The sequence below is a fragment of the Sinorhizobium fredii USDA 205 genome (assembly GCF_001461695.1).
GTDB classification, from domain to species: domain Bacteria; phylum Pseudomonadota; class Alphaproteobacteria; order Rhizobiales; family Rhizobiaceae; genus Sinorhizobium; species Sinorhizobium fredii.
In genome coordinates, this window is the sequence record NZ_AUTC01000142.1 from 1 (window position 1) to 56157 (window position 56157).

A 56157-nucleotide genomic window follows, 5' to 3' on the forward strand; every position below is an offset into this window, starting at 1 on the left:
CCGCCAGTGCCGCCGCCTTCACCGCCAGTGCCGCCGCCTTCGCCGCCGCCCGTGCCGGTGTCCTGTCCGCCGCCGGTGCCGGTGTCCTGCCCGCCGCCGGTGCCGGTATCCTGTCCGCCACCGGTTCCACCTTCGCCGACCGTGGCGGGGCTGCTCGTGTCGAATCCGCCGTTAGGTCCGGCTTCGAAGCTGCTGGCCGCGCCGGTATCCGCAAGAGCCATCGTCACCGGTCCTCCGACGACGCCGAACAAGCTCATTGTGGAAACGAGCAGCACTTTTTTGAATGCACTGTGCATATCTTTACCCTTCCTTGTTTCGGAACGGGCAGAGACTGGCATCCGGCAACTGACAGGCGGCTGAGCGCGGCTGTCAGCATTCTGTCAGGCGCGGCAAACGATGCGCTACTGCATGTTTCCATAAATCGCAGCCGATTTAAGGATAAGAACATGCAGCAACTCAAAGTGCTACAGCGTCCTTTGTGCGTCTGAAAAGACGCTCGGCGCTGTAGAACGCAAAAAGCCGCCCGAGGGCGGCTTTTTTGATCGAGATTTGTTTTGACGTGCGGCCCGCGCTACTACAGCGCCGCGCGCCCTGTCAGGCGCGCAAAGGTCGCTGTAGCACTTTGAATCGCTGCCTGTCTTTGCTCTTAAGTCGAGGTCGACTTAAGAAGACATGCAGTAGCCGGCCTTACTTCGGCGCAAGCACCATCATCATCTGGCGGCCTTCGAGCTTCGGTTCGGCTTCGACCTTGGCGATCGCCTGCGTATCGTCCTTGACCTGCAGCAGAAGCTTCATGCCGAGTTCCTGGTGAGCCATTTCGCGGCCGCGGAACTTCAGCGTCACCTTGACCTTGTCGCCGTCCTCGAAGAAGCGGTTCATCGCCTTCATCTTCACCTCATAATCATGGGTGTCGATGTTCGGGCGCATCTTGATTTCCTTGATCTCGACGATCTTCTGCTTCTTGCGCGCCTCGGCCGCCTTCTTCTGGTTGGCGTACTTCAGCTTGCCAAGATCGAGGATCTTGCACACCGGCGGTTCGGAATTCGGTGCGATCTCCACCAGATCGAGACCGGACTCTTCCGCCATGCGGAGCGCCTGGTCGATCGGGATGCTGCCCAAATTCTGGCCTTCGGCGTCGATGAGCTGAACCCGGGGGACCCGGATTTCCTTGTTTGCGCGCGGCCCTTCCTTGACTGGGGCGTCCGCTTTGAACGGTCTGCGAATGGTCGTACTCTCCTCGAGCTGTTTACGTGATAGTGGTCTAAAGAAACAATCAGCGTCATCTCAAACGGTGCGCTTGAAACAGTCACTGACGGCAATGTGTGAATTGCGGCTCCGGAGTCAATAGCATGGCCCGCGACGAAAATCACCTCTTCGTGGCCTTGGCGAATCTGTTTTTTGGCGGGATATCTGATCGAAACGGGTGATTGCAAGGGATGAAGCGATGTCAGCAATGCCGGCCGAAACCGAAGTCACGCATATAAAGGTGGGTGCGGACGCCACGGCGCGCAACATCGCCATGCGGATTTTCCGTGCCGAGCTTCCCGCCAACCGCCCCGCCCTCGTCTGGCTCGGCGGCTACCGGTCCGACATGACCGGGACGAAGGCGCTGGAGGTCGAACGCCACGCTCATGCGGTCGGAACGGACTGCGTGCGCTTCGACTATTCCGGCCATGGCGCTTCCGGCGGCGACTTCACGGAAGGCACGATCTCGCGCTGGCTCGAGGAAAGCCTCGCAGTCGTCGATCACGCCGTCGCCGGCCGCATGATCCTGATCGGTTCCTCGATGGGCGCCTGGGTCGCTCTACGCCTCATCGAAGAATTGAGGGCGCGCGGCCAGGGGAAACGCGTCGCCGGCCTGGTGCTGATTGCTCCCGCCCCGGATTTCACCACCGAGCTCGTCGAACCCAAACTGACGGAGGCCGAGCGGACTTCGCTTGCCGAGAAGGGCTATTTCGAGGAGCCATCAGACTATAGCCCCGAGCCTAATGTGTTCACCCTTGCCCTCATCGAGGACGGGCGGAAAAACCGGGTCCTCAAAGGGCCTGTCGAGACGGGCTGCCCGGTGCATATTCTGCAGGGCATGCGCGATCCGGATGTGCCCTATAGGCACGCGCTGAAGCTGATGGAGCACATGCCGGCGGACGACGTCGTCATGACCCTCATTCGCGACGGCGACCACCGGTTGTCGCGCGAGGAAGACATTGTCAAACTGAAACAGGCCGTCAGCGCCATTCTTGCCAAGGCCTGAGTGCCCGGCCGGCATCCGTTAGCACTCCGCCCTTTTTTGGAACGTATCCCGGACAGCCCGGGATGCGGGGCTTCCGCTGCCTTTTCGTGGGTGATCTTAACCATAAAGGTCATCCGACGAATCGGTAGATTGACTCAAACGGTCCGACCATATTAACTCTTTATTAACGATTAGAGCAGCGCTAGGGGAAGCCTACAAAAGCTGTCATCAACTTGAGATTGCGCGTGCACGCACGCGCTTGCAGGGGATCTGTATGGCATTTTGGACCGGGGTAAAGTCAGGCGTCGCTGCATTGTGCGCAGTTTTCGTTTCTGCAAGCATGGCAATTCCCGCCCAGTCGGGCTCCATGCCCTCAATGCAGACCGGCTCGGCAACCTCGCAGCCGATCGGGCATTTCGAGTTCTGTCAGAAGAACAGGAGTGAATGCGGCGTCCGGTCTCGGGCGGGCGCGGCGCCGCGAGTCACGGCGAGCGGCTGGGCCGTCATCCGGCAAGTGAACGCCGCGGTCAACCGCGAGATCTCGCCGGTCACCGACCAGGAGCTTCTCGGCAGGGACGAGGTCTGGTCCTATCCGAAAGGCCGGGGCGACTGCGAGGATTTCGCACTCGAGAAGCGCCGGCGCCTGATGCAGCGTGGCTTTGCTGCCGGCAATCTGCTGATGACCGTCGTGCGCAAGCCCGACGGAGAGGGCCATGCGGTGCTGACGGTGCGCACTGCCCAGGGCGACTTCATCCTCGATAATCTCGAAAACACCGTAAAGCTCTGGACCAAGACGCCCTACCGCTTCCTGAAACGCCAGGCCTCGAACAATAGCGGCCGCTGGGTCACGATCGACAACAGCGCCGAGGTGCTGGTCGGCTCCGTTGGCAAGTGAGCTGCCGGAGAATTACGAAGACAAGCCGATTTTCAAGAAGGGCCGGTCTCGGCCCTTTTTCGTGTCGTTACCTCATATTTTCCAGCACGCGTCAGGCATTGCCGATGACGATGCCCGCCGCCAGCACAAGGCCACCACCGAGCACGACCTGAAAGGCTGCTCTCAGGAACGGTGTCTCCATGAAACGGTTCTGGATGAAGGCAATGGCCCAGAGTTCGAAGAAGACGATCGCCACCGCGGTCACCGTCGCAGTCCAGAAGTGCGGAATGAGGTAGGGAAGCGCATGGCCGAGGCCGCCAAGCGCCGTCATGATGCCAGAGGCGAGGCCGCGCTTGACCGGTGAGCCGCGGCCGGAAAGCCGGCCGTCGTCATGGGCGGCCTCGGTAAAACCCATGGAGATCCCCGCACCGACCGAGGCCGAAAGCCCGACCAGGAAGGTCTGCCAGGTATCCTGGGTTGCGAAGGCGGCGGCGAAGATCGGCGCCAGCGTCGAAACCGAACCATCCATCAGGCCTGCCAGGCCCGGCTGCACATAGGTCAGAATGAACTGGCGATGGGACGTCTCGTCCTCATCGGCGCGCACGTCTGCGGGCGTATGCCTTTCGCCGAGCCGGCGGGCGAGAGATTCATGCGTCTTCTCGGCGATCGCCAGATCCCCCAACAGCTTGCGCGTCGCCGCGTCGCGCGTCCGTGCCGCCGCCTCGAGATAGAAGCGGTGGGCCGCCGCCTCCATGGCTTCCGCCTCGGTGCGGGCCTTTTCGATCGGCATTTCGGCAATCAGCCAGTCCGGCTTGCGCTCCGGAAAGTCACGCACATGCTCGCGCCGGATGAGCGGAATGCGGCTGCCGAAGCGCGCCACATGCAGGTCGATCAGGGCCTGCCGATGGTGGCTCTCCTCCTCCGCCATTTCCTCGAAGACCTTGGCGGATTGCGGGTATTTGTCGCGCAGCGCATGCGCATAGGCGAGATAGATGCGGCCATCGTCCTCTTCGGAAGCGATGGCGAGCGCCAGGATTTCCTGGTCGCTCAGCGAAAGAAAAGAACGCGTCGAGCGGGCGAAGAGGCGGGAAAACATCGGCGGACCTTCTTTAGAATAATTCTAAAGAAATAGGAGTCACGGGGCCGAGCGTCAAGTCCGCGAGCTGGCAGACAAGACCAACGACGCAGCGCTGCCGCCCCTCATCCCGCTGCCGCGACCTTCTCCCCGCACGCGGGGAGAAGAGACAATGCCGCGCGCTCCCAGCCCCCCTCCCTGCATGCGGGGAGAGGGTTAGGGTGAGGGGCAAACTTGGTTTGAACTCGCCGCGGGTGGAGACCACAAGCGCCAATCGCTGGCCTCAAATCGCCAGATCGAGTGTTTTTTCCCGCTCGATATAGGCGCGCTGCTGATCGGTGATGTAGTCGCGCACGATCGGCGCCGCATCGCGGGAGCGTGAAAGCTGCATGTGGAAGACGAGCTGGCTGCCGGTGCGGAACATCATCTCGGCGCTGATCAGATAGAACTCCCACATCCTGGCGAAGCGCTCGTCATACATTGCGATCACCTTGTCGCGGTTTTCCTCGAAGCGCGCGCCCCAATGGGCGAGCGTCGTCGCATAATGGACGCGCAGGAATTCGAGGTCGCTCACCCACAGGCTGTTGCGCTCGACAACCTCGAAAACCTCCGACAGGGCCGGCGAATAGGCGCCGGGAAAAATGTACTTCCTGAGCCAGGGGCTCGCCATGCCGGGCGGGCTCATATGACCGATCGAGTGCAGCACGGCGAGGCCGTCATCCGGCATCAGTGCGTTCAGCTTCTTGAAATACTCGTCGTAGTGATGGACGCCGACATGCTCGAACATGCCGACCGAGACGATGCGGTCGAAGGGGCCCTCGACGTCGCGATAGTCCTTCAACTCGAAGCGCACCCGGTCGGCCATGCCCGCGGCACGCGCCCGCTCGGAGGCGAGCGCCTGCTGCTCCTTCGACAGGGTGACGCCGAGGACCTCGACATTTTCGAGCGCCGCCAGATAGAGCGCCAGATCGCCCCAGCCGCAGCCGATGTCGAGCACTTTCATGCCGGGCTTCAGGCAGAGTTTTGCGGCCAGCAGCCGCAGCTTGTTGCGCTGCGCCGCCTCCAGCGTCTCATCCGGCTCGCGGAAATAGGCGCAGGAATAGAGCATGTTTTCGTCGAGGAAGAGTTTGTAGAACGCATTGCCGAGATCGTAGTGATGGGCGACGTTCTGCTGCGCCTTGCCTTTCGGATTGGCCTGCTGGCGCTTGCGGAAGCGCATCTTGATCGCCCGCAGCAGCTTCTGGATCGGGTAGGAGCCGAGCGACAGCCGGTTGATCGAGAAGAGAGTGAGGAAGTCGCGAAGCGTCGACCCCTCCTCGAAGCGCATCGTCCCGTCCATATAGGCCTCGCCGGCGGCGAGCTCGGCATTGAGGACGAGGCTGCGATAGAGCCGCTTGTCCGTCAGCCGCATCGTGACGCTCGGCCCGGGTTCGCCGGAAAAGACATGTCTTTTGCCGTCCGCATCGATCACGGTCAGCGTGCCCTTGCGGATGAAGGCTTTCATCATATGCGACAGTGGAAACATGCAATCCCTCGATCTCGTCCCGCGTCCCGGTGGCGGCAGGTGACCCTAAACAGCGGGCCTCCAAAATGCACGCCCAATCTTGCAGGCCTTGCACACTTGCATCTTGAGTTGCGGAAGCGGGCAAAGGAAAAGGGCGGCAGGTAACCCGCCGCCCCCATTCAACAGCGATCAAACCGCTAATCAGTCCTTGGCGCGTTCGACGTAGGAACCGTCTTCCGTCGCGATGACGACGCGGGTGCCGGCCTGGATATGCGGCGGCACGGAGGTGCGGACGCCGTTCGAAAGAAGGGCCGGCTTATAGGAGGAGGAGGCCGTTTGGCCCTTGACGACCGGTTCGGTCTCGGTGATCTCGAGGATGACGTGGCGCGGCAGGTCGATGGCGATCGCAATGCCTTCGTGGATCGACAACATCACAGCCATGCCTTCCTGGAGATAAGCCTTCAGGTCGCCGATATCGTCAACCGACATGACGAGCTGGTCGTAGCTCTCCGGATTCATGAAGTGGAAGCCTTCGGCATCCTCATAGAGGAAGGTGTGTTCGCGGTCCTCGACGAAGGCGCGCTCGACCTGCTCGGTGGTGCGATAGCGCTCCGAGACCTTCACGCCGTCGGAGATGCGGCGCATGTCGACCTGCGTGACCGGCGTGCCCTTGCCCGGATGGAAGTTCTGCGCGGTGAGCACGACATAGAGCTTGCCGTCGACGTCGAGAACGTTGCCCTTGCGGACCGAAGAGGCGATGACCTTGACCATTAGTCTTCCTTGTAAGAGAGGTATCAGCGACACGAGCGGGCCGGAGATCGGCCCGGAAAGGACGCGAAAATTACGATTTCGCGCCGCCACTACCCTAATTCCGCGCAAATAGCCAGCCTGAGCCGGCCTTCGCGCCGAAGAAAGCTTGGATCGAAACGACCATGCCGCATGCTTCTCCCTGGTGGACCCCGGATGTCCATGCCGACCGGCGACCCTTCCTGGTCGGGCGCAACCGCATCCAGTCGGCGCTCCGCCGCTTCTTCGCCGAGCGGGACTTCATCGAAGTGGATACGGCGACGCTGCAGGTGTCACCGGGCAATGAGGCGCATCTACATGCCTTCGCAACGCAAGCGCTCGGCCATGACGGATCAGTGCAGCCGCTCTATCTGCACACCTCGCCCGAATTCGCCTGCAAGAAGCTCATCGCTGCCGGCGAAAGACGCATCGCCTGTTTCGCCCATGTCTACCGCAATCGCGAGCGCGGCCCGCTGCACCATCCGGAATTCACCATGCTCGAATGGTACCGCGCCGGGGAGACCTACGAGACGTTGATGCGCGATTGCGCCGTGATCCTGGCGCTCGCCGCCGAGACTGCCGGCACGCCGTTCCTCTCTTACCAAGGGAGGACCTGCGATCCCTTCCTCGAACCGGAGCGGCTTTCGGTGGCCGAGGCCTTCGAGCGCTTCGCCGGGATCGATCTTCTCGCTTCGATAGGAAAAGACGGCGCCACCGATCGCGAAATCCTGGCGGCTGCGATGCGGCAAGCCGGCCTGCGGGTCGCCGACGACGACACCTGGGCTGACCTCTTCAGCGGCGTGCTGGTCGAAAAGGTCGAGCCCAATCTCGGCTTCGGCCGGCCGACGATCCTCGATGAATATCCGGTCGCTGAGGCCGCACTGGCCCGCCCGACGCCGCGCGACCGCCGGGTCGCCGAGCGTTTCGAGCTCTATGCCTGCGGGGTCGAGCTCGCCAACGCCTTCGGCGAACTGACGGATGCCAAGGAACAGCGCCGCCGCTTCGAGCTGGAGATGACGGAAAAGGCGCGGGTCTATGGCGAGACTTATCCGCTCGACGAGGACTTTCTAGCTGCACTTGCCATGATGCCCGAGGCGAGCGGCATCGCGCTCGGCTTCGACCGTCTGGTGATGCTGGCGATGGGTGCGGCGCGCATCGACCAGGTACTCTGGGCGCCGGTGGCGGAGGCGAGCACATGACCGCACACCGTCCCCTTCGTACGGCGGGCGATCTCGTCGAAGCCGGCCTGATCGACGCCTCGACCGAAGAAGCGATCTCCCGCGTCGCCTCCCGCTACGCAATTGCCATCAGCCCGGTTGTCGCAGGCCTCATCGACCGCGCCGATCCGCAGGATCCGATCGCCAGGCAGTTCGTGCCGGACGCGGCCGAACTGACGCTGACGCCGGAGGAGCGGGCCGATCCGATCGGCGACGGCGCTCACAGCCCCGTCACGGGTATCGTCCACCGCTATCCGGACCGGGTGCTGCTCAAGGCCGTGCATGTCTGCCCGGTCTATTGCCGCTTCTGCTTCCGCCGCGAGATGGTCGGTCCGCAGGGGCTCGGCACGCTGACGCCCTCCGAACTCGACGCGGCGATCGCCTATATCGCCGACCATTCGGAGATCTGGGAAGTGATCCTCACCGGCGGCGACCCGCTGGTGCTCTCGCCGCGGCGGCTCGGCGAAATCCTGGAGCGGCTCGGCGCAATCGACCACGTCAAGGTCGTCCGTTTCCACACGCGCGTGCCGGTCGTCGAGCCGCACCGCGTCGACGCGGATCTGATCGCTGCGCTCAAAAGCAGCGGCAAGGCGACCTATGTGGCGCTCCACGCCAATCATCCGCGCGAGCTGACGCCCGAAGCGCGGGCCGCCGCCGCCCGGCTGATCGATTCAGGGATCGTCATGGTCAGCCAATCGGTGCTGCTCAAGGGCGTCAATGACGACCCGGAAGTGCTCGCCGAACTGATGCGCGCCTTCGTCGAGACGCGGATCAAGCCCTATTACCTGCACCATCCGGATCTTGCGCCCGGCACCAGCCATTTCCGGCTGACGATCGAAGAGGGCCAGGCGCTCGTCGCCTCGTTGCGCGGCCGCGTCTCGGGCCTCTGCCAGCCGACCTATATCCTCGACATCCCCGGCGGCCACGGCAAGGCTGTCATCAGCGCCGGCGCGATCGAGGCGGAAGGGGGTGGCTGCTACACCGTCACCGATTTCCGCGGAAACGAGCACGCCTATCCGCCGCAAGGCTGACCGGCCGGCACAGCAAAAAGGCCGCGCGGAACACCACGCGGCCTTGGATCAGCAATCCCGTCGGGCAGATCAGCCCTGCTTGATCGGCGCGATCGAAATTTCCACGCGGCGGTTCTGGGCGCGGCCGGCCTCGCTGGAGTTCGAGGCGACGGGGCGCTCCATGCCGTAGCCCATGGTCGAGATGCGCCGCTGGTCGATGCCGCGGCTGCCGAGATAGTTGGCGACCGAAGCGGCGCGGCGCTCGGAGAGATCCTGGTTGTGGGAGGCGCTGCCGGTCGAATCGGTGTGACCGTCGACATCGATCAGCGTCTTGTTGTACTTGCGCAGCACGATCGCGACCGAGTCGAGCGTCGGATAGAAGGGCGGGATCACCTGGTCGCGGTCGGTCGCGAAGGTGATGTTCGACGGCATGTTGAGGATGATGCGGTCGCCTTGACGCGTCACCGAGATGCCGGTGCCCTGCAGCTGGGCGCGCAGTTCCGATTCCTGCTGGTCCATGTAGTTGCCGATCAGGCCGCCGCCGAGCGCACCGATGCCGGCGCCGACGAGCGCGGCGTCACGGCGTCCCGCCGAGCTGCCGCCGACCAGCAGGCCGGTCGCGGCGCCGAGGCCTGCACCGATCAATGCGCCACCGGCCGTGTTCGACATCTTCTGTTCTCCCGTGTAGGGATCGGTGGTCGTGCATCCGGAAAGATAGACGGCTGCGACAGCCAGGATGGCGCATTTCTTGATCATCGAATCAATGGTCCCCATTGGTGCTAAAGGTGCTTCATACTATCGATTGCGGCAGGAAGATGAAGGGGTGCCGCGCTTTCCACACGGACCGCCAAAACGTAACATTTCGGCGCTGCAGCATTTGAGCTTTGCTCCGCCACATTGCTGTCCAGAGCGCCCGCTAACCGAAGCTTCACATGCTCGCGTCAGGATCGCCCGGACGCGAACCAGACGAGAGGGACAGTACATGGCGATCGAGTTCGACGACACGGAGCGCAGCCTCAGCGATACGCTGGCCGGCATGATCGCTTCGATCAGAGGCAATACGATCACGCTGCGCGAGCTGATGATCGAGATCGGCGAACACGGCTTCCTGCTTCTCTGCGCGCTACTGACGCTGCCTTTCCTGATCCCGGTATCGATTCCCGGCGTCAGCACCGTCTTCGGCGCGGCGATCATTCTCATCTCGCTGGCGATCACCCTCAATCGACTGCCCTGGCTGCCGCAGCGCATTCTCGACCGGCAGATCGAAACCGAAAAGCTCGTGCCGACCTTGCAGAAGGGCGCCGCCCTGGTTTCAAAGCTCGACCGCTATGTGCGCCCCCGGCTGCTTTTCCTGACTGAGGGCGCCGTGATGAACCGCTTCAACGGCCTGATGATCATGGCCGGCGGCGTGCTCCTGTTGTTTCCGCTCGGCCTCATCCCGCTGTCGAACACCCTGCCGGGCATTGCCATCCTATTGTTGTCGCTAGGCATTATCCAGCGCGACGGGCTGATGGTGGCCGGCGGCTATCTCTTCCTCGTCGCAACCACGGTCTATTTCACCGTGCTCGCCTATGCGGCCTTCGCCGCCGGCCAGGGGCTTTCGCAATTCTTCGTGTCGTGAACCGGGCTATCCCGCACTGCGCGGTGTGATACCCCCCTCTGCCCTGCCGGGCATCTCCCCCACAAGGGGGGAGATCGGCCAGAAGCAAAGCCCTGCCCGACAGCAGGGACGCAAACGCAGAGATTGGCGAAGGTACGCCCCGGCATAGTTGATCAAGCGGAACATCGCCGCTTGCCGATCTCCCCCCTTGTGGGGGAGATGCCCGGCAGGGCAGAGGGGGGTGTACCAAGACCCACTTTGCCGCTATTCGCCGGTCGACGAAAAATCACGCAGCGATGCCCTTCAGCACGTTGGCGACGTTGAGGCCGATCTCCGGCACGCCGTAGCCGCCCTCCATGCAGACGACGACCGGCAGGCCGGTTTTCTTCAAGCGTTCGCCCATGTGCAGAAAATCCTCAGACTTCAGCTTGAAGAAGCTGATCGGATCGCGCTCGAAGGTGTCGACGCCGAGCGAGAGCACGAGGGCTTCCGCGCCGAAGCCGGCGATCCGCGACAGCGCGTCCTCCATCGCCGCCGCCCAGGTCTCGAAGGTGGTGCCGCGCGGCAGCGGATAGTTCTTCGTCGAACCAAGCCCCTCTCCAGACCCCTCCTCATCGGCAAAGCCGAGGAAATGCGGGAAGGCATCGACCGGATCGCCGTGCAGCGAGGCGAAGAACACGTCGCCGCGCTCGTAGAAAATATCCTGCGTGCCGTTGCCATGATGGAAGTCGACGTCGAGGACGGCGACCTTCGCGGCGCCGCGGTCGCGCAGGCGCTGGGCGGCGCAGGCGGCGTTGTTGATGAAGGAATAGCCGCCGAAGAGGTCGATCGCCGCATGATGGCCGGGCGGACGGCAGAGCGCGAAGGCGGCGGGACTGCCGGCAGCGACGTGATCGGCTGCCGAGATCGCGCAATCCATCGCGGCGCGGGCCGCGGCAAAGGTGCCATCGGTGATCGCCGTTTCGGCCGCGAAGGCATAGTAGCCGAGCGCGCCGTCGATATCCTTCGGCGGATGCTGGCGCATGCGCCGCGCCGGAAAGCAGGCCGGGATCGCCTCGCCGCGATAGCCGTCGGCGACCCAGCGCGCCCAGGCGGTTTCGAGGAATTCGAGATAGTCCGCCGAATGCAGTTTCAGCGCCGTCTCCATGCCGTGGCGTTCCGGCGCGAGCACGTCCGAGAAGCCGGCTCCCTTGACCGCTGCGAGGATCCATTCGGCCCGGAACGGCGCCTCGAAGGGCGGCACGAGCTCACCGCCGTGGAGCTCGGTCTTGGCGTCTCGGAGCTTGTGATCTTCGGAATAGAAAACGCGCATTTTTTGGAGGATCCTTCGGGGGGTGCTATCGGGAGTTCGTGAGGCAACCTACTTTACGATGAAGCGAAGCGAAATCGGTCGCGCTACTTGTCGTCCGCCCCTCCTCCGCCTGCCGCGTCCTTCTCCCCGCAGGCGGGGCGAAGGACGCGGCAGCGGAATGAGGGGAAAGCCATCGTCGCTCTAAGCCGCCAGGTGCTTGTAAAGGAACGTGGTCGCGCAATAGCGCCCGTCCGGCATCAGCGCATAGTCGGGAACGACGCCGGCCCGCAGCCAGCCGAAGCGTTCGTAGATCGCCTCCGCCGGCTCGCCGGTCGCCGTGTCGAGCACCAGCACTCTCCTGCCACGCTTCCGCGCCTCGGCTTCGGCAAGCTCCATCAGCCCACGGGCAAGGCCCAGGCCGCGCGCGTCGCGGTGCACGAGCAGCTTCTTGATATCGGCGCGGTGCGGCTGATTCGGCATCGTCGCGACGCCGAGTTGCACGGTCCCGACCGCTCGTCCATCGACCTCGGCGACGACGAGAACGGTCTCGTTGCGGCCGACCGCAGCCGCAACGCCCTCCCAGAAAGGCACCGCGTCTTCCGGTCCGAAAGGCTGCATGAAGCCAACCGAGGCGCCCCCCTCGACGCAATCGGAGAGGACCTCGGCAAGCGCCGTCAAGGCGGCGCGGGTTTGTTCTTCGGTGAGCACGCGGATGGTTACGTCAGGCATATTTACACCTTGGTGCGGCAGAGGATGACGGCGTAGTGCGCCGGCTCGTCATAGGGATTGTGAAAGACGTGGGCCTCTTCGAGCCCCATGAAGAGGCAGTCGCCCGCCTCAAGCACTTGCGGCCCGCTCTCCATCGTCAGTTCGAGCTTACCGGAGAAGAGCCAGAGGTGCTGGATGATGCCGCGGTCGGCCGGCTGGCGCTCGAAGACGACGCGGGCCCCCGGCGGGAACTCGACCTCGACGATATCGACCGGGGAGCCGAGGCCCTCCGGCGACACCGAGCGGCGCAGATAGCCGCTTTCCGGGTCGCGCCACAGCCGCTGTTCGGCCCGCCGTGCGACCGGCGAGGCATTTTCCGCAGCCGAGGCAAACAGCGCCGAGAGCGTCGTGCCGAGCGCACTGCAGAGTCTTGCCAGGAGCTGCGCCGTCGGGCTCGCCTCGCCGCGCTCGATGCGCGAGATCATGGCGCGGCTGACGCCGGAACGGGTCGCCAGTTCGTCGAGCGTCAGGGCCTGAGCGCTGCGCATGTCGCGCACACGTTCGCCGATCGTCCGTTCAAGAGAAGAGATCACTTGTTCCATTATTTGAGATTGCATTTCTCATATAGTGGAGTCCAGCGTAGCGACGCCGCAAAATAAATTTCTCGGATGCCGCTCCGGCGACAATGCGACGCGCGAGGTCACGGTAGGTTTGCGTCGGAAGAAACGGCTGCGGAGGAGAGGCACATGGAAGGCGGCCGTTCGTCGCTCTTGTCGATTGCCAGCATCGTCACGTCGATGACGGCTGTCGCCATCGGCAACGGCATGATGCTTGCCTACGTCCCCTTCGTGCTGACGCGCTCCGCGGCACCGGACTGGGTTCCCGGCGCGGCAGTCACGGCGATTGCCTTTGGCGGCCTGATCGGCTGCGTGCTCGCCGGTCCGCTGATCCGCCGCGTCGGCCATGCGCGGGCTTTCTCCTGCTCGATGGCGCTCGTCATCCTCGCTGCCGTGCTGATCAGCCTCGGCGTCCATCCCCTCCTCTGGATCTTCGCCCGCGCCCTCTACGGCGCAGCCGCCAGCACCAATTTCATCATCAGCCAGAGTTGGCTGAACCACGCGAGCGACAACCATTGGCGCGGCAAGGCGATGGCGCTCTTCTACATGGCCTATGTGATCGGGCTTGGGGCCGGCGCCTGGCTGTTCGGCCGCATCCCGGTCGACGGCAACATCGCGCCGATCATCACCATCTTTTTCACGGCGATCGCCATCCTGCCGATCGGGCTGACGCGCCTGCCGACGCCGCCGGCGCCGGCCAGGGTCAGCATCGACATCGCCATGGCCTGGCGCAGTTCCCCTGTCGCCTTCATCGGCGTGCTTGCCTCCGGCGGTCTGTCGATGCTGGTACAGGGCTTCACGCCGATCTATGCCGCCACCAACGCGATGAGCCAAGAGGACGTGGCGGCGCTGATGTTCGTCATGCAGTTCGGGCTGCTCGTCATCCAGTATCCGATGGGATCGCTTTCAGACCGGGTCGACCGGCGCATCGTTCTCGTCGCTACCTGCGCGCTGATCGTGGCGGCAGGGCTCGCGGCGCTCGTCGTCTCCTTCGACAGCCTTCTCCTGCTGATGCTCGTCTTCGCGCTCTTCGCCGGCGCCGTCGAAACGGTCTATTCGATCGCCAATGCGCATGCCAACGACCGCACCGACCCGGCCGATTATGTGCCGCTCGCCAGCACCATGCTTGTTGCCTGGTCGGCGGCAGCGACGCTGGTGCCGATGCTCGTGACGGTGCTGACGCCCGCCTTCGGCGCGCAGCTTTTCATCTACGCGACGATGGCGGTGGCGGTCCTCTATGCGGCCTTCGTGCTGGTTCGGCTGCGCATGCGTGAACGCGCGCCGCCGCAGCAATGCGAGACCTTCGAACTCAGAAGCGCGCAGGTGCCAAATGCCGGGGCACTCGCCGAGGCCGACGCGCCGTCGGAATAGCCGGATTTATAGTGAACGAAGCCTTCATTTCCCGCTTTGCGCCGCCTGATCGCACTGCTATATGCGGCCCATGAGCACACCATCTTCCAAGACGCCCCTGTCGCATATCCGCAACTTCTCGATCGTGGCCCATATCGACCACGGCAAATCGACGCTGGCCGACCGGCTGATCCAGTCGACCGGCGGGCTTGCCGAGCGCGAGATGTCCGAGCAGGTGCTGGACAGCATGGACATCGAGCGCGAGCGCGGCATCACCATCAAGGCCCAGACGGTGCGCCTGCACTACAAGGCCAACGACGGCGACACCTATGTGCTGAACCTGATCGACACGCCCGGCCACGTCGACTTCGCCTACGAGGTCTCGCGCTCGCTTTCGGCCTGCGAGGGCTCGCTGCTCGTCGTCGACGCCAGCCAGGGCGTCGAGGCCCAGACGCTCGCCAATGTCTACCAGGCGATCGACAACAATCACGAGATCGTCACCGTTCTCAACAAGATCGACCTGCCGGCGGCCGAGCCCGACCGCATCAAGGAGCAGATCGAGGAGGTGATCGGCATCGACGCCTCCGACGCGGTGCTGATCTCGGCGAAGACCGGCCTCGGCATTCCGGATGTGCTGGAAGCGATCGTCCACAAGCTGCCGGCGCCGAAGAGCCCCGGCGGCGAGAAGGCGCCGTTGAAGGCACTGCTCGTCGACAGCTGGTATGACGCCTACCTCGGGGTCATGGTTCTGGTGCGCGTCATCGACGGAACCCTGAAAAAGGGCATGACCATCCGCATGATGGGAACGGATGCGAAATACCAGGTGGAGCGCGTCGGCGTGCTGACGCCGAAGATGGTTGCGATGGATTCGCTCGGCCCCGGCGAGATCGGCTTCATCACCGCCTCGATCAAGGAAGTGGCCGATACCCGCGTCGGCGATACAATCACCGAAGACAAGCGGCCGACGGCCAAGGCACTGCCGGGTTTCAAGCCGGCCCAGCCCGTCGTTTTCTGCGGTCTATTTCCCGTCGACGCCGCCGACTTCGAGGACCTGCGCTCCGCGATGGGCAAGTTACGCCTTAACGATGCGTCTTTCTCGTTCGAAATGGAATCCTCCGCCGCGCTCGGCTTCGGCTTCCGCTGCGGCTTCCTCGGCCTTCTGCACCTTGAAATCATCCAGGAGCGGCTGGAGCGCGAATTCGATCTCGATCTGATCGCGACCGCGCCATCGGTCGTCTACAAGCTGTTCATGAACGATAGCTCAGAGCGTGAGCTTCACAACCCCGCCGACATGCCGGATGTCGTCAAGATCGCTGAAATCCACGAACCGTGGATTCGCGCGACGATCCTAACGCCCGATGACTATCTCGGCGGCATCCTGAAGCTCTGTCAGGATCGGCGCGGCATCCAAGTCGAGCTCACCTATGTCGGCAGCCGAGCAATGCTGACCTATGACCTGCCGCTCAACGAAGTTGTTTTCGATTTCTATGACCGGCTGAAGTCGATTTCCAAGGGCTACGCCTCCTTCGACTACCAGATCACCGACCACCGGGAAGGCAACCTTGTGAAGATGTCTATCCTCGTCAACGGCGAGCCGGTAGACGCGCTGTCGATGATGGTGCACCGCATGGCGGCGGAAAAGCGCGGCCGCGAAATGTGCGAGAAGCTGAAAGAGCTGATCCCGAAGCATATGTTCAAGATCCCGATCCAGGCCGCCATCGGCGGCAATGTGATCGCGCGCGAAACCATCTCGGCACTGCGCAAGGACGTGACCGCCAAGTGTTACGGCGGCGACGCTACCCGCAAACGCAAGCTTCTGGAAAAGCAGAAGGCCGGCAAGAAGCGCATGCGCCAGTTCGGCAAGGTGGAGATCCCGCAGGAGGCGTTTATCGCCGCGCTGAAGATGGGCGACGAGTGATTGTTCTCTTCCCGTGAAGATGCGCATATAATGTGCGCATCTTCACGGGAGCGAATATGAAACGCACGATCGCAAGGCGCCCGACTAATCTTTCACTTGATGGCGATCTGCTTTCGCAGGCGCGCGATCTCAAGATCAATGTTTCGCGGGCCGCGGAAGAGGGCATTGCCCAGGCTGTCAGGGCAGAACAGGAACGGCTCTGGCGCGTCGAGAATGCCAAATCGATCGCCGATGCCAATGATTTTGTCGAAAAACGCGGACTGCCGCTCGCCAAGCTACGGCAGTTCTGATGGCACGCTTTCACGTCTACCGCCTGAAGCAAAGCGAAACATTGGTGATCGATCTTCAGGCCGGCCTGTTCGATGCCCTGAAGACCAGGATCGTCGCACCCCTCATTCCGGCGCCTGATATTGACCACGTCATGGCCGGCCTCAACCCGCGTGTAACGATCAACGGCGAGGCCTACGTCGTGGCTATCCATCTTATGGCTGCCATTTCGGTCAGCGAACTCGGCGCGTTGATCGGTGATCTGTCACATCAGCGCGACAAAATTGTCGCCGCCACGGATTTCGCATTTCAGGGCTTTTGAACGCCCAGGTGCGTGTGCATGGATCCTCGGGTCAAGGCAGGTCAAGGATGACGGGGAGAAAAGCGTCAGGACCTCGCAGATAATTCTCACAAGCGCTTCATAGCAAATACCGCTTCGAAATCCGATCGACCAACCGCCCGTCCCTCAGCGGCACCGCCTTGTCGACCTTGTAGTCGGTAAAGCCCATCTTGCTGTAGTAGGCCAGACCGCCGATGTTGTCGGCGCGGATCGTGGCGTTGATCGCCGTGAGGCCGGCGTCGCGGGCATGCGCTTTGGTGGCGGCGAACAGCGCCGTGCCGGCACCCGGTCGTTTTGCATGCGGCCGGGCGAAGGTGCCGATGTCCGCCCAACCTTCCGGCAGCCCGTCCGAGCGCTCCAGGCCCTGGAAGGCGCAGGGTTGGCCCGAACCGTCGTCGGCGACGAAGCAACTGACGAAGCCCGGGCCGGAAAGAAAATGGCTGACGAAGCTCTCATGCGTGAACGGTGTTTCATGGGCCGTGGTGCCGCCGATCCGTATGATCTCGTTCAGGAAGGCGCAAAGCGCCGTCACATCCTCGGCCCGTGCCCGGCGGACACTGATCATTGCTGCTTCGGTCATCGATTCTCTTCTTTCCCTCTTCCGGTTCAACGAAGAAGCCGCGCCGGGTTCCCCACCACCGTCACGCCCGGCGCCACGCCCTTCGCCACCACCGCCCCTGCCCCGACAATGGCGCCGTCGCCGATCGTCACGCCGGCCAGGATGATCGCGCCGCCGCCGATCCAGACGTCCTTACCGATGGTCACGGGCCGGGCGATCTCCAGCCCGGCGCGACGGAGCGCAACATCCTTGTGGTGCTCGGCACAGTAGATGTGGACGCCCGGACCGAGCATCGAACCCTCGCCGATCGCGACCGATGCGCTGTCGAGAATGGTGCAGCCGGCGTTCAGGTAGACGCCGGCGCCGAGCTTGATGTTGACGCCGTAGGAGCAATGGAACGGCGCTTCGATGAAGACGTCCTCAGCGACCGCCGCGAGGAGCGCCTCCAGCGCCGGGGCCATGCGGCCGCGCTGATCCGGTGGCATGGTGTTGTGCTGGTGCACGGCCCTGCGGGCCGCAGCGCGCATCGCGTCCAGTTCCGGATCGAGGCACGCGTACCACTCGCCCGCCGCCATCTTTTCGCGCTCGCTTTTCGTCACGGCCGGGCCTGTCCCTTGGCCCTGGCGCGGGCCTCATTGAGGCGATCGAGGCTCTCCTTAGGCCATTCCGCCTGAACGTCGTAGTAAGCCTCGAAGGCCCGGGCACCGGCCGGCAGCGGCATCCAATCGAGTTTCGAGCGCGTGTAGATGTGCACGTCCGGCGGGAACGCCGACGGCCGGTCGAGCGTCGCGAGACGCAGAAAGGCAAGCCACTTGCGCCGGCCATAGTCGCTCCAGAGCGACGACTGGCAATCGACACAGCGATAGACGTCGTGCGGGCGGCCGCTGTCGGTCGAAAGCGTGACCATGACCGGCTCGCCCGTCAAAACTTCGAGGTTTTCCGCCTCGACCAGGCCGTTGATCGCGAAAGCGCTGCCGATCTGCCGCTGGCAATCGCGGCAATGGCAGCAATGGACGAACATCGGCGGGCGTTTCAGCCGATAGCGGATGCGGCCGCAGAAGCAGCCGCCTTCGATCGCTTCACGCATGGCTCCTCCTTGGACTCCTCTGGCCGGAGATGACCATGGGTGGAACTGTCGCGCAAGTGCAGAAGAGAACTACGGCGGGCTACAGCCGGGTGCCGGAGGCACGGCGGTGCCGCGCCTCCGGCGAGACTATCAGAATTGCTTGCTGAGCTTGGCGTCGACCGACTGGCCGTTCGCGCCGCGGATGGCGAAGAAGAAGGTGATCGCCGCCCAGAGGATCGACTTCTCGGCGCCGCCGAGGCCCTGGCCCTGGACGATGCCGTGGAAATAGACCGTGACGAGCAGCACGATGGTGGCTGCAATGGCGGCGGGCCGGGTCAGGAAGCCGATGGCGATGAAGATGCCGCCGAAGAATTCGGTGGCGGAAAGCAGCGGCGACCAGAAGACGCCGGGATAGAAGCCGAGCCCTTCGACCATTCCGACGGCACCGAAGGGATCGAGGATCTTGCCGTAGCCATGGGTGACGAGCAGCGCACCGGCCAGGACGCGCAGCAGCGTCTCGGCGAAGGTGTCGAGCGGCAGGTAGATCTTCTCGAGCGCCGGCAGGATGGCGCGCGGGCGGCTGTTGGTGGCAGTGGTCATGGATTCCCTCTCGCAGTGTGTTGCAATGCAAAAATCTCTTGCCGGACATGCCTTTGAAAACAAGGACCGCGCGATAAAAACATGATTGTCCAAGTTGACATTTATGTGAAGAGCCGGTGAAGGGCCGGTTGTTCCACGGACGCCGGGGAGCTATGTTTGCCGAAAACAGGACATGTCAGATGAGCGAGAAGCCGCGCGTCACAATCCTCTACTGCACCCAGTGCAACTGGCTGCTGCGCGCCGGCTGGATGGCGCAGGAGCTGCTCTCCACCTTCGCCGATACGCTCGGCGAGGTGGCACTGATCCCCGGCACCGGCGGCAATTTCGAGATCCGCGTCGATGGCGAGCTCGTCTGGGAGCGCAAGCGCGACGGCGGCTTTCCAGGGCCGAAGGAATTGAAGCAGCGGATCCGCGACGTGATCGAGCCGGAGCGCGATCTCGGCCACGTCGACAGGACTTGAAGCCCTGGATTTCGGTCTCCTCGCCGGCGTCTTCGGCGCCGCCTTTCTCTCCGCGACCCTGCTCTTCGGCCTGTCGGAAGCGGCGGTGGTTGCCGCCGCCCTTTCGGCCGAAACGAGCCGGGCAGCGCTGTTTCTCGCAGCGACGGCCGGCAATGTGCTCGGCGCGCTCGTCAATTTCGCGCTCGGCCGCTTCGCAATCCGCTTCGAGGACCGGCGCTGGTTTCCCGTCTCGCGCCACGCGCGGCAAAAGGCCGAGACGCTCTTCGCGCGCTACGGCCGACCGGTGCTGCTGTTCTCCTGGCTGCCGATCGTCGGCGACCCGTTGACGCTCGCCGCCGGACTGCTCCGCATGCCGCTCGCCGTCTTCCTCGTGTATGTGACGATCGGCAAGGCGGCGCGTTATGCCGCGCTGCTGTGGCTGACGCCATCGTAACCACAGGTTCAGCTATGCGCAAAAATGTCCGTCTCCTCCCAGCCGAGCAGGTCGAGCTTGGCGCGCGTCGGCAGGAAGGCGAAGCAGGCGTCGGCATGGTCCATGCGGCCGTCGCGGATGAGGCGCGCCGTCAGCTTGTCGCGCAGCGCATGCAGGTGAAGCACGTCCGAGGCGGCGTATTCGAGTTGCGCCGGCGAGAGGATATCGGCGGCCCAGTCGGAGGACTGCTGCTGCTTCGAGATGTCGACGTCGAGCAGTTCCTTGAGATTGTCCTTGAGCCCGTGGCGGTCCGTATAGGTGCGGGTCAGTCGGGAGGCGATCTTGGTGCAGAAGACCGGTGTGGCGGTGACGCCGAAAGTATGGAACAGCACCGCGATGTCGAAGCGACCGAAGTGGAAGATCTTCTGGCGGGCCGGATCGGCAAGCATCTGGACGAGGTTCGGCGCCTCTTTCTGGCCGGCAGCAATGCGGATCACGTCGGCGGTGCCGTCACCCGGCGAGAGCTGCACGACGCAGAGACGGTCGCGGCGGGGGACGAGGCCGAGCGTTTCCGTATCGATGGCGATCGCGCCGGCATAGCGGGCCGCGTCGGCTGCGGAAATGTCACCTTCGTGGAACCGTATTGTATTCGCCATCGAGAATCCCCAGATCGTTGCTGCATGATTCCTTGAATCGGATTCGGTTCAAGGCAAATCATGCAGCGTTTCAAAGTGCTACAGCGGCCTCAGCGCGCCTGATGGGCGCGCGGCGCTGTAGAGCGTAGCAGGCCTATAGCGCAAGTTTGTCGGCCGCGATACCGTGTCACGGCGCCGGCGCTTCGCCGCCGCCCTCCCGAAAGTTCCCAGGCCCGAAAGTTCAAAGGCATGACTTCGTTCCGTTCCGCGCTGTCGCTTTCCATGACCGCCTTGATGCTGAGCCTCTCGGCCCAGGCCGGGCTTGCGGACGAGGCGCCCCTCGATTTTGCACAGAGCTTTCGGGACCTTCCCGGCGTGCGGCCGCTGAACCCGCTGCAGGATGGCGAAAGCACGGTTTGCGAGCAGGTCTTCATCGACCGCTACGGCCCCTTCGAGCCCTCCCATGGCCGCCCCCGTTACGACACCATCTACCGATGCCGCAAGGGAGACGGCCCGGTCTTCCAAAGCGGACGTTTGCCGCCATCGCTCGAACGGCAGAAGCGCGGCCTGAACTATTGAGAGCGGCGAGGCTTTGCCGAAAATTGGAGGAAGAAGGATGCCCGAGACGAACCGACCGCTTGTCATCAGCGCGCCCGCACCCCGCACGCTCGAGCTGATCTTCCGTCGAGAAGCACTGGACGCGCTCAACAGGCGGTATCGCGTCGTCGAAGCGGACCCGGAAAACATCGCCGGGCTTGACGACGCCACGCTCGCCGAGGTCTGCTACATCATCGGCCAGCCGCCGCTCGACGAGCGGACGCTCGGGCGCATGCCGCGGCTGCGCGCCATCCTCAATGTCGAAAGCAACCTCCTCAACAACATGCCCTACGAGGTGCTTTTCCAGCGCGGCATTCACGTCGTGACAACCGGCCAGGTCTTCGCCGAGCCGGTGGCGGAGATGGGGCTCGCCATGGCGCTCAATCTCGCCCGCGGCATCGTCGATGCGGACGTCGCCTTCCGGGACGGACGCGAGCTCTGGGGCGGAGAGGGCAACCGATCGGCACGGCTCCTTTCCGGCTCCGAGATCGGCATCATCGGCTTCGGCGATCTCGGCAAGGCGTTGAACCGCGTGCTTTCCGGCTTTCGCGCCAGAGTCCGCGTCTACGATCCCTGGCTGCCCGGCTCCATTCTCACCGACGCCGGGGTCGAGCCGGCATCGCTCGAGACGGTGCTGACAAGCAGCGACTTCGTCTTCGTGGTCGCGGCGGTCACCAGCGAAAACGAGGGTTTTCTCGGTGCCGAGGCCTTCGCGAAGATGCGGCCCGGAGCAGCCTTCATCCTGCTCAGCCGCGCCGGCGTCGTCGATTTCGATGCGTTGATCGCCGCAGTCGAAGCGGGCCGGATCGTGGCGGCGAGCGACGTCTTCCCCGAGGAGCCGCTGCCGCTCGACCATCCGGTCCGGCGGCTTCCCGGTTTCCTGCGGTCGGCGCACCGCGCCGGCGCGCTCGATTCGGCCTTCAAGAAGATGGGCGAGATGGTGCTCGACGACATGGAGCTGATGGACCGCGACCTGCCGCCGATGCGCTGCAAGCGGGCGGAGCGCGAGACGGTGGCGCGGATGCGATCGCGGCCGGTCAGCGTCAATTGAGACGGCCTGCGGCAAGGGCAATAAACGGCCCTATGCAAACCCACCCGATACTGCAAAAATCTTTCAGCCAATCCGCATAGGGGCACGGACATGCGCGGCTCTGACGAGAACAAGCGTCTTGAGACCTGGACGCTCCGGTCGCTGCTGAGCCTCGTCATGGTCGCCGTCCTGATCGTCGTGTCCGCCACTCTCGTGGGGCTTGACTATCGCCGTGCCCGCAATGCGGCGATCGAGGATGCCGAGGCCAATATGGGCGCCTTCGTCGATCGCCTGGTCGGTCGGCTCGGCATGCTTTCCGGCGATACCTCGGCGCTGGTCGGCCTCGTCGCATCCGTCGCCAACGCCTTTCTGGTGCCGCCGCCGGAGCGCATGAACGACAAGGTGGCCCTGCTGCGCGAAGGCATCATCCGCTCGCCGCATATCGACGGCGTCTATGTCGGCTATCCGAGCGGCGCCTTCTTCCATGTGGTCGATTTGAGGTCCTCCGCCTGGCGGATAGCGCTCGACGCGCCACGAGGGGCGACGCTCGCGGTGCGCTCGATGGAACGGGACGACCAGGGAAGGCCGTTTGACCGCGTCCTCTTCCTCGACGAAAGCGGCCTGCAGTTCGCCGAACGCCAGGTGGCCCCGGCCGGTTATGATCCGCGGATCCGACCCTGGTATCGTGCGGCCGTCAACGGCAAGGCGCCAATGGCGACCGGCCCCTACGAGACGGCAACGACGGCCAAGCTCGGCATGACCATTTCGCAGGCCCATCGCGGCAACCCGAAGATCGTCATCGGCGCCGATGTTGTCTTGGACACGATCACCGACTTCCTGTCCCGCGAACGGCTGACGCGCGACTCCGTCTCCCTGATTCTCGATGCGGTCGGAAGGCCCATCATGCATTCCGACCCGACGGCGATGAGGCGCATTCTGGCAACGAAGGACAGCACCGCGCCGGTGGCGGTGCCTGAGACCGACCCCCTTGTCGACAGCATTCGGCACAATCCGCCGGCACCCGGCAAGGCGAGCTTTGTCAACGTCGGCGACCGCACCTATCTCGCCATGGTGACGCCGCTCGAATCGGCGCAGCTTCTGTCGGGCCACCGGGTCGTCGTCGCGGCGCCGCTCGACGAGTTGATGGCGGCCGCCAACGAGACGCTCGTCCAGAGCCTCGCCATCTCGGGTTCGGTGGTGGTGCTTGCCGTCCTCTTCTCTCTGGTGCTTGCGCATCTGATCACCAAGTCGCTCAACCAGCTCACCGACAGCGCCAACCGGCTGCAGGATCTCGACTTCACCACGCCGATCGACGTGCCCTCGCATGTGACGGAAATCTCGACGCTCAACAACGCGATGAACAGGGCCCGCGACGCGATCTTTACCTTTGCGCTCTATGTGCCGCGGGAACTGGTGCGCAAGGGCATCGAATCCGGGCAGTTCACCGGCCGCTCCGGCTGGCGCCAGGAGGTGACGGCACTGTTCACCGACATCTACGACTTCACCACCATCAGCGAGCACCATTCGCCGGAGGCGGTGGTGGCGATGCTGTCGGAATATTTCGACATCTTCAGCGAGGTGGTCGCCGCCCATGACGGCACGATCATTCAGTTTCTGGGCGATTCGGTCTTTGCCATGTGGAACGCACCGGTCGCCGACCCGCGCCACGCCGAGCACGCCTGCCGTTGCGCGCTCGCCGTCGAAGAGCGGCTCGAAGCCTTCAACGCGAAACAACGGGAGAAGGGGCTGCCGGAGTTTCGCACCCGCTTCGGCATCCATACCGGCCCGGCCGTCGTCGGCAGCGTCGGCGCAAAGGAACGCCTGCAGTATACCGCCATGGGCGACACGGTGAACGTCGCCTCGCGGCTCGAGGGCATGAACAAGGACTACGGCACGACCATCCTGGCGAGCGGCGCCGTGATGGCGCAATGCGGCGACGTCATCGCCTTCCGCCCGCTCGGCTTCGCCCAGGCAAAGGGGCGAGTCAGCGCGCTCGAAATCTACGAGGTTCTCTCGGCCGCCGCGATTGCCGAGCAGCCTGCCGGCGAGCAGACCGGCACCGCCGCGTAGGCGGCGAAATACGGGCCAGCCCCCGTGGGTGGCAAGAACGCAAAAAGCCCGGGCAACCGGGCTTTTTCTGCATTTCTAAAAGGGAAATGGTGCCCAGAAGAGGACTCGAACCTCCACGCCTCGCGGCACAGGTACCTGAAACCTGCGCGTCTACCAATTCCGCCATCTGGGCGACGGACCGGCATGTAAAAGGCCGGGGGCGAAGTGTCAACAGGCATTTTGAAGTTTTCACGCCCGGACATGAAAAAGCGCCGGGAGCGGCGCCGGTCCGTCGTGTCCCGCCTTCCCGCCGGTCTGGCCGGAGCGATCCAAGCTCGCATCGATCGGGCAAGAATTTCAGTGACATGGACGCCGGAGAGGCGCATGCTTCGGCGGACGGCCGAATGGCGCGGAAATCCGACGCCCGAGTACGCGCGTGCGCGCCGGCGTCATGGAATAGAGCAACCAAAACAAACGTCTATGGAGAAGGGACAAACCGGAAAGCACGTCTTTCGGAAAGTGAGGAAATAATGACGGGATTTCGGAATTTCGTTATGAGCTGCGCTCTGGCGGCCGCCTCCATGATCCCCCCTGCCGCGCCTGTCCAGGCCATGCCGCGTCCGGCGCTCGACATAGAGATCAAGGCGCCCGCGGACGTCCAAAGCGTAACCCACCGTGGATATTATCGCCGGGGCTATTATCCGCGCTGGCGGGGCGGCTATTACGGTGGCTGGCCGGGTTATTATCCCGGCTACCGCCGTGCCGGCATCAGCTTCTATTTCGGGCCGGGCGCCGCCTACTATCCACGCCGGTATCACTATGGAAACCGATACTATTACGGGACCCGCTACTACGGGCCCGGCTATTACCCCGGTTACTATCCGCACCGCTACTATCGCCACGGTTACTATGGCCAACGGTATTATCGGCCTGGTTATTATGGGGGCTTCGCCCGGGGCTGGTAAGGACTCGGTCGCACGAGGCGCGGAGGTTCCGCCGCGCCTCCTTGTTTCCTGAAGCCGCGCGGGGGTAGGCTGCCGCGTTGTCGCGGGTGCGCGCGCTATCGTTTTCTGACGATGCCGAGCCGCGCCATGACCTCCCTCGGGATGCCGTAGCGGCGCACCGCATCGCGGCTGTCGCGCAGGCCGCAGATTTCGCGCTGGATGAGGAAGGCCCAGACGGCGTCGGCCGCCTCGTCGAGAAGCCGCTCGCGTTCCTCCGGCCGGCCCCGCTCCCGGTCGAAGCCATTCAGCGCGGCGATCGCTTTTTCAACCTTGAGGCCGTGCCGCCCCAGCGCATCGGCGCGCTCAGCCATGAGTTCGTATTCGAGCACGTTGACGCCGCTTCCGGTATCGAAACGGCTGAGCGATTGCGGCGGACGGAATGTCATCGGCAGCTCCATCGAGGCAAAGCCCGGGCAGGATGGACCCGCAGCGGCCTTCCTGCAAGGGCGGAGCATCGGATGCATAACGGGGTTCGTGGGCCTGTGGAGAATGCGCAGCTTTGCCGTCCTCGCCGCCCGATCATGGTTAACACTTCATAAACTTCTTTGCCCTATCCTCGACGATCATGCCTTCTGCATATGTCCTTAAATCGGAGCCGACTTAAGGACAAAACATGCAGCATTCGAAGTGTTGCAGCGACCTTTGCGCGTTTGAGATGACACGCGGCGCTGTAGGTCCCATGCCGGCGGCCAGGCCGCGGCGGGCCGGCCCATCGGCCGCTACGCGCATGAGGCGCCCTCCAGCAGAAACGTTCGATGGCGAGCGCGGCTCCACATGGCGCCGCCGCACGCAATTGGAGACGAGGATGCCGATACCGATTGGCACGATCCGAAACGCAAGTACGCCCGGCGACGACATCGTCCAAGCGGTTCGGCGGGTCCTGCCGCCGGCCGGCCAGCGCGCCGAGGCGATCCAGAAGCTTCTCGATATGCTTGGCCGACACCTTTCGGGCAAGGAGGTCCTTCCCCGCGATGCGCTGGTGCGGCTCATCGAGGACCTAGCCCGCGTTCTCAAATTTCCGCCCCTTCCGCAAGAGACCGGCCGCGCCTTCGTTCGGCGTCTGGTCGAGGTGGTGGAGGCCTTGCCCCTCCCGGAACGACTGGCGATCGAAAGGCAGCTTGGCGGAGGCGGCCTCGCGCGACGGCTGGCAGCCCTGACGCAAAGCGGGCCATCGGCAGGGTTTGGGAACCCCACGACGCCCTTGCCCACCGGCGGAATTCGAAACCTGCCGCTTCAGCTGCCGATGCCCCAGCAAGCCGCTGCAGCGCAGACGCCCCCGCCGAGCGACCCGGCGCTGCTGCAGGCGATGCTGAAAAAGACTTACGGCGCCGATGACGGCGGCGCGGATGACGGCGGGGTGCCGGCCGAGCGTCCTGAAGAGGCGCTGCAAGCGGCCGAACCCGGCGAGCCCGGACGGGGATCGCCGCCGACTTCGCGACACGGGCAATTACTGGTCGGCAACGGCATTCTCGCTGCATCCACCGCCTCAGCGGGGGTGGCAGAGGAGGGCGTCGAAGCGGCGGCGGCGACGCAGCCGGCATTGGCGGAGGGTTCGGAGAGTGTCGCAGCAACTGCCGCAGGCGACGAAGTCCTGCCGGCTCTTGTCGAAGGCAATGAAGCGGCCGTCTCCCGACCATCGGCCGAGGCCCCGCCCGAAAAGCCGGACCAGACATCCGGCGGGGCGGAAGCGGACACCGGGCAAGGCGACCCCGGCACGGACGTCGACGGGTTCGAGACGGATGGAACCTATGGGCCATCGCGCCCCAAAGGGACCGATGCGCGGCAGCCAGCCCAGCCTTCGGCGCCACGGGCGGCCCCCCCGGCATCCGCGCTCGCCAATGCCGCCGAGGCGCTGCTGCAAGGCAGCCTCGATCTGCCCGGCCCAATGACGGAAGCCGGGCCGGCGTTGGCCATGAAGGAAGCCGAACGGGAGCCCGTGCCGGCGCGGTCGATTCCTGCTGAGCCCGAACGTCTCGCCGAAAGGCCGCGGCTCGCCGAGGATATCCAACCCATCGCCGAGCCGACTGGCGCGGAAAAGACGGAGACTGCCTCGCGCGGATCGCCTGCCGTTCAACGTCAGGGTTCGGCCGGCGAGGACGTCACCATGCAGCAGGCAATCGCCCTCCTTGTCGAAAGCGGCCTGCCGGAGATCATCCCCTTCGCGATGGTGCCCTATCCGCCGGCCCAGGAGGATGCTGATGACGGAGACGGCAGGACCGACCGTTACCCTGGCGATGACGATGAAGGCAACGCCGGCACACAGGGAGAAGATAGGGAAGACGAGGAGAAGGGGCAGGATCCCGAAAGCGACGGCGACGATGCGGCCGATCCCGAGGCGAGCGATGCCTATGACCTCTACAGAAAACTCGGCGACCTGGGCTGATTGGTAAGCCTAACCGCAAAGCGTGCTCAATGCGCATAACAAAAAAGCCCGCGGAGATCGCTCTCCGCGGGCTCATCATTTCGGGCCTGACAACGATTACTCGTTGGTCTGGCGGTTCTTCAGCGCTGCGCCGAGGATGTCGCCGAGCGAGGCACCCGAGTCGGACGAGCCGAACTGAGCGACGGCTTCCTTCTCTTCGGCGATTTCCAGAGCCTTGATCGACAGCTGGATCTTGCGGTCCTTCTTGGAGAAGTTGGTGACGCGGGCGTCGACAACCTGACCAACCGAGAAGCGCTCCGGACGCTGTTCGTCGCGGTCACGCGACAGATCGGCGCGGCGGATGAACGAAGTGATGTCCTCGTGGTTGACGAGCTTCACTTCGATACCGCCATCGTTGACGCCGATGACTTCGGCCGAAACGACGGCGTTCTTGCGCAGTTCGCCGGAAGCGGCAGCTTCGCCGACAGCATCCTTGCCGAGCTGCTTGATGCCGAGCGAGATACGCTCCTTCTCGACGTCCACATCGAGAACGACAGCACGGACGACATCGCCCTTGTTGAATTCCTCGATGACCTGCTCGCCCGGACGGTTCCAGTCGAGGTCGGAGAGGTGGACCATGCCGTCGACATCGCCGTCGAGGCCGATGAACAGGCCGAATTCGGTCTTGTTCTTGACTTCGCCTTCGACTTCGGTGCCAGCCGGATGGCCGTGCGCGAATGCCTGCCACGGGTTCTCGAGCGTCTGCTTGAGGCCGAGCGAGATGCGGCGCTTGGTCGGGTCGACTTCGAGAACGACCACGTCGACTTCCTGGCTGGTGGACAGGATCTTGCCGGGATGGACGTTCTTCTTGGTCCAGGACATTTCGGAGATGTGGATCAGGCCTTCGATGCCCGGCTCCAGCTCGACGAACGCACCGTAGTCGGTGATGTTCGTGACCGTACCGGTGATCTTCTTGCCGACCGGATACTTCGCACCGATGCCATCCCACGGATCCGACTCGAGCTGCTTCATGCCGAGCGAGATGCGGTGGGTTTCCTGGTTGATGCGGATGATCTGAACCTTGACCTGCTGGCCGATGCTCAGGATCTCCGACGGATGGTTGACGCGGCGCCATGCCATGTCGGTGACGTGCAGCAGGCCGTCGATGCCGCCGAGGTCGACGAACGCACCGTAATCGGTGATGTTCTTGACGACGCCCTCGACAACCTGGCCTTCTTCGAGGTTCTGAACGATTTCAGAACGCTGCTCGGCGCGCGACTCTTCGAGAACCGTGCGGCGCGAAACGACGATGTTGCCACGGCGCTTGTCCATCTTGAGGATTTCGAAGGGCTGCGGGTTGTGCATCAGCGGCGTTACGTCGCGGATCGGACGGATGTCGACCTGCGAACGCGGCAGGAAGGCTACGGCGCCGTCGAGATCGACGGTGAAGCCGCCCTTGACCTGGTTGAAGATGATGCCTTCGACGCGTTCGCCGGCTTCGAACTTCACTTCCAGGCGCTGCCAGCTCTCCTCGCGGCGAGCCTTCTCGCGCGACAGAACGGCTTCGCCGAGCGCGTTTTCGATACGCTCGACATAGACTTCGACTTCGTCGCCGACCTTGAGCGAGCCGTCCTTGGCCTTGGCGCCGAATTCCTTCAGCGGAACGCGGCCTTCGACCTTCAGACCGACGTCGACGATGGCGACGTCCTTTTCGATGGCCGTGATGACGCCCTTGGCGACATAGCCTTCAGCGAGGTCCGTCTTGGCGAAGGACTCTTCGAGAAGCGCTGCGAAATCATCACGGGTGGGGGTGGTTGCAGACATATAATCTCCTGCTGCATCTCCTGCCGGAGACGCATATGCGCCGGGGGCTGGTGTTGAACAGGCCTGAACCCAGTCCGCCCTTCTGAAAGGGCAATCCGGCGCATGGACGGAATTTCAGGCTATTAGAGGTAGACACGTCCGGCCACGGGCCGAAAAAACCTTCCCTCAAATCTTCTTCAGGGCAGCGTCGATCAGTGCCTTCGCCGCCTGGAATGCGGCCTCTATACCCATTTCGGACGTGTCGAGCAAGTGCGCATCCTCGGCGGGCCTCAGCGGGCTGTCGGCGCGGCCCATGTCGCGCTCGTCGCGCCTTCTCACGTCCTTGAAGATCGCCGCGTAATCGGCTGCCCCACCGCCGGCGATGATCTCGTCATAGCGCCGCTTGGCGCGGACTTCCGGCGAGGCCGTGACGTAGAGCTTCACCGTCGCGTCCGGGCAGACGACGGTGCCGATGTCGCGCCCGTCGAGCACGGTGCCCGGCTCCTTCAGCGAAAAGCCCCGCTGCGCCTCGACCAGCGCCCGGCGTACCGCCGGCATGACGGCGATCTTCGAGGCCGCCTCGCCGATCGCATGGGCCGACAGCATCGAGCGGTCGAGCCCGGCCAGCTCGACGTCGCGCGCCATCTTCTCGGCGACTGCCTCGTCATCGAGCGGCAGCCCGGCGTCGAGGAGCGCCTTGGCCGTGGCGCGGTAGGTGAGCCCCGTGTCGAGATGGTGGAAGCCGTACTCCTCGGCAATCCGGCGCGAAAGCGTCCCCTTGCCGGCGGCTGCGGGCCCGTCGATGGCGATGGTGATCATGTCTGGTCCTGCGATCGAAAACTGTCGCCGGTGCTGTAGATGAAAATGGCGGCGGATTCCACCGCCCGCGAGGTCAATCGCGCTTTCGACCGACACGTGCGACAAGCGCCGAGGCCGTCCACTTTGCCAGGAGCACGCTGACAAGGAACGCCCCGACAGGCAGGGCGGGTCCCATCGGAAAAGAATTCCGCTTTCCGAAATAGAAAGCGACGCCCTCATTCAACTGGATCAGCGTGCTTCCGGTTGAAAACATGCCGAAGAGGGAGGCGAAGCCGAGTATCAGCAGCATCAACACGGATGCACCAGCGACTTTTTCCCGAAGAACGGATGCCGCCACCAAGAGTGCTTGCATGACGGCCAATGGTGGCTGCACCTTTGCGTTGGAGGGAGCAGGAGGCAAAGCCTTCAGCGTTGCATGTCTTCTTTCGCGAAATCTCGCAATATACAGCGCGTTGAATAAAAGTACCGCCATCAAGATGGCGATCGCCGTTCCGTTATTGATATCACCGACCCACCGATAGCCATCGGTCAGAACGAGAATGATTGCGCTCAATAGGGCGCACGCCAATACCTTCGAGTTCTCGTTGCCGATTGCGGCAAACTGTTGAGGGGTCATAACCACCGGCCTTGGCATGGTGCGCGACCAATATTGTACCGAGCCATCATCCAACGTCTTCCACCCTCGGGCATCGCGCGGCGTCTTGTACGGCTCGGGCGCCTGCACTGATGGTCTTGCCTCGGCAAGTATCCGCTTGATCCTGCGCTCAACCGACCGGAAATAGGCGTAGAAGAACGCCGCTCCGAGGAGGAACGCTCCGACAGGGACAGCAAACGAGACATGCCCATGTCGCGCGACCGGACCGAGCGATACGGCGGGAAGCAGCGTCAAAAACGACATCAGCGGGATCATGAATTTGAATCGCAAGATCTGGCCGAGCGCGCGCTCATCAATGATGAAGGGCGGTTCGGACGGTGTCCGCCTATAAAGGATCGTACCGTCCGCCCGTCTTTCCCAATTCAACCCACGATCAAACATCGAATCCTCTCTTCAAACGTCGCCAGATCTCACGCAGAAACAGAGACAGCAGCAGGACAAGGCCGACTATCAATAGCGTCGGAAAGAGCGGGCCATCCGGCACATAGGGTGAAAGCAACTGGTCGATGTGGTGGACAAGTCGATAGCGACGACGCCTGTAGGCGCTGACTGGCCACTCGCGGGGCGGTAGTCCGTCAAGCAGCCTTTCAACTCCATCCCACAGGCCGAACGCGACGAGAATCAGAAACGCGATGACGCAGAGAAGCTTCCAACTGCTCTCGCTGATCCGCTCGGCCGAGGGAGGGAGACCGTAGACGGTTTCCCGTTCGTTGAACGGTGCCACTACCGCCGCACCGCGCCGAACTAGCTTGCGGAGTTCAAGGAAGCCCGCAAAGAAGGGCAGTAGCAGCGCTGCGGTAAGGCAAAGGGCCGAGTAACCACCGATGTTTCCCACCCACCAATGACCGTCGATCGCCTTCAGGCAGATCAGCGCCGGAACCGTGCCCAGCACAAGCGCGAGGAACAGCATCCAATATCGCTTGCTTTCCCGCTTCGACAGGCCCTCCAAAGGACTCCGTGGAAAGGGCAGCGGCACCCCCTCGATAAGGGGCTTCTTCCAGATGATCGGACGGAGTTTACGCTTGCGACTCATTCTTCCGCCGACGTTGTTCCTTCATCATCGCGTACAAATGAATGGCGCTGAAAACAGCTACGGCGGCAACGCCATATGGGCTTGGCGCCCCTTGTGGTTGTCCTGACAGACCGAATGTCATCTTCCCTAGCGTCAAGATAGAGGCGCCGAAGACGGTCCCCCAAAAGAGGCTTGAGCGAAACAGCTTTGCATTGGAGGCGGTCCGATAGAAATTTAAATCTATCTTCCTGAACTCAAATTCCTCCTTCGCCCGCTTGGCGTCGTGCAAAAGAAGGTGGAGTCTTTGTTTCACAATCAGATGTACTGCATGATTGGCTGCAACCAGCACGCCCGTGACGACTGCAGGGACGCCGATGCTCACCTTTCCTTCAAACCAAAATATCCAAAGCGGCAAAAGCGGAACGAGCGACATTGCGAAAACGTACTCGAAGGTTCTCAGCTTTCTGGCCGCCACAACGGTCTTCTCGGAAACATTTAGGGTCGGGGAACGCCCGTTCGTTCGCCAAAGATAGGTTCCATCCGGAAGCTTTCGCCAATTTAAGCCTTGGTCACCGAGGGAGGTCACGTGAGCGGGTCCTTCATCGAACCGAAGGACGGCGAAGCAGGATCTAGGTCACATAGATACAACAAGGCATTTCCCTCTTAGGATTCGACAAATCCATAAGAGGGAAAGCTTAAGCCTGAGTACACGTATTTGTTGCAAATGTAAGTTACTGGGTGAAAATCTTCGCGCCGAGCCCCGCCATCAAACCCATGAATTCCGGGAAGCTGGTGGCGATCATCGTTGCGTCGTCGACGGTCACCGGATGCTCGGAGGCGAGGCCCATGACGAGGAAGCTCATGGCGATGCGGTGGTCGAGATGGGTTTTCACCTGGCCGCCAGCCGCTTGCCAAGGCCCTTGCCGTCCGGGCGGCCGCGCACGACGAGCGAGGCTTCGCCCTCGTCGCAATCGACGCCGTTGAGCTTCAGGCCATCGGCGACGGCGGAGAGGCGGTCGGATTCCTTGACGCGCAGCTCGTCGAGGCCGTTCATCACCGTCGCGCCTTCGGCAAAGGCGGCGGCGACGGCGAGCACCGGATATTCGTCGATCATCGAGGGGGCGCGGTCTTCCGGCACGGTGACGCCCTTCAGCTCCGAATGGCGGACGCGGAGATCGGCGACGTCCTCGCCGCCGGCAAGGCGCTGGTTCATGACTTCGATATTGGCGCCCATTTCCTGAAGCGTCAGGATCAGGCCGGTGCGGGTCGGGTTCATCAGCACGTTGAGGATGGTGACATCGGAACCCGGCACAAGTAGCGCCGCCACCAGCGGGAAGGCGGTGGAGGACGGGTCGCCGGGTACGTCGATCACCTGGCCAGTCAGCTTGCCGCGGCCCTCGAGGCGGATGGTGCGGACACCTTGAGCATCGGTCTCCACCGTCAGGTTGGCGCCAAAACCCTGCAGCATCTTTTCCGTGTGGTCGCGGGTCATCACCGGCTCGATGACGGTGGTGATGCCGGGCGTGTTGAGGCCGGCGAGCAGCACGGCGGATTTCACCTGGGCCGAGGCCATCGGCACGCGGTAGGTGATCGGGTTCGGCGTCGTCGGCCCGCGCAGCGTCACCGGCAGGCGGTCGCCTTCGGCCGACTTCACCTGGACGCCCATCTGGCGCAGCGGATCGAGGACGCGGCCCATCGGCCGCTTGGTCAGCGAGGCGTCGCCGATGAAGGTGGAGTCGAAATCATAGACGCCGACCAGGCCCATGGTCAGCCGGCAGCCGGTGCCGGCATTGCCGAAATCGAGCGGCGCTTCAGGCGCCAGCAACGCGCCATTGCCGACGCCATTGATGATCCAGGTGTCGCCCTCCTTGCGGACCTTGGCGCCCATCGCCTGCATGGCCTTGCCGGTGTTGATGACGTCCTCGCCCTCGAGCAGGCCGGTGATGCGCGTCTCGCCCGAAGCCAGGCCGCCGAACATGAAGGAGCGGTGCGAGATCGACTTGTCGCCGGGAATGCGGACCGTGCCCTTGAGATCGGCAGACTTCTTTGCGGTGGCGGGCCGCGGGCTCAGGCCATGGGACATAATGTTTTACCTCTGACAATCCGGCTCGGCGGCGGCCCAGGGATCAAGCGCTGCTTGGGGGTTGAGCGAGGAACCGCCGGTGTTGCGGGCTCCCTAACATAAAGCGCAAAAGGGGTCATCCTCCCCCATGAAGAAAATGCGCCCCGCCCCGCCCCGAAGTTTGCCGCGGAAGTTTGTCTTTGACAGACGACAGCAAGACGATTATGGGGACCGGCTAATCATCATCAGCTTGATACCTTTCCACCCGCCGGCTTGACCGGCAAGAGCCGGCTCGCCCGGCCATTCAAGAGGCTTTGACTGTGGCAAAACCGGAACTTGGAACAAAGCGCATCGACCCGGAAACGGGGCGCAAATTCTACGATCTGAACCGTGAACCGATCGTCTCCCCCTATACGGGCAAGTCCTATCCGCTGTCCTTCTTCGAGGAGAGCTCCGTCGCCAAGGTGCTCGAGAAGGAAGAAGAGGAAGACGTCAAGGAAGTCGATGCAGAGAGCACCGAAGTCGAACTCGTTTCGCTCGAGGATGCCGACGACGAGGCATCGGGCGGCGACGATCTGCCGGATCTCGGTGATGACGAAGTCGAGATCGACGGCGACGACGACGACACCTTCCTCGAGGCCGACGACGAAGACGATGACGACGACATGAGCGACCTCATCGGCGTCTCGGACGAAGACGAAGACGTCTAAGAGTCTCAAAAGACGAATAAAAGCCGCTTCGGCCGCCAACTCATGCGGCGGCCGGGCGGATGGCCGGAAGAGAAAATAAAATCGACCCGGTCCTCAATTTCGGCTTGCCATCTGCAAAAAGCGGAAGTAATAAGCCGCCACTCGCCGGGCACACTGCCCGACGGTTTCCCGGAACCGGCACTGCCGGACCCTTGATGGGGCTATAGCTCAGCTGGGAGAGCGCTTGCATGGCATGCAAGAGGTCAGCGGTTCGATCCCGCTTAGCTCCACCAAAATCCTTCCACTGTGCGATGCAGTATTGAGCGATCTTGCGTCACGCTACTCGCCACTAACGATGGAATTCACAATATTTTAACCAAGCGAGCCGAAGAGCAGTCTGCATGTTCCTCGCCTCCAAAATCTTCTGGCTCGTCGCCCAGCCGCTGTCCCTCGCCTTCCTGAGCCTGCTCGTCGGCGTATTGCTGATCCTCGCCCGCTTCCGCCGCAGTGGCAGCGTCTTCGCCTCACTCGGCCTGATCGTCCTGTTCCTCAGCCTCTTCACCACTACCGGCCCCTATTTCCTGCAGATCCTCGAGGACCGCTTTCCCCGCCCCTCTCCGCCTCCCACAGAGCTCTCCTGCATCATCGTGCTCGGCGGCGCCTTCGAGAACGTGGTGATCGCAAGCCGCGGCGGCATGGAGTTCAACCAGGCGGCGGATCGCTTCATCGAGACGGTACGGCTCGCCAAGGCCTATCCGGCGGCGCGCATCCTTGTTTCGGGCGGCGACGGTTCGATCAGCGGCGCCTATGAGGGCGATGCGCGGGCCTCCCAAGGCTTCTTCGACGCGTTCGGGATCGCCGCCGATCGGGTGATCCGTGAAGAAGACTCGCGCACGACGTTCGAGAACGCCCGCTACACCAGGGACCTGCTGGCGGCCAACCGGCTCGAACGTTGCGCGCTGGTCACCTCGGCCTATCATATGTCCCGCTCGGTCGGCCTCTTCCGCGCCAACGGCATCGCGGTCGTTCCCTGGCCGGCGGACTACCGGACGAGCGGCAGGGTGCGGCTCGGCTTCGATTTCACCCAGCCCTCGCTCAACGCGCAACTGGCGACGACCGCTGCCAAGGAATGGACCGGGCTTCTCGCCTACTATCTGCTCGGCCGGACGCAGACGCTGCTGCCGCAGTGATGCAGCGATGAGCGAGCAATTCATCTGGAGATGACAGCCTTTCGCGTCAACGCGGCCCCTGACTTGTAGACGCCGCTGCGCTATTGATTTGAGCAACGCAGTTGCAAGCGGAGCATTCATGCCGATTCTCGAAATCCTCGACTATGGCGGTATCGCCGTGTTCGCCGCGACTGGCGCGCTTTCGGCCTCGCGCAAGCAGCTCGACATCATCGGCTATCTGTTCCTGGCCTCCGTCACCGGCATCGGCGGCGGCACGATGCGCGACGTGATCCTCGGCGCAACGCCAGTGTTCTGGGTGCTGAACCCGGCCTATGTGCTTGTCTGCGCCGCGGTCGGGCTCTTGGTGTTCCTGACCTCGCACCGCTTCGAGTCGCGTTACCGGCTGCTCGTCTGGCTCGATGCGGTCGGGCTTTCGGCCTATTGCGTGATGGGCGCTGCCAAGGGGCTGGCGGCCACCGGCTCGCCGACGGTCGCGATCGTCACCGGCATGCTGACGGCGACCTTCGGCGGTATCCTGCGCGATCTCCTGGCCGGCGAACCCTCGGTGCTGCTCCGGCCGGAAATCTATGTCACCGCCGCACTTGTCGGCGCTGGCGCCTTCGTCGTGGCGAGCCTCGCCGGCCTGCCGCTTGCCGCAAGCTCGGCGCTCGGCGTCGCTGCCGCCTTTGCGGTGCGCGGCGGGGCGCTCAGATACGGCTGGACGCTGCCGATCGGCAAGGCCGGTCCAGGCCGCGATCCGGACGAAGTGATGTAGCTGCACGTCGCCCAAAAGGACGCAGCGGTCTTGGGGTAACGACATGCAGAGCAGAAATACGGGAAAGCGCGCGTCGTCAGGCGACGCGCTTCTTCAGCGCTGCGTCTTGCGGCGCAGCCGGACCACCACGTCGACATGGGAGATCTCCATGCCTTCCGGCGGCTCGGGGAGATTGCCGATCTGGATGTTGCTCACCGGGATATCGAGGACCTCGTTCTGGCCTTCGATGAAGAAATGGTGATGATCCGAGACATTGGTGTCGAAATAGGTCTTGGCGCTCTCGACGGCGAGAACGCGGATCATGCCGGCTTCGGTGAACTGATGGAGCGTGTTGTAGACAGTCGCGAGCGAAACCGGGACACCGGCGTCGACCGCCTCTTCATGCAGTTCCTCGACCGTCAGATGGCGGTCGCCCTTGGCGAAAATCAGATCGGCAAGCGCAATCCGCTGGCGCGTCGGGCGCAATCCCGAATTGCGCAGCCTCTCCTGCGAAGAGATTTCCGTTGCTTTCGTCATCCAGAGCCGTTCCGATATTCCTGCCAAGATTATGGAGTATCAGCTTGCGATATAACTTCTGGCGCCGAGGCTTTCAATAGACTCAGACCGTGGAAGCGGCCGCAAGGGCCTGAAAATCGGCCTAAAGCGGGGGAAGGCTGGCATTTAACTCTAGCAGACGCCACATTCATACTGTAAGCGACGGCGGAACGCTATCGCCACAGGGAGCGGCGAAAGGGAGATGCGAGACAGGTTTTCCCACCCGCATGTCGCTCTACTTGGAAGAACGTGACAAACTGCAACCGGCGACGACCGATGCGGGCCGCGCTTCAATTCAGGCCGAACTTGCTCTAAAGCAGGTCGGAGAACACTTGAGAACTCGGGGAAGCAACCATTCATGACCACCAGGCAATCCAGCTTCAGCTATGAGGAAATCCTGACCTGCGGCCGAGGCGAAATGTTTGGCCCCGGCAATGCGCAGCTGCCGCTGCCGCCGATGCTGATGTTCAACCGCATCACCGAGATTTCCGAAACCGGCGGCCCCCACGACAAGGGCTATGTGCGCGCCGAATTCGACATCACCCCGGACCTCTGGTTCTTCCCCTGCCACTTCATGGGCGATCCGGTAATGCCGGGCTGCCTCGGCCTCGACGCCATGTGGCAGCTGACCGGCTTCTTCCTCGGCTGGCTCGGCGAGCCCGGCAAGGGCCGCGCCATCTCGACCGGCGAAGTCAAGTTCACCGGCATGGTGACGCCGAAGACCAAGCTGGTCGAATACGGCATCGACTTCAAGCGGGTGATGCGCGGCCGGCTGGTTCTCGGCATTGCCGACGGCTGGATGAAGGCCGACGGCGAAGTGATCTACAAGGCTACCGACCTCAAAGTCGGCCTCTTCCAGGAAAAGGCCGACTGAACTGCGGGGCCCGCGCCCCGCACGGATCCAAACTAACAAAAGGTCATCTATCATGAGACGGGTTGTTGTAACGGGCCTCGGCATCGTTTCCTCGATCGGTAACAATGCCGACGAAGTCACCGCGTCGCTGCGCGAAACAAAATCGGGCATCACCTTTTCCCCGGATTTCGCCGAGCATGGCTTCAAGTGCCAGGTCTGGGGCCAGCCGACGCTCGACCCGACCGACCTCGTCGACCGGCGCGCCATGCGCTTCCTGTCGCAGGCCGGCGCCTGGAACCACGTGGCGATGAAGCAGGCGATCGCCGATGCTGGCCTCGAAGCCGCCGACATCACCAACGAGCGCACCGGCATCATCATGGGCTCCGGCGGGGCTTCGACGCGCACCATCGTCGAGGCCGCCGAAACCACCCGCAAGAACGTCAGCCCCAAGCGCATCGGCCCCTTCGCGGTGCCGAAGGCGATGTCCTCGACGGCTTCGGCGACGCTTGCCACCTGGTTCCAGATCCACGGCGTCAACTACTCGATCTCGTCGGCCTGCTCGACCTCGGCGCATTGCATCGGCAATGCCGCGGAAATGATCCAGTGGGGCAAGCAGGACGTGATGTTCGCCGGCGGACACGAGGACCTCGACTGGACCATGTCGAACCTCTTCGACGCCATGGGCGCCATGTCCTCCAAGTACAACGACACGCCGTCCTCCGCCTCGCGGGCCTATGACGTCGACCGCGACGGCTTCGTGATCGCCGGCGGCGCCGGCGTCCTGGTGCTCGAGGAACTGGAGCATGCCAAGGCCCGCGGCGCCAAGATCTATGCCGAGATCGTCGGCTATGGCGCGACCTCGGACGGCTACGACATGGTCGCCCCCTCCGGCGAAGGCGCGGTGCGCTGCATGCGCCAGGCGCTGTCCACGGTGAAGGGCGATGTCGACTACATCAACACCCACGGAACTTCGACGCCGGTCGGCGACCAGAAGGAGATCGGCGCCATCCGCGAGGTCTTCGGCGAGAAGATGCCGCACATCCAGTCGACCAAATCGCTGACCGGTCATTCGCTGGGCGCCGCCGGCGTGCAGGAATCGATCTACGGCCTGTTGATGATGCAGGCCGGCTTTATCGGCGAAAGCGCCCATATCGACACGCTCGACCCCGAATTCGAAGGCGTGCCGATCGTCCGCAAGCGCATCGACAACGCCAAGATCGACACGGTTCTCTCGAACTCCTTCGGTTTCGGCGGCACCAACGCGACGCTCGTCTTCCAGCGCTACAACGGATAACAAGATGAACGGACTGATGAACGGAAAGCGCGGCCTCATCATGGGGGTGGCCAACAGCCATTCCATTGCCTGGGGAATCTCAAAGGCACTCGCGAGCCAAGGCGCCGAACTCGCCTTCACCTACCAGGGCGAGGCGCTCGGCAAGCGCGTCAGGCCGCTCGCCGCGGAGGTGAATTCCGACTTCCTGCTGCCCTGCGACGTCGAGGACATCGCCTCCGTCGATGCCGTCATCGAGGCGATCAAGGAGCGCTGGGGCAAGCTCGATTTCATCGTCCATGCCATCGGCTTTTCGGACAAGAGCGAGCTGAAAGGGCTCTACGCGGACACGTCGCGGGAGAATTTCAGCCGCACCATGGTGATCTCCTGCTTCTCCTTCACCGAGATCGCCAAACGGGCCGCCGACCTCATGAGCGATGGCGGCACGATGCTGACGCTTACCTATGGCGGCTCGGTGCGGGTGATGCCGAACTACAATGTCATGGGCGTCGCCAAGGCGGCGCTGGAGGCCTCGGTGCGCTATCTCGCCGCCGACTACGGCGCACGCGGCATCCGCGTCAACGCCATCTCCGCCGGCCCGATCCGCACGCTGGCGGGCGCCGGTATTTCGGATGCACGCGCCATGCTCTCCTGGCAGCAGAAGAACTCGCCGCTGCGCCGCACCGTCACCATCGAGGACGTCGGCAGCTCGGCGCTCTACCTCCTTTCGGACCTTTCCCGCGGCGTCACCGGCGAGATCCACTACGTGGATTCCGGCTACAACATCACCTCGATGCCGGCACTCGAGACCTTGCGCGTCGCCGACGCGGAGTAAGGGCGGGCTCTCGCCCTAAGCTTCCTTCATCGACGAACCCCTCCCCAACCCCTCCCCCTTGTGGGGAGAGGTTGAGGAGGGGTTGTTGAGAGCGCGCTGCTCAGCGCTTCGCCCAAAGCACCTTGAAGCGGGCATTGCGGCAGGTCTCGCCATACTCCTTGGCGTTCTCTGCCAAGACCTGCTCGTAAGGCAGGCCGCGATTTGCGACGAGCATGAGCCTGCCGCCCTGCTTCAGCGCCTTCAGCGCCGCCTTGATGATCGCTGATCCAATCGCCGGCTCGGCGGCATGCCCCTCATGGAAGGGCGGATTCATGACGATCAGGTCGTATTTGTCGCGGGTATCCTCGCTCGTCAGGTCGTGCCAGTAGAAGCGGGCCGGCGTCGTCGGTGCGTTCGCCTTGACGTTGCGACGCGCCGCTTCCAGCGCATCATGATCGGCCTCGAACAGATCTATGCCCTTGAGCCCGGGGGACGCCTGCGCCAGCATCACCGAAAGGTAACCCCAGCCGGCGCCGAAGTCGGCCGCATGGCCGGTGAAGTCCTTCGGCAAGCGCGAGGCGAGAAGCTCCGAGCCGGCGTCGACGCGATCGTGCGAGAACATGCCTGGTGCTGCCTCGAAGACACCGTCCACCCGCACCGGAACCTTGGCGAGTTTATCAACGGCATCGGCCACATCCTCCGGCCGGGTGAACCAGAAGGCGACGCCGTGGTACTTCGGCAGATGGTCGCCGTCCCATTCGAATTTGTCGATGCGCTTCCTCAGCGACTGGATGCCGTCTTCCTTGCTGCCGGCAACGACGATGAGGGCGCCCTCGCGCGTGCGCTTCAGCGCCTCGGCGATCCGGTCCTCGTTCTCGCCCTTGTGCTTGCCGCAGAGCACCAGAGCGACGTCATAGTCCTCGCCCGAAACGACAGCGCTCACATCGGCCCGCATCGCCTCGAGGGCACGATAGAGCGGCCGCAGGGGCTGCACGGCGGACATCGGTGCCACGAAGCCCTCAGGCAGCCTGTAGCCCGCCTCGGCACCGAGAAAGAGCACACGCTCGCCTTCCCCCGGCGGATCGATGATACCGGTTTCGAAGGGGTGGAACAGGGTCTTCAGCGCGTCGCGGCTCATGGGTGGTTTCCATTCTTCCTACAAGAAAGGGGCGCGAAGCGATCCGCTCCGCGCCCCAACTGGATTTGGCTGAAGCCGGCTTATTCGGCCGCTTCGCCGCCGTCCTTCTTTTCGCCCTTCTCGGCGGCGACTTCCTTGCCGGTCGCCTGGTCGACGACCTTCATGGAGAGGCGAACCTTGCCGCGCTCGTCGAAGCCCATCAGCTTGACCCAGACCTTGTCGCCTTCCTTGACGACATCGGTCGTCTTGGCGACGCGCTCGGAGGCGAGCTGCGAAATGTGGACGAGGCCGTCGCGGGCGCCGAAGAAGTTGACGAAGGCGCCGAAATCGGCGGTCTTGACGACCGTGCCTTCGTAGATCTGGCCAACTTCCGGTTCAGCGACGATCGAGTGGATCCACTTGCGGGCGGCTTCGATCTCCTTGCCGGACGAGGACGCGATCTTGACGGTGCCATCGTCTTCGATGTTGATCTTGGCGCCGGTCTTCTCGACGATTTCGCGGATGACCTTGCCGCCGGAGCCGATGACTTCGCGGATCTTGTCGACCGGAATGTTCATCACTTCGATGCGCGGTGCGAATTCGCCGAGCTGGCCGCGGCTCTCGGAGATGGCCTTGGCCATTTCGCCGAGAATGTGCAGGCGGCCGCCCTTGGCCTGGTTGAGCGCAACACCCATGATCTCTTCGGTGATGCCCTCGATCTTGATGTCCATCTGCAGCGAGGTGATGCCGGCTTCGGTACCGGCAACCTTGAAGTCCATGTCGCCGAGATGATCTTCGTCACCGAGGATATCGGAGAGGACGGCGAAGCGGTCCTCTTCCTTGATCAGGCCCATGGCGATACCGGCGACCGGCTTGGCGAGCGGAACGCCCGCATCCATCAGCGCCAGCGAGGTGCCGCAGACCGTCGCCATCGACGACGAGCCGTTGGATTCGGTGATCTCGGAAACGACGCGCAGCGTGTAGGGGAACTGCTCGGCTTCCGGCAGCATCGGGCGGATAGCGCGCCAGGCGAGCTTGCCGTGACCGATTTCGCGGCGGCCCGGGGAGCCCATGCGACCGGTTTCACCGACCGAGAAGGGCGGGAAGTTGTAGTGCAGCATGAAGCGTTCTTTGTACATGCCGGTCAGGCTGTCGACATACTGTTCGTCTTCGCCGGTGCCGAGCGTGGCAACGACGATCGCCTGGGTTTCACCGCGGGTGAAGAGCGCCGAGCCGTGGGTACGCGGCAGAAGACCGACTTCCGAGACGATCGGACGTACGGTTTCGAGATCGCGGCCGTCGATGCGGCTCTTGGTGTCGAGGATGTTCCAGCGAACGATTTTGGCCTGCAGGTGCTTGAAGACCGAGGCGATTTCCTCGGCCGAATGGGCCGGGTTCTCGATGCCTTCCGGCAGAAAATGTTCCTTGACCTTCGCCTTTACGGCGTCGACGGCGGCGTAGCGGGCAGCCTTCTCGGTGATCTTGTAGGCGTTGCGCAGCTCGTCTTCGGCGATCGACAGCATGGCATTTTCAAGAGCGGAGTGGTCTTCCGGATCGAACTCGCGCGGCTCCTTGGCGGCAACTTCGGCGAGCTTGATGATCGCGTCGATCACCGGCTGGAAGCCCTTCTGGCCGAAAACGACGGCGCCGAGCATGACGTCTTCCGGCAACTCCTTGGCCTCGGATTCGACCATCAGCACGGCTTCCTGCGTGCCGGCGACGACGAGATCCAGCGAGGATTCTTCCATTTCGTCGAGGTGCGGGTTGAGCACGTATTCGCCGTTGATGTAGCCGACGCGGGCTCCGCCGATTGGGCCCATGAAGGGAATGCCGGAGAGGGTCAGCGCCGCGGAGGCTGCGACCATCGAGACGACGTCCGGGTTGTTTTCCAGGTCATGCTGCATGACCGTGATGATCACCTGGGTGTCGTTCTTGTAGCCCTCCGGGAAGAGCGGGCGGATCGGCCGGTCGATCAGGCGCGAGACGAGCGTCTCGTTCTCGCTCGGGCGGCCTTCACGCTTGAAATAGCCGCCGGGGATCTTGCCGGCGGCATAGGTCTTTTCCTGATAGTTGACGGTCAGCGGGAAGAAATCCTGACCGGGCTTCGGTGCCTTGGCCGAAACCACCGTGGCGAGCACGACGGTTTCGCCGTAAGTGGCGAGAACGGCGCCGTCGGCCTGACGGGCGATCTTGCCGGTTTCGAGCTTGAGCGGACGCCCAGCCCATTCGATTTCTACCTTGTGGGTCTCGAACATGTTCTGTCCTTCGTGTGCGGGAGATCGTCCGCGGCTGTTGCAGCGCAGGCGATCTTGTTGCCGCTTGGTGTGGCGCATCACGGGCAAGACAACGGGAGGCTTCAAACAAAACCGGCCGCTTACCGCTTTGCCGCGCTCACCCGCATGGGAGCGCTTCGGCAAGCAGGCGCCGAAGCATCCTGCAATCCTGCCCCATGACGGGCCATCGGTTGATCCGCGATACCGGCCCATCCGGCTCGCTGGACATCTCTCGTCTTGCGCGCCTCCGGCGCCCAGGAGAGTATTTAGCGGGCGCTCAACGCCCAAAAAAAGTCGGCGGATCGCCGAGCGACCCGCCGGACAGTCGTTTAGCGACGGATGCCGAGGGCACCGATCAGCTTGCTGTAGCGCGCTTCGTCTTTCTTCTTCAGATAGTCGAGGAGCGAGCGACGGCTGGAAACCATCGCGAGAAGACCACGGCGGGAATGGTTGTCCTTCTTGTGGTCCTTGAAGTGTTCGGTCAGGTTGTTGATCCGTTCCGTCAGGAGCGCAACCTGGACTTCCGGAGAACCGGTATCGCCTTCAACGGTTGCGAAATCCTTGATGAGCTGAGCCTTGCGCTCTGCAGTGATCGACATCGGTTGATCCTTTCGATTTCGAGGATTTAAGGGTCGCCGGCAGCCGGGATGTCGTCCAGCCGCGGCCGTTCACACGAAGAGGCGGTGCCTTTCGCTGGCGTGCCTATAACCGAAACGGACGCAAAAGGAAAGGGCGATCGAGCCGGCCGCCGATCGGCGCCACCGGGCCTCAATGGCGACGGCGTCACCTGCTACGCACCGTCCTCGACGCCGCCGGTGCGAGGGATGCGGATGCGCCATTCGATGCCGTCGCCATGCATGGTCCTTTCGAGTTCGGCGCGCAAGGCCATGCCGAGCATGCGCTCGATCACCACCGATCCGAAACCCCTGCGATGCGTCCGTGCCGGTTCGACGAGATCCGCGCCGCTTTCGCGCCAGCGAATGATGATTGCATCCGCAGGCAGGGACCATTCGAGCCTGATCGTCCCCGTCGCATTGGCGAGTGCGCCGTGCTTGATCGCATTGGTGGCGAGTTCGTGAAGCACCATGCCGAGCGTCTGCGCCATTTGCGTCTCCAGCCGCAAGACCGGGCCGTCAAGCACGATGCGGCCCGGCTCGTCGGGGGCAAAGGGTTGCAGTTGCTCCTCGGCAAGCTCGCGGAAATCCACGCCCATCGCTGCATTGGCAATCATCAGATCGGTCGATCGGGCGAGGCCCGCCAGCCGCTTGCGGAACGCATCGACGAAGTCCGACGTATCCTCGCTCGACCAGGCGGATTGGGCCAGCATCGACTGGATGACGGTCAGTTGGTTCTTCGAGCGATGTGCGACCTCCCGCATGAGGAGCCGGATTTCCGCCTCGGCCCTGGTTCGCGCCGCCGCTGCGCGGGCAAGGTACGCCGATACGGCCTCGACTTCGGTAATGACGTAGCGGCGTGGCTCGATCACCTCGCCGACGCCGAGGCGCCGCGCGTCGAGCGCCAGCAGCTTGACGCCTTGGGTCAGCAGCCGCGCGATGATCAACGATCCGGCGATTGCGATGCTGGCGAAGATGATGCCGCCGAGCGACAGCCAGAGAAACGACCAGAGGATCGGCGCATCGACGATCTCACGCGGTGCCCAGGCAACGATGCGCCAGCCGGTGACTACGGAGAATTCCGAGACGACGCGGTAGGCCACGCCACGCTCGTTGATATCGCTGACGCCGATGCTGATCTGAGGCAGTGCGTCCAGAAAGAACGCTTCACCGGGACGGGTCGAGGGATCCGACGAAGCGATCACCTTGCCCTTGCCGTCGACCAGTGCGGCATTCCAGCCCGGTGAAAGCGTGTCGCGATTGACCGCCTTGGCCATGCGAGCGGCATCCTGGGTCAGGCCCAACAGATAGCGTTCGCCGTCCGGACCGTTTATCGGCAGATAGACGTTGAAGACCCAACTCTTTGTGGTGTTGGCGAAGAAGGCGCCCGAAACGAGCGGTCCGCTGCTCTTGAGAGCAACGTCGAGGTCCGGATCGGATGACCGCCCCAACAGCGTTCCGAAAGGGACGCCGGTGTTCATCCGCAAATTGTGGTCGCTATCGACGACGATCAGATTGGAATGGGTGCCCGCCAACGCACTCGAAGCGCGGTCGTAAAAGCCGCGCAGATCGCGGAGATTGACGGCCCCGGAGGTCGACAGGACCTTGAGGGTGATCGTCATGCCCTCGACCTCGCGCTCGACGATCCGCGTCACCGATCCGGTCGAGGCCTTGAGCAGCGAGGTGACGACCTGTTCCTGCGCATCGACGCTTCGTTTGACGATGACGAAAGAGAAGATGAAGGAGGGGACGATCGCGATCAGCAGCAGCGAGAGCAGATAGAAGCTGAACGGCCTGCGAAGATACCGACGCACAAAGGCCGCAACCGCCTGAAGGCCGCCGGATGTGACCTCGCCCTCGCTTTTCTCTGGCGCCTTGAGCATCCGAACCGCCTTTCGCCGCCCGAACCGCGCCGCGACTCCGGCTCCGGGCTTCCGACAGCGCCGTGCGTCTTTTCAGACGCACTGAGGACGCTGTAGCACTTTGAATCGCTGCATGTTTTGATCCTCAAATCGGTGACGATTAAGGAAACATGCAGTAGCTGCGTTGAGCGTCTATGCGCCGCTCACGCGGGCCGGACCGATTCTTGGCTGGGCGGGGGCCGCCGGTCAATGGCTGGCGAACACACGTTTCGGTCGAAATTCACCTTCGGCGACCTCGCCGATCGCTACGAGCTTGCCGCGCGCGGTCGCATAGGCCTCGGGCGTCGGCAGCGGCGCGTCTCGACCGCGCAGGATAACCGGGTTGCCCATCCTGAGCCGGTGCGCCTGATCGTCGCTGACCGCAACATGCGGCAGATCGGAAAGCGCCTCGCCGGTATCGATCAGATAATCGTCGAGGGCGGCAAGGCGTTCCGCATCGTCCTCGATCTTTTCCAGCGCAACGAGATCGGCGAGCGCGACCATGTCCTCCTCCCCGAAGGGGGCGACAAAGGTGCGGCGCAACGAGGCGATATGGCCGAAGCAGCCGAGATCGCGGCCCATGTCGCGGGCGAGCGAACGGACATAGGTGCCCTTGCCGCATTCGATCTCGAAATGGGCGAGATGCGGCGTGCTGCCGATCAGGGCGAGACGGAAGACCTCCACCTCGCGCGCCGGAATTTCGACGGTCTCGCCATCGCGAGCAAGATCGTATGCACGCTCGCCATCGATCTTGATTGCCGAGAACTGCGGCGGCACTTGGCTGATCACGCCGGTATATTTCGGCAGCAGGGCACGGATCGCCTCCTCGTTCGGACGCTCGGCAGAGGCGCGAACGACGTCGCCCTCGAGGTCGTCGGTCGAGCGCTCCTCGCCCCAGGCCACGGTGAACTCGTAGATCTTGCGGCCGTCCATGACATAGGGAACGGTCTTCGTGGCGTCGCCCAGCGCAATCGGCAGCATGCCGGAGGCCAGCGGATCAAGCGTTCCGGCATGACCGGCCTTCTGCGCCTTGAACAGCCACTTGATCTTGGAGACCGCCTCGGTAGAGCCGAAATCGAGCGGCTTGTCGAGGATCAGCCAGCCCGAGATCGGGCGGCCCTTGGGTTTGCGCGGCTTGGACATGGATCTTTCTTATTCTTGGTCGTCGGTGTCGGGATCGAGGTCGCGGCTGACTTCCGGCGAGCGCAGCAGCGCATCGATCTTCTGGTAGTTGTCGAAGCTGGTGTCGTCCCGGAAGCGCACGTCCGGCATGTATTTCATCTGCCGGAGTTGCGGCCCGAGCCGGCCGCGAATGAATTTCGCGTGCTTGTTCAGCGCCTCGATGACGACGGCATGATCGGCGACGCCGAGCGGCGTGACATAGGCGGTGGCGATCTTCAGATCGGGCGACATGCGCACTTCGGAAATCGAGATCACCGTCTTCTCGATCAGCGGGTCGCGCACCTCGCCGCGCTGCAGGACCTGGGTGATCGCGGCGCGCACCTGTTCGCCGACGCGCAGCATGCGCTGGGACGGAGCGGAGGATGTGGATCTGGTCATCGTGTTTATCCTGGATCACGGCGATTGCGGTCGCATCGGCCGAAATCGAGACGCAATCGGTTCAATAGTGGCGGCAGCTAGGGGCGATGCATCGCCGACAGCTCATCTCGTCCCGCAAAAAACAGGAGCGCCGGAGGTAATCCGGCGCTCCCACAATCTGCTGCCGGATCGACTTAGAGCGTCCGCGTGATGTGTTCGACGCGGAAGCACTCGATCGTGTCGCCGGCGCGGATGTCTTCGTAGTTCTCGAAGGCCATGCCGCATTCCTGGCCGGACTGGACCTCGGAGACCTCGTCCTTGAAGCGCTTGAGCGTCTTGAGCTTGCCTTCGTGGATGACGACGTTGTCGCGCACCAGGCGGACGCCAACACCACGCTCGACCTTGCCTTCGGTGACGCGGCAGCCCGCGACCTTGCCGACCTTGGTGATGTTGAACACCTCGAGGATCTCGGCATTGCCGAGGAAGGTCTCGCGCCGTTCGGGCGAAAGCAGGCCGGACATCGCCGCCTTCACGTCATCCACCAGGTCGTAGATGATGTTGTAGTAGCGGATTTCGATACCGGACCGTTCGGCCGCATCGCGCGCCTGCTTGTTGGCACGGACGTTGAAGCCGATGATCGCGGCATTCGAGGCTTCGGCGAGCGAGATATCCGACTCGGTGATGCCGCCCGCGCCGGAATGCACGATGCGCGCCCTGACTTCGTCCGTTCCGAGCTTGTCCAGGGCACCGGCGATCGCTTCGATCGAGCCCTGCACGTCGCCCTTGATGACCAGCGGAAACTCCTTCAGGCCGGAGGCCTGGAGCTGGCTCATCATCTGCTCGAGCGAGCCGCGCGAGCCGGACTGGCGAGCCACCATCTTCTCGCGGGCAAGCCGCTGACGATATTCGGAGATCTCGCGCGCACGGCTTTCGTTCTCGACGACGGCGAACTTGTCGCCGGCCGCCGGCGTGCCGGAAAGGCCGAGGACCTCGACCGGCATGGACGGGCCGGCTTCCTTGACGTGCTCACCCTTGTCGTTGACCAGGGCGCGCACGCGGCCCCACTGATCGCCGGCGACGATGATCTGGCCGGGCGTCAGCGTTCCCTTCTGGACGAGAACGGTGGCAACCGCACCGCGGCCGCGGTCGAGTTCGGCTTCCACCACCGTACCCTCGGCCGTCCGGTCCGGATTGGCCTTGAGATCGAGAATTTCGGCCTGCAGCAGGATCGCTTCGAGCAGCTTGTCGAGATTGGTCTGGTTCTTCGCCGAAACCTCGACGTCGAGCACCTCACCACCCATCGATTCGACGAAGACCTCGTGCTGCAGCAGCTCGGTGCGGACCTTTTGCGGGTTCGCCGTCGGCTTGTCGATCTTGTTGATCGCCACGATGATCGGCACACCGGCCGCCTTGGCGTGATTGATCGATTCGATCGTCTGCGGCATCACGCTGTCATCGGCCGCGACGACGAGGACGGCAATGTCCGTCGCCTGGGCGCCGCGGGCACGCATCGCCGTGAAGGCGGCGTGGCCGGGGGTGTCGATGAAGGTGATCTTCTGGCCGTTCTGTTCGACCTGGTAGGCACCGATGTGCTGGGTGATGCCGCCTGCTTCGCCGGCGACCACATTGGCGTGGCGGATCGCGTCGAGCAGCGACGTCTTGCCGTGATCGACGTGGCCCATGATCGTCACGATCGGCGGGCGGGATACCATGGTCTCCTCCATATCGGCGACGTTGAAGATGCCTTCCTCGACGTCGGATTCAGAGACGCGCTTGACCGTGTGGCCGAACTCGCCGGCGATGAGCTCGGCGAGATCCGCATCGATCAGATCGCCGGGCTTCATCATCTGGCCTTCCTTCATCAGGAACTTGATGACGTCGACGGCGCGCTCGGACATGCGCTGCGACAGTTCCTGAATCGTGATGGTCTCCGGCAGGACGACCTCGCGCGAGATCTTTTCCCGCGTCTCCTGCATCTGGCTGCGCCTGAACTTCTCCTGGCGGCGGCGCATCGCCGAAAGCGATCGGCCGCGCTGGCTACCGTCTTCGTCGACGGCAGCCGTCAGCGTCAGCTTGCCCTGGCGACGGCCCTCGTCGCCCTTGGCGCGGGGGGCAGGCTTTGCCGGCTCGGGACGGACGACCTTGCCGCGGACCGGACCGGCCCCGCCGCGCGGGCGCTCTTCCTCTTCCTCCTGACCTGCGCGACGGCCACGAAGGGCCGCTGCAGGGGCCGCCGGCGCCTGGGGCGCGGCAGGCGCCGGACGGGCGGGCTGCGGACGCGTTTCAGCGCGGCGCTCGGCGACGACCGGGCGCTCTGCCTCGACTGCGGCCTCGGCCTTCTCGACTTCGACGGCCGGGCGAGTAGCCTCTTCAGCGGCGCGGCGGACCGCCTCTTCCTTCTCGCGGGCGATGCGCGCTTCTTCCTCGACGCGGCGGCGCGCTTCCTCTTCGGCGCGGCGCTTGGCCTCCTCGGCGTCGCGGACCTGGGCGTCGGCCAGCGCACGACGACGGGCCTCCATCTCACCGGCCGAAAGGTCGTTCAACACGACACCGATGCGCGGACGGTTCTGCTCGGCGCGCGGCTGATGCGGCTGCGGCTGCGGGGCCGGCCGGCCGGACGGATGCGGCTGAACGGGGCGCGGCTCGGCAGGCCGCGCCACGGGCGCGGCGCTCACCGGCGTGATCGGCCGCTCGTCCTTGTGCCGCGTCAGGCCGCGTGTCTTCTTGGTTTCGACCACGACCGCCTTCGTGCGACCGCGGCCCATATCCTGGCGCACGGTTCCCTGCGTCACCCCGGAGGGCTTCAGGGTCAGCGTCTTCTTGCCCGCTACGCTGAATGTCTTGTCGTCTTTGTTGTCGGTCATTCCGTTCCGTTCCTAGCGATCAGGGCCGGATGCGAAACACCTGACCCCGTCTTCCAATTTGTCTCAAACAGCGCTCGCGATGCCGGCCTCTGCCGGTGACGCGTGTCATTGCTGTGGCTTATCAGCGCCGCCTTCGGCCCGGACCGGGACGGATCCTCGGTACTTTTCGAGCATGATTGCGCGCTTCACTACACCCTCACCCGCCTGCCCTGCAAGCGCTGCGGCATGGATAAAAGCATTACTTCCCAAAAGCCCCTCCATTTCCGCCGCCGCAAACGGGCGGAACGCGGGTATTTCCGTTTCATCGTCGGCAACGAAGCTCATCGCCTTGCGGGCCTTATCGATCTTGCGAACGCCGTCGGCGGCCGCGTCGATCGCGTGGAAAACGCCAAGCGCCGCGAGCCCGCGCACCGCCTGCTCAGTCTTCGTGGCTCCGGAGACGAACTGGCCGGCCTTGCGCGCCATGTTCATCATTCCGGCAAGCTGCTCGGCGAGCAGCCTGTCGACCTCGTCGGCCAGCGCCGCCTCGGCCTTGACCTCTGTGCGCAGGGCGCGGGCGAAGAGCTTCCTCGCCATCGCCTTTTCGACGAAGGGCCGCTCCGCCTTGACCCAGCAGCCGCGTCCTGGAAGCTGGCGCTTCAGGTCGGGCACGACGCGCCCGTCCGGCCCGGCAACAAAGCGGATCAGCTCATCCGGCGATCCGCTCTCGCGCGTGACGATGCAGGTCCGGCTACTGCCGCTCCGGTCCTTCGGGCCCTTGTCCGAAGGCAGGACTTCCGAAGGCAAGATTTCGGTGGCGGCTGTCATCGTGGATCAGGCGTCCTGCTCCGAGCCCTCGGCAACTTCGATCGGCTCGTCCTGATCGGCTGCGAGGTCTTCCTCGGTGATCCAGCCGGCCGCCAGGCGCGCCTGGACGATCATTGCCTCGGCCTCTTCGCGGCTGACATCGAGCTTCGAAAAGGTCCCCTCGAAGCGCTTGGTCTCGCCGTCCTTGCGCTCGGTCCAGCCGACGAGGTCGTCAGCCGCACAGCCGGCGAAGTCCTCGATCGTCTTGATGCCTTCCTCGCCGAGGGCTACCAGCATCAGGCTGGTGAGGCCGTCGATCTGGCGCAGTTCGTCGGAAACGCCGAGCTCCTTGCGCTTGGCGTCCATTTCCGCCTCGATCTTCTCGAGAAATTCGCGGGCGCGCGTCTGGATTTCGGTCGCCGTCTCGTCGTCGAAGCCATCGATCGAGGAAATCTCGTCGAGATCGACATAGGCAAGCTCCTCGACCTGGGCGAAGCCCTCGGAAGCGAGCACCTGACCGACCATCTCGTCGACGTCCAGCGAATCCATGAAGAGCTGGGTGCGCTCGTTGAATTCCTTCTGGCGACGCTCGCTCTCCTCCTGCTCGGTGAGGATGTCGATGTCCCAGCCGGTAAGCTGCGAGGCGAGGCGAACGTTCTGGCCGCGGCGGCCGATCGCCAGCGACAGCTGCTCGTCCGGCACGACGACCTCGATGCGCTCCGCGTCCTCGTCGAGAACGACCTTGCTGACTTCGGCCGGCTGCAGGGCATTGACGATGAAGGAGGCCGGATCCGGCGACCACGGGATGATATCGATCTTCTCGCCCTGGAGCTCGCCGACGACCGCCTGGACGCGCGAGCCGCGCATGCCGACGCAGGCTCCGACCGGATCGATCGACGAATCGTTCGAGACGACGGCGATCTTGGCGCGCGAACCCGGATCACGGGCGACGGACTTGATCTGGATGATGCCGTCGTAGATCTCCGGCACTTCCATGGTGAAGAGCTTCACCATGAACTGCGGATGCGTGCGCGACAGGAAGATCTGCGGACCGCGCTGTTCGCGGCGGACATCGTAAACGAAGGAACGAACGCGGTCGCCATAGCGCATGTTTTCGCGCGGGATCATCTCGTCGCGGCGGATGATGCCTTCGCCACGGCCGAGATCGACGATGACATTGCCGTATTCGACACGCTTGACGGTGCCGTTGACGATCTCGCCGACACGATCCTTGAATTCCTCAAACTGGCGATCGCGCTCGGCTTCGCGAACCTTCTGCACGATCACCTGCTTGGCGGATTGGGCGGCGATGCGGCCAAAGTCCATCGGCGGCAGCGGATCGGCAATGAAATCGCCGAGCTTGGCGTCGGGGTTGCGGTCGCGGGCAAGCTCGAGCGGGATCTGCGTCGAGTAGTCCTCGGCTTTCTCGACGACTTCGAGAAGGCGCTGGAGACGGATTTCACCGGTCTTGGAATTGATGTCCGCCCGAATGTTCGATTCCGAACCGTAGCGCGAACGGGCCGCCTTCTGGATCGCGTCCGCCATCGCGGCCAGAACGATCTCGCGGTCGATGACCTTTTCGCGTGCCACAGCGTCCGCGATCTGCAGAAGCTCGAGCCGGTTAGCACTGACTGCCATGTCTTGTCTCCGTCTGGTTACAGGGGGCCTGGAAAAGCGCCCTGCCTCATTCGATATCTGAATTTTCGTCTTCGAAATTCTGGTTGGCGGCGCGCGCCGCCTTCGCCTTCTTGTCGGCCGCCAGAGCGTCGCGGATCAGGTCGTCGGTCAGGATCAGCCGTGCTTCCGAAAGGGCGGTGAACGGGATGGCAACCATGGCCTCTTCGCCATAGGCGGGCTGGTCGCGCTCGAGGCGGAAGTCCTCCTCGTCCACCGACACGATCTTACCGCGGAAGCGCTTGCGCCCGTCGACCATGATCGAAGTCTCGCACTTCATCAGATGGCCCTGCCAGCGGACGAAATCGGACTTGCGCACCATCGGGCGATCGATGCCCGGCGACGACACTTCGAGATGATACGCCTTGTCGATCGGATCTTCCACATCGAGAACCGGCGAGATGGCCTTGGAGACGTCCTCGCAATCCTCGACGGTCATGGTGCCGTCGTTGCGCTCGGTCATGATCTGCAGCGTCAGGCCGTTCTGGCCGGACATGCGCACGCGCACGAGGCGGAAACCCATCTGTACCATGACTGGCTCGATGATGTCGGCAATGCGCCGGTCGAGGCCGGTTTCGGTGATCAGCCGCGGTTCATTTGCAATTTCAGCCGCTGTCGGATCGGACAAACGATCATCTCCTCATCGGACCGGCTAACAAAAAAGAGCGGGTCCTGACGGGCCCACTCTTCATCTACCGATCAAGAATTTGAGGCTGATATACGCCCCATCGCCGGAAATTGCAAGGCTTGCGACAGTCCCGTCAGGCAAAGGGCGCAAATCGCCACAAAGCTTGGCCAATGGCCAGTTTAAGCGGCTGGCGTGCCGCATTTCGAGGGTTATAACGAAGCTCTAAGATCAGCATGGCTAACGAAAGAGACCCGAGGTGACGAACCGTATATCGCCGCTGGCCCCCTTCCGACACGATACCTTCCGTATCATCTGGATCGCCAGCCTCGCTTCCAATTTCGGCGGACTGATCCAGGCTGTGGGTGCCGCCTGGCTGATGACGTCGATCTCCCAGTCGGTAAACATGGTGGCGCTGGTGCAGGCCTCGATCTCGCTGCCGATCATGCTCTTCTCGCTGGTCTCGGGCGCGCTTGCCGACAATTTCGACCGACGGCGGATCATGTTCGTCGCACAGACCTTCATGCTTGCCGTTTCGGCGCTCTTGACGGTCTTTGCCTATCTCGGGCTCATCACGCCGTGGCTGCTCCTGCTCTTCACCTTCCTGATCGGCTGCGGCACGGCGCTCAACAATCCGTCCTGGCAGGCCTCGGTCGGCGACATGGTGCCGCGCAACGATCTGCCGGCGGCGGTGGCGCTGAACAGCATGGGCTTCAACATCACCCGCAGCGTCGGCCCGGCGATCGGCGGCGCCATCGTCGCCGCCGCCGGAGCGGCTGCGGCCTTCGCGGCCAACACGCTCAGCTATTTCGCGATTCTTTTCGCGCTTTCCCGCTGGCGACCGAGCCTCCCGCAGAGCCCGCTGCCGCGCGAAAGGCTCGGCCGGGCGGTTTCGGCCGGCCTTCGCTATGTGGCGATGTCGCCGAATATCGGCAAGGTGCTGCTGCGCGGCTTCGCCTTCGGCCTTTCGGCAAGCGCGATCCTTGCGCTCCTGCCGCTCGTCGCCCGCGATCTCGTCAAGGGCGGGCCGCTCACCTACGGCATCATGCTCGGCGCCTTCGGCCTCGGCGCGATCGGCGGTGCGCTGCTCAGCGCCAGGCTCCGGGAGTTCCTGTCGAGCGAGACGATCGTCCGCTTGGCCTTCGCCGGCTTCGCGACAAGCGCAGTCGTCACCGCGCTCAGCACGACGGCCTGGCTCACCTCGCTGGTGCTCACCGTCTCCGGCGCCTCATGGGTGCTGGCCCTGTCGCTGTTCAACACCACGGTGCAGCTCTCGACGCCGCGATGGGTGGTCGGCCGCGCACTCTCCCTCTACCAGACGACGACGTTCGGCGGCATTGCCGGCGGCAGCTGGCTCTGGGGCGCAGCCGCCGAGGCATACGGCGCCTCGAATGCCCTCATCGGCTCCTGTCTTCTCATGCTGGCCGGCATCGCCATCGGCCTGCGTTTCGCGCTGCCGGAATTCACGTCGCTGAACCTCGATCCGCTCAACCGCTTCAACGAACCGCTGCTCGCCCTCGACCTGAAGCCGCGCAGCGGTCCGATCGTCGTGATGATCGACTACGAGATCGACGAGGCGGACATCCCAGAATTCTTGACGACCATGGCGGAACGACGCCGCATCCGCATCCGCGACGGCGCCGGCCACTGGGCGCTGATGCGCGACCTCGAAAACCCGACGACCTGGACCGAGACCTACCACGTGCCGACCTGGGTCGAATATGTCCGTCACAACCAACGGCGCACGCAGGCCGATGCGGCCGTCGGCGACAAGCTGACGGAACTGCACCGCGGCGCCCGGCCGCCGTACGTCCACCGGCTGATCGAGCGCCAGACGATCGTTCCGGGGCATTACGAGCGCTACAAGCAGCCGGCCGAGATGCACTGAGGCGGGGCACGAAAATCCGACGCCCAGTACGGAACCGAAATACAGCTTTCGACCCGTTGCTGCCATTCCTCGAAGATTGAGCGGAGAGCCCGCCAGATCCCTGAGAGAGGCCAGGCACTGTTCTACTTGAGAATGCGGAGAAGTTTTATGTTGTGGCAAATGAAAAATCTGATTTACTGCCACTTCGCTGCTTGGCTTTTGAGGGGATATTGCCGATGGGGTGGACGCGCAGGGATATTGTGCTTGGCGGTCTAGCATCACTTGGCACCGTGGCGGTCCAGAAACCCACATTCGCAGCGGCGTCTTCCTATTTTTCCGGCACCGCCGTCGACAATGGCGTGACGTTCCGAGGCACCAACTTTGCCAAGATCGACAAGAAGTGGCGCCGTCAGGTCGTCAAATACTTCAGCAGCGAGCCGATTGGCACCATCGTTGTCGATACCAGGCACCATTTTCTCTACCTGATCATGGAGAACAAGACTGCCATCCGCTATGGCGTCGGTGTCGGCCGCGAGGGCTTCAAATGGTATGGCCGCGCCACGATTGACCAGAAATCGCTCTGGCCACGCTGGACGCCTCCGCCCGAGATGCGTGAGCGCCACCCCGAACTGCCCCAATCGGTCGAGGGGGGTTCGCCAAAGAACCCGCTTGGCCCGCGCGCCATGTACCTGCTTCGCGATGGTGTCGATACCGGCTACCGCTTGCACGGTACGCTGGAGCCAGGCAGCATCGGCAAGGATGCCTCCAGCGGCTGCATCCGCATGTTCAACGAAGATGCAATCGATCTTTATCAGCGTTGCCCCATCGGCACCGCGGTGCAGGTCCTGCCGCACATTGCCGACCAGGCTGAAAGTGCCGC

At 63.6% G+C, this 56157-nt stretch carries 54 protein-coding genes, 2 tRNA genes and 2 pseudogenes (1 of these 58 only partly in view); 25 read left to right on the top strand and 33 right to left on the bottom strand.

Annotated features, from left to right (window positions below; translation table 11 throughout):
* Positions 1–296: pseudogene (locus N181_RS17060) on the bottom strand (hypothetical protein); the annotation flags it as partial.
* Positions 297–687: 391 nt separating this feature from the next.
* Entirely contained in the window at positions 688–1224 is a 537-nt protein-coding gene (gene infC, locus N181_RS17065) for a translation initiation factor IF-3 (protein WP_080577678.1), read from the bottom strand.
* Positions 1225–1444: 220 nt separating this feature from the next.
* On the opposite strand from infC, the gene N181_RS17070 reads away from it, so the two are divergent.
* Positions 1445–2251, top strand: coding sequence for an alpha/beta hydrolase (locus N181_RS17070; protein ID WP_014330712.1), 807 nt, complete (start codon positions 1445–1447; stop codon positions 2249–2251).
* A gap of 253 nt (positions 2252–2504) precedes the next feature.
* Positions 2505–3125 carry a transglutaminase-like cysteine peptidase gene (locus tag N181_RS17075; protein WP_014330711.1) on the top strand — a complete coding sequence of 207 codons (621 nt, stop codon included), beginning with the start codon at positions 2505–2507 and terminating at the stop codon, positions 3123–3125.
* A gap of 91 nt (positions 3126–3216) precedes the next feature.
* Here N181_RS17075 and mbfA read toward each other — a convergent pair whose 3' ends face one another.
* From mbfA to efp, 3 genes are all read right to left on the bottom strand, one after another.
* On the bottom strand, positions 3217–4200 hold the full coding sequence (gene mbfA / locus N181_RS17080; RefSeq protein WP_014330710.1) for an iron exporter MbfA: 984 nt from the start codon (positions 4198–4200) through the stop codon (positions 3217–3219).
* A gap of 262 nt (positions 4201–4462) precedes the next feature.
* Positions 4463–5704 (bottom strand): cyclopropane-fatty-acyl-phospholipid synthase, encoded by a 1242-nt coding sequence (cfa1, locus tag N181_RS17085; RefSeq protein WP_014330709.1) that lies wholly within the window; start codon positions 5702–5704, stop codon positions 4463–4465.
* Between the two features lie 180 nt (positions 5705–5884).
* Positions 5885–6454 carry an elongation factor P gene (gene efp / locus N181_RS17090; RefSeq protein ID WP_014330708.1) on the bottom strand — a complete coding sequence of 190 codons (570 nt, stop codon included), beginning with the start codon at positions 6452–6454 and terminating at the stop codon, positions 5885–5887.
* A gap of 161 nt (positions 6455–6615) precedes the next feature.
* Between efp and epmA the strand changes: the two genes are divergently transcribed.
* Positions 6616–7668, top strand: coding sequence for an EF-P lysine aminoacylase EpmA (epmA, locus tag N181_RS17095; RefSeq protein WP_060563614.1), 1053 nt, complete (start codon positions 6616–6618; stop codon positions 7666–7668).
* Entirely contained in the window at positions 7665–8717 is a 1053-nt protein-coding gene (locus N181_RS17100) for a lysine-2,3-aminomutase-like protein (protein WP_037398801.1), read from the top strand. Before epmA ends, N181_RS17100 begins: the two co-directional genes overlap by 4 nt.
* Before the next feature lie 69 nt (positions 8718–8786).
* On the opposite strand, the gene N181_RS17105 is transcribed toward N181_RS17100, so the two are convergent.
* Entirely contained in the window at positions 8787–9452 is a 666-nt protein-coding gene (locus N181_RS17105; protein ID WP_014330705.1) for a YiaD family glycine zipper/OmpA-like lipoprotein, read from the bottom strand.
* Between the two features lie 226 nt (positions 9453–9678).
* On the opposite strand from N181_RS17105, the gene N181_RS17110 reads away from it, so the two are divergent.
* A complete protein-coding gene (locus N181_RS17110; protein ID WP_014330704.1) occupies positions 9679–10317 on the top strand; it encodes an exopolysaccharide biosynthesis protein in 639 nt (212 codons plus the stop codon).
* Between the two features lie 265 nt (positions 10318–10582).
* Here the strand turns inward: N181_RS17110 and N181_RS17115 are convergent, their stop codons facing one another.
* The 3 genes from N181_RS17115 to N181_RS17125 form a co-directional block, all read right to left on the bottom strand.
* A complete protein-coding gene (locus N181_RS17115; RefSeq protein WP_037398799.1) occupies positions 10583–11608 on the bottom strand; it encodes a histone deacetylase family protein in 1026 nt (341 codons plus the stop codon).
* A 180-nt stretch (positions 11609–11788) separates the two neighbouring features.
* A complete protein-coding gene (locus N181_RS17120; RefSeq protein ID WP_037398796.1) occupies positions 11789–12316 on the bottom strand; it encodes a GNAT family N-acetyltransferase in 528 nt (175 codons plus the stop codon).
* A 2-nt stretch (positions 12317–12318) separates the two neighbouring features.
* Positions 12319–12897 (bottom strand): helix-turn-helix domain-containing protein, encoded by a 579-nt coding sequence (locus tag N181_RS17125; protein WP_037436942.1) that lies wholly within the window; start codon positions 12895–12897, stop codon positions 12319–12321.
* A 144-nt stretch (positions 12898–13041) separates the two neighbouring features.
* Between N181_RS17125 and N181_RS17130 the strand changes: the two genes are divergently transcribed.
* The 4 genes from N181_RS17130 (at position 13042) to N181_RS17145 (ending at position 16769) form a co-directional block, all read left to right on the top strand.
* Positions 13042–14283 carry an MFS transporter gene (locus N181_RS17130; protein WP_037398778.1) on the top strand — a complete coding sequence of 414 codons (1242 nt, stop codon included), beginning with the start codon at positions 13042–13044 and terminating at the stop codon, positions 14281–14283.
* A 61-nt stretch (positions 14284–14344) separates the two neighbouring features.
* Positions 14345–16180 (top strand): translation elongation factor 4, encoded by a 1836-nt coding sequence (gene lepA, locus N181_RS17135; protein ID WP_037398774.1) that lies wholly within the window; start codon positions 14345–14347, stop codon positions 16178–16180.
* Positions 16181–16236: 56 nt separating this feature from the next.
* The gene (locus tag N181_RS17140) at positions 16237–16470 is read left to right on the top strand and encodes a type II toxin-antitoxin system CcdA family antitoxin (protein WP_014330697.1); all 234 of its coding nucleotides are present in this window, start codon (positions 16237–16239) and stop codon (positions 16468–16470) included.
* On the top strand, positions 16470–16769 hold the full coding sequence (locus tag N181_RS17145) for a CcdB family protein (protein WP_014330696.1): 300 nt from the start codon (positions 16470–16472) through the stop codon (positions 16767–16769). The genes N181_RS17140 and N181_RS17145 overlap by 1 nt, the downstream gene beginning before the upstream one ends.
* A 97-nt stretch (positions 16770–16866) precedes the next feature.
* On the opposite strand, the gene N181_RS17150 is transcribed toward N181_RS17145, so the two are convergent.
* From N181_RS17150 to N181_RS17165, 4 genes are all read right to left on the bottom strand, one after another.
* Complete coding sequence (locus N181_RS17150) at positions 16867–17367, bottom strand: GNAT family N-acetyltransferase (protein ID WP_037398772.1); 501 nt, start codon at positions 17365–17367, stop codon at positions 16867–16869.
* A gap of 26 nt (positions 17368–17393) precedes the next feature.
* Positions 17394–17945, bottom strand: coding sequence for a sugar O-acetyltransferase (locus N181_RS17155; protein ID WP_037398769.1), 552 nt, complete (start codon positions 17943–17945; stop codon positions 17394–17396).
* Positions 17942–18433 carry a GFA family protein gene (locus tag N181_RS17160; RefSeq protein ID WP_037398767.1) on the bottom strand — a complete coding sequence of 164 codons (492 nt, stop codon included), beginning with the start codon at positions 18431–18433 and terminating at the stop codon, positions 17942–17944. Before N181_RS17160 ends, N181_RS17155 begins: the two co-directional genes overlap by 4 nt.
* A gap of 129 nt (positions 18434–18562) precedes the next feature.
* Positions 18563–19012 (bottom strand): DoxX family protein, encoded by a 450-nt coding sequence (locus N181_RS17165; RefSeq protein WP_060563616.1) that lies wholly within the window; start codon positions 19010–19012, stop codon positions 18563–18565.
* A gap of 179 nt (positions 19013–19191) precedes the next feature.
* On the opposite strand from N181_RS17165, the gene N181_RS17170 reads away from it, so the two are divergent.
* Together N181_RS17170 and N181_RS17175 are read left to right on the top strand one after the other, a co-directional pair.
* Positions 19192–19473 carry an Rdx family protein gene (locus N181_RS17170; protein ID WP_037398761.1) on the top strand — a complete coding sequence of 94 codons (282 nt, stop codon included), beginning with the start codon at positions 19192–19194 and terminating at the stop codon, positions 19471–19473.
* 85 nt (positions 19474–19558) lie between these two features.
* Positions 19559–19906, top strand: a complete 348-nt coding sequence (locus N181_RS17175) for a YqaA family protein (protein WP_037398758.1) — start codon at positions 19559–19561, stop codon at positions 19904–19906.
* 8 nt (positions 19907–19914) lie between these two features.
* On the opposite strand, the gene N181_RS17180 is transcribed toward N181_RS17175, so the two are convergent.
* On the bottom strand, positions 19915–20541 hold the full coding sequence (locus N181_RS17180) for a ribonuclease D (RefSeq protein ID WP_037398756.1): 627 nt from the start codon (positions 20539–20541) through the stop codon (positions 19915–19917).
* 228 nt (positions 20542–20769) lie between these two features.
* On the opposite strand from N181_RS17180, the gene N181_RS17185 reads away from it, so the two are divergent.
* From N181_RS17185 to N181_RS17195, 3 genes are all read left to right on the top strand, one after another.
* Positions 20770–21099 carry a hypothetical protein gene (locus N181_RS17185; RefSeq protein ID WP_037398753.1) on the top strand — a complete coding sequence of 110 codons (330 nt, stop codon included), beginning with the start codon at positions 20770–20772 and terminating at the stop codon, positions 21097–21099.
* 37 nt (positions 21100–21136) lie between these two features.
* Positions 21137–22168, top strand: a complete 1032-nt coding sequence (locus tag N181_RS17190; RefSeq protein ID WP_037398750.1) for a hydroxyacid dehydrogenase — start codon at positions 21137–21139, stop codon at positions 22166–22168.
* A 90-nt stretch (positions 22169–22258) separates the two neighbouring features.
* Positions 22259–24217, top strand: a complete 1959-nt coding sequence (locus tag N181_RS17195) for an adenylate/guanylate cyclase domain-containing protein (protein ID WP_037398747.1) — start codon at positions 22259–22261, stop codon at positions 24215–24217.
* An 87-nt stretch (positions 24218–24304) separates the two neighbouring features.
* Here N181_RS17195 and N181_RS17200 read toward each other — a convergent pair.
* Positions 24305–24389: transfer RNA gene (locus N181_RS17200), tRNA-Leu, on the bottom strand.
* A 361-nt stretch (positions 24390–24750) separates the two neighbouring features.
* Between N181_RS17200 and N181_RS17205 the strand changes: the two genes are divergently transcribed.
* Complete coding sequence (locus tag N181_RS17205; protein WP_234818592.1) at positions 24751–25161, top strand: BA14K family protein; 411 nt, start codon at positions 24751–24753, stop codon at positions 25159–25161.
* Positions 25162–25256: 95 nt separating this feature from the next.
* Here N181_RS17205 and N181_RS17210 read toward each other — a convergent pair whose 3' ends face one another.
* Entirely contained in the window at positions 25257–25586 is a 330-nt protein-coding gene (locus N181_RS17210) for a DUF6665 family protein (RefSeq protein WP_014330684.1), read from the bottom strand.
* A gap of 419 nt (positions 25587–26005) precedes the next feature.
* On the opposite strand from N181_RS17210, the gene N181_RS17215 reads away from it, so the two are divergent.
* A complete protein-coding gene (locus N181_RS17215) occupies positions 26006–27583 on the top strand; it encodes a hypothetical protein (RefSeq protein ID WP_060563618.1) in 1578 nt (525 codons plus the stop codon).
* 96 nt (positions 27584–27679) lie between these two features.
* Here the strand turns inward: N181_RS17215 and rpsA are convergent, their stop codons facing one another.
* The 6 genes and pseudogenes from rpsA to aroA all read right to left on the bottom strand — a co-directional run bounded on the left by rpsA (position 27680) and on the right by aroA (position 33934).
* Positions 27680–29386, bottom strand: a complete 1707-nt coding sequence (rpsA, locus tag N181_RS17220) for a 30S ribosomal protein S1 (RefSeq protein WP_014330682.1) — start codon at positions 29384–29386, stop codon at positions 27680–27682.
* Between the two features lie 165 nt (positions 29387–29551).
* Positions 29552–30184: a (d)CMP kinase gene (gene cmk, locus N181_RS17225; protein WP_037398745.1), complete on the bottom strand. Its 633-nt coding sequence runs from the start codon at positions 30182–30184 to the stop codon at positions 29552–29554.
* A gap of 73 nt (positions 30185–30257) precedes the next feature.
* Complete coding sequence (locus tag N181_RS17230) at positions 30258–31220, bottom strand: hypothetical protein (RefSeq protein WP_014330679.1); 963 nt, start codon at positions 31218–31220, stop codon at positions 30258–30260.
* Positions 31213–31749 carry a hypothetical protein gene (locus N181_RS17235; RefSeq protein WP_141322160.1) on the bottom strand — a complete coding sequence of 179 codons (537 nt, stop codon included), beginning with the start codon at positions 31747–31749 and terminating at the stop codon, positions 31213–31215. Before N181_RS17235 ends, N181_RS17230 begins: the two co-directional genes overlap by 8 nt.
* A gap of 106 nt (positions 31750–31855) precedes the next feature.
* Positions 31856–32437: a hypothetical protein gene (locus N181_RS17240; RefSeq protein WP_210172814.1), complete on the bottom strand. Its 582-nt coding sequence runs from the start codon at positions 32435–32437 to the stop codon at positions 31856–31858.
* Between the two features lie 145 nt (positions 32438–32582).
* A pseudogene (gene aroA / locus N181_RS17245) lies at positions 32583–33934 on the bottom strand (3-phosphoshikimate 1-carboxyvinyltransferase).
* A gap of 299 nt (positions 33935–34233) precedes the next feature.
* Here aroA and N181_RS17250 point away from each other — a divergent pair.
* From N181_RS17250 to N181_RS17265, 4 genes are all read left to right on the top strand, one after another.
* Positions 34234–34623 (top strand): TIGR02300 family protein, encoded by a 390-nt coding sequence (locus N181_RS17250; RefSeq protein WP_014330676.1) that lies wholly within the window; start codon positions 34234–34236, stop codon positions 34621–34623.
* Between the two features lie 196 nt (positions 34624–34819).
* A tRNA-Ala gene (locus N181_RS17255) sits at positions 34820–34895 on the top strand.
* A 108-nt stretch (positions 34896–35003) separates the two neighbouring features.
* Positions 35004–35792: a YdcF family protein gene (locus N181_RS17260; protein WP_014330675.1), complete on the top strand. Its 789-nt coding sequence runs from the start codon at positions 35004–35006 to the stop codon at positions 35790–35792.
* A 118-nt stretch (positions 35793–35910) separates the two neighbouring features.
* Positions 35911–36546 (top strand): trimeric intracellular cation channel family protein, encoded by a 636-nt coding sequence (locus N181_RS17265; RefSeq protein WP_014330674.1) that lies wholly within the window; start codon positions 35911–35913, stop codon positions 36544–36546.
* Between the two features lie 93 nt (positions 36547–36639).
* Here N181_RS17265 and irrA read toward each other — a convergent pair whose 3' ends face one another.
* On the bottom strand, positions 36640–37062 hold the full coding sequence (gene irrA / locus N181_RS17270) for an iron response transcriptional regulator IrrA (RefSeq protein WP_014330673.1): 423 nt from the start codon (positions 37060–37062) through the stop codon (positions 36640–36642).
* A 376-nt stretch (positions 37063–37438) separates the two neighbouring features.
* Here irrA and fabA point away from each other — a divergent pair, with 376 nt between their 5' ends.
* The 3 genes from fabA to fabI are packed head-to-tail and all read left to right on the top strand — an operon-like array spanning position 37439 to position 40038.
* Complete coding sequence (gene fabA / locus N181_RS17275) at positions 37439–37954, top strand: 3-hydroxyacyl-[acyl-carrier-protein] dehydratase FabA (protein ID WP_014330671.1); 516 nt, start codon at positions 37439–37441, stop codon at positions 37952–37954.
* A 52-nt stretch (positions 37955–38006) separates the two neighbouring features.
* The gene (gene fabB, locus N181_RS17280; RefSeq protein WP_014330670.1) at positions 38007–39227 is read left to right on the top strand and encodes a beta-ketoacyl-ACP synthase I; all 1221 of its coding nucleotides are present in this window, start codon (positions 38007–38009) and stop codon (positions 39225–39227) included.
* A gap of 4 nt (positions 39228–39231) precedes the next feature.
* Entirely contained in the window at positions 39232–40038 is an 807-nt protein-coding gene (fabI, locus tag N181_RS17285; protein WP_014330669.1) for an enoyl-ACP reductase FabI, read from the top strand.
* Positions 40039–40138: 100 nt separating this feature from the next.
* Here fabI and N181_RS17290 read toward each other — a convergent pair whose 3' ends face one another.
* From N181_RS17290 to rimP, 10 genes are all read right to left on the bottom strand, one after another.
* Positions 40139–41155 (bottom strand): class I SAM-dependent methyltransferase, encoded by a 1017-nt coding sequence (locus N181_RS17290; protein ID WP_014330668.1) that lies wholly within the window; start codon positions 41153–41155, stop codon positions 40139–40141.
* An 80-nt stretch (positions 41156–41235) separates the two neighbouring features.
* Positions 41236–43389: a polyribonucleotide nucleotidyltransferase gene (gene pnp / locus N181_RS17295; protein WP_014330667.1), complete on the bottom strand. Its 2154-nt coding sequence runs from the start codon at positions 43387–43389 to the stop codon at positions 41236–41238.
* 347 nt (positions 43390–43736) lie between these two features.
* On the bottom strand, positions 43737–44006 hold the full coding sequence (gene rpsO, locus N181_RS17300) for a 30S ribosomal protein S15 (protein WP_012710040.1): 270 nt from the start codon (positions 44004–44006) through the stop codon (positions 43737–43739).
* 191 nt (positions 44007–44197) lie between these two features.
* Positions 44198–45904 carry a sensor histidine kinase gene (locus N181_RS17305; protein ID WP_037398733.1) on the bottom strand — a complete coding sequence of 569 codons (1707 nt, stop codon included), beginning with the start codon at positions 45902–45904 and terminating at the stop codon, positions 44198–44200.
* A gap of 225 nt (positions 45905–46129) precedes the next feature.
* Positions 46130–47065 carry a tRNA pseudouridine(55) synthase TruB gene (gene truB / locus N181_RS17310; protein ID WP_014330665.1) on the bottom strand — a complete coding sequence of 312 codons (936 nt, stop codon included), beginning with the start codon at positions 47063–47065 and terminating at the stop codon, positions 46130–46132.
* A gap of 9 nt (positions 47066–47074) precedes the next feature.
* Positions 47075–47482 (bottom strand): 30S ribosome-binding factor RbfA, encoded by a 408-nt coding sequence (gene rbfA / locus N181_RS17315; RefSeq protein ID WP_014330664.1) that lies wholly within the window; start codon positions 47480–47482, stop codon positions 47075–47077.
* Positions 47483–47655: 173 nt separating this feature from the next.
* Positions 47656–50325: a translation initiation factor IF-2 gene (infB, locus tag N181_RS17320; RefSeq protein ID WP_037436934.1), complete on the bottom strand. Its 2670-nt coding sequence runs from the start codon at positions 50323–50325 to the stop codon at positions 47656–47658.
* A gap of 105 nt (positions 50326–50430) precedes the next feature.
* Entirely contained in the window at positions 50431–51132 is a 702-nt protein-coding gene (locus N181_RS17325) for an RNA-binding protein (protein ID WP_014330662.1), read from the bottom strand.
* A 6-nt stretch (positions 51133–51138) separates the two neighbouring features.
* Positions 51139–52749, bottom strand: a complete 1611-nt coding sequence (nusA, locus tag N181_RS17330; RefSeq protein WP_037398729.1) for a transcription termination factor NusA — start codon at positions 52747–52749, stop codon at positions 51139–51141.
* A gap of 46 nt (positions 52750–52795) precedes the next feature.
* Positions 52796–53413, bottom strand: coding sequence for a ribosome maturation factor RimP (gene rimP / locus N181_RS17335; protein ID WP_014330660.1), 618 nt, complete (start codon positions 53411–53413; stop codon positions 52796–52798).
* Positions 53414–53669: 256 nt separating this feature from the next.
* Here rimP and N181_RS17340 point away from each other — a divergent pair, with 256 nt between their 5' ends.
* Positions 53670–55298, top strand: coding sequence for an MFS transporter (locus tag N181_RS17340; RefSeq protein ID WP_014330659.1), 1629 nt, complete (start codon positions 53670–53672; stop codon positions 55296–55298).
* 215 nt (positions 55299–55513) lie between these two features.
* Positions 55514–56157, top strand: the 5' portion of a protein-coding gene (locus tag N181_RS17345; RefSeq protein WP_014330658.1) for a L,D-transpeptidase. The gene runs 31 nt beyond the window's last position; 644 of the gene's 675 nt are visible here — the first part of the coding sequence; its start codon is at positions 55514–55516; its stop codon lies beyond the right edge, outside the window.

Bases quoted from the DNA above. Each gene is read 5' to 3' on its own strand.
- N181_RS17100 (WP_037398801.1), top strand. From the start codon at position 7,665: ATGACCGCACACCGTCCCCTTCGTACGGCGGGCGATCTCGTCGAAGCC.
- N181_RS17075 (WP_014330711.1), top strand. From the start codon at position 2,505: ATGGCATTTTGGACCGGGGTAAAGTCAGGCGTCGCTGCATTGTGCGCA.
- N181_RS17070 (WP_014330712.1), top strand. From the start codon at position 1,445: ATGTCAGCAATGCCGGCCGAAACCGAAGTCACGCATATAAAGGTGGGT.
- N181_RS17105 (WP_014330705.1), bottom strand. From the start codon at position 9,452: ATGATCAAGAAATGCGCCATCCTGGCTGTCGCAGCCGTCTATCTTTCC.
- N181_RS17305 (WP_037398733.1), bottom strand. From the start codon at position 45,904: ATGCTCAAGGCGCCAGAGAAAAGCGAGGGCGAGGTCACATCCGGCGGC.
- epmA (WP_060563614.1), top strand. From the start codon at position 6,616: ATGCCGCATGCTTCTCCCTGGTGGACCCCGGATGTCCATGCCGACCGG.
- N181_RS17140 (WP_014330697.1), top strand. From the start codon at position 16,237: ATGAAACGCACGATCGCAAGGCGCCCGACTAATCTTTCACTTGATGGC.
- fabA (WP_014330671.1), top strand. From the start codon at position 37,439: ATGACCACCAGGCAATCCAGCTTCAGCTATGAGGAAATCCTGACCTGC.
- N181_RS17325 (WP_014330662.1), bottom strand. From the start codon at position 51,132: ATGACAGCCGCCACCGAAATCTTGCCTTCGGAAGTCCTGCCTTCGGAC.
- N181_RS17130 (WP_037398778.1), top strand. From the start codon at position 13,042: ATGGAAGGCGGCCGTTCGTCGCTCTTGTCGATTGCCAGCATCGTCACG.
- N181_RS17185 (WP_037398753.1), top strand. From the start codon at position 20,770: ATGACTTCGTTCCGTTCCGCGCTGTCGCTTTCCATGACCGCCTTGATG.
- N181_RS17160 (WP_037398767.1), bottom strand. From the start codon at position 18,433: ATGCGTGAAGCGATCGAAGGCGGCTGCTTCTGCGGCCGCATCCGCTAT.
- N181_RS17125 (WP_037436942.1), bottom strand. From the start codon at position 12,897: ATGGAACAAGTGATCTCTTCTCTTGAACGGACGATCGGCGAACGTGTG.
- efp (WP_014330708.1), bottom strand. From the start codon at position 6,454: ATGGTCAAGGTCATCGCCTCTTCGGTCCGCAAGGGCAACGTTCTCGAC.
- N181_RS17230 (WP_014330679.1), bottom strand. From the start codon at position 31,220: ATGTTTGATCGTGGGTTGAATTGGGAAAGACGGGCGGACGGTACGATC.
- N181_RS17145 (WP_014330696.1), top strand. From the start codon at position 16,470: ATGGCACGCTTTCACGTCTACCGCCTGAAGCAAAGCGAAACATTGGTG.
- cmk (WP_037398745.1), bottom strand. From the start codon at position 30,184: ATGATCACCATCGCCATCGACGGGCCCGCAGCCGCCGGCAAGGGGACG.
- rbfA (WP_014330664.1), bottom strand. From the start codon at position 47,482: ATGACCAGATCCACATCCTCCGCTCCGTCCCAGCGCATGCTGCGCGTC.
- N181_RS17290 (WP_014330668.1), bottom strand. From the start codon at position 41,155: ATGAGCCGCGACGCGCTGAAGACCCTGTTCCACCCCTTCGAAACCGGT.
- rpsO (WP_012710040.1), bottom strand. From the start codon at position 44,006: ATGTCGATCACTGCAGAGCGCAAGGCTCAGCTCATCAAGGATTTCGCA.
- N181_RS17120 (WP_037398796.1), bottom strand. From the start codon at position 12,316: ATGCCTGACGTAACCATCCGCGTGCTCACCGAAGAACAAACCCGCGCC.
- mbfA (WP_014330710.1), bottom strand. From the start codon at position 4,200: ATGTTTTCCCGCCTCTTCGCCCGCTCGACGCGTTCTTTTCTTTCGCTG.
- nusA (WP_037398729.1), bottom strand. From the start codon at position 52,749: ATGGCAGTCAGTGCTAACCGGCTCGAGCTTCTGCAGATCGCGGACGCT.
- N181_RS17170 (WP_037398761.1), top strand. From the start codon at position 19,192: ATGAGCGAGAAGCCGCGCGTCACAATCCTCTACTGCACCCAGTGCAAC.
- fabI (WP_014330669.1), top strand. From the start codon at position 39,232: ATGAACGGACTGATGAACGGAAAGCGCGGCCTCATCATGGGGGTGGCC.
- N181_RS17215 (WP_060563618.1), top strand. From the start codon at position 26,006: ATGCCGATACCGATTGGCACGATCCGAAACGCAAGTACGCCCGGCGAC.
- N181_RS17260 (WP_014330675.1), top strand. From the start codon at position 35,004: ATGTTCCTCGCCTCCAAAATCTTCTGGCTCGTCGCCCAGCCGCTGTCC.
- N181_RS17210 (WP_014330684.1), bottom strand. From the start codon at position 25,586: ATGACATTCCGTCCGCCGCAATCGCTCAGCCGTTTCGATACCGGAAGC.
- fabB (WP_014330670.1), top strand. From the start codon at position 38,007: ATGAGACGGGTTGTTGTAACGGGCCTCGGCATCGTTTCCTCGATCGGT.
- cfa1 (WP_014330709.1), bottom strand. From the start codon at position 5,704: ATGTTTCCACTGTCGCATATGATGAAAGCCTTCATCCGCAAGGGCACG.
- lepA (WP_037398774.1), top strand. From the start codon at position 14,345: ATGCGGCCCATGAGCACACCATCTTCCAAGACGCCCCTGTCGCATATC.
- N181_RS17235 (WP_141322160.1), bottom strand. From the start codon at position 31,749: ATGCTGTTCCTCGCGCTTGTGCTGGGCACGGTTCCGGCGCTGATCTGC.
- rpsA (WP_014330682.1), bottom strand. From the start codon at position 29,386: ATGTCTGCAACCACCCCCACCCGTGATGATTTCGCAGCGCTTCTCGAA.
- N181_RS17195 (WP_037398747.1), top strand. From the start codon at position 22,259: ATGCGCGGCTCTGACGAGAACAAGCGTCTTGAGACCTGGACGCTCCGG.
- infB (WP_037436934.1), bottom strand. From the start codon at position 50,325: ATGACCGACAACAAAGACGACAAGACATTCAGCGTAGCGGGCAAGAAG.
- N181_RS17165 (WP_060563616.1), bottom strand. From the start codon at position 19,012: ATGACCACTGCCACCAACAGCCGCCCGCGCGCCATCCTGCCGGCGCTC.
- N181_RS17180 (WP_037398756.1), bottom strand. From the start codon at position 20,541: ATGGCGAATACAATACGGTTCCACGAAGGTGACATTTCCGCAGCCGAC.
- N181_RS17265 (WP_014330674.1), top strand. From the start codon at position 35,911: ATGCCGATTCTCGAAATCCTCGACTATGGCGGTATCGCCGTGTTCGCC.
- N181_RS17205 (WP_234818592.1), top strand. From the start codon at position 24,751: ATGAGCTGCGCTCTGGCGGCCGCCTCCATGATCCCCCCTGCCGCGCCT.
- N181_RS17110 (WP_014330704.1), top strand. From the start codon at position 9,679: ATGGCGATCGAGTTCGACGACACGGAGCGCAGCCTCAGCGATACGCTG.
- truB (WP_014330665.1), bottom strand. From the start codon at position 47,065: ATGTCCAAGCCGCGCAAACCCAAGGGCCGCCCGATCTCGGGCTGGCTG.
- N181_RS17190 (WP_037398750.1), top strand. From the start codon at position 21,137: ATGCCCGAGACGAACCGACCGCTTGTCATCAGCGCGCCCGCACCCCGC.
- pnp (WP_014330667.1), bottom strand. From the start codon at position 43,389: ATGTTCGAGACCCACAAGGTAGAAATCGAATGGGCTGGGCGTCCGCTC.
- N181_RS17115 (WP_037398799.1), bottom strand. From the start codon at position 11,608: ATGCGCGTTTTCTATTCCGAAGATCACAAGCTCCGAGACGCCAAGACC.
- irrA (WP_014330673.1), bottom strand. From the start codon at position 37,062: ATGACGAAAGCAACGGAAATCTCTTCGCAGGAGAGGCTGCGCAATTCG.
- N181_RS17150 (WP_037398772.1), bottom strand. From the start codon at position 17,367: ATGACCGAAGCAGCAATGATCAGTGTCCGCCGGGCACGGGCCGAGGAT.